The organism is Plantibacter sp. ME-Dv--P-095 (assembly GCF_030209365.1).
Classification (GTDB): domain Bacteria; phylum Actinomycetota; class Actinomycetes; order Actinomycetales; family Microbacteriaceae; genus Plantibacter.
On record NZ_JARVSB010000005.1, the window covers coordinates 115,344 to 164,757 of the forward strand.

The 49,414-nt window shown below is 69.2% G+C and carries 46 protein-coding genes (1 of these 46 running past the window's edge); 19 read left to right on the forward strand and 27 right to left on the reverse strand.

Annotated elements, in window-relative coordinates; all coding sequences use genetic code 11:
• The 8 genes from mraY to QRN26_RS08025 all read right to left on the reverse strand — a co-directional run.
• A protein-coding gene (gene mraY / locus QRN26_RS07990) for a phospho-N-acetylmuramoyl-pentapeptide-transferase (protein WP_056777316.1) crosses the window boundary here: on the reverse strand, positions 1 to 719 show its 5' portion. Its footprint begins 379 nt before the window's first position; the window shows 719 of its 1,098 coding nt (coding positions 1-719); its start codon is at positions 717 to 719; its stop codon lies beyond the left edge, outside the window.
• Positions 716 to 2,122, reverse strand: a complete 1,407-nt coding sequence (locus tag QRN26_RS07995; protein ID WP_285036132.1) for a UDP-N-acetylmuramoyl-tripeptide--D-alanyl-D-alanine ligase — start codon at positions 2,120 to 2,122, stop codon at positions 716 to 718. Before QRN26_RS07995 ends, mraY begins: the two co-directional genes overlap by 4 nt.
• On the reverse strand, positions 2,122 to 3,684 hold the full coding sequence (locus QRN26_RS08000; RefSeq protein ID WP_285036135.1) for a Mur ligase family protein: 1,563 nt from the start codon (positions 3,682 to 3,684) through the stop codon (positions 2,122 to 2,124). The genes QRN26_RS07995 and QRN26_RS08000 overlap by 1 nt, the downstream gene beginning before the upstream one ends.
• An 8-nt stretch (positions 3,685 to 3,692) precedes the next feature.
• A complete protein-coding gene (locus tag QRN26_RS08005) occupies positions 3,693 to 5,462 on the reverse strand; it encodes a peptidoglycan D,D-transpeptidase FtsI family protein (RefSeq protein WP_235526729.1) in 1,770 nt (589 codons plus the stop codon).
• 76 nt (positions 5,463 to 5,538) lie between these two features.
• On the reverse strand, positions 5,539 to 6,132 hold the full coding sequence (ftsL, locus tag QRN26_RS08010) for a cell division protein FtsL (RefSeq protein ID WP_056005419.1): 594 nt from the start codon (positions 6,130 to 6,132) through the stop codon (positions 5,539 to 5,541).
• Positions 6,129 to 7,082 carry a 16S rRNA (cytosine(1402)-N(4))-methyltransferase RsmH gene (gene rsmH, locus QRN26_RS08015; protein WP_285036138.1) on the reverse strand — a complete coding sequence of 318 codons (954 nt, stop codon included), beginning with the start codon at positions 7,080 to 7,082 and terminating at the stop codon, positions 6,129 to 6,131. The genes ftsL and rsmH overlap by 4 nt, the downstream gene beginning before the upstream one ends.
• Positions 7,083 to 7,221: 139 nt before the next feature.
• Entirely contained in the window at positions 7,222 to 7,653 is a 432-nt protein-coding gene (gene mraZ, locus QRN26_RS08020; protein WP_056005413.1) for a division/cell wall cluster transcriptional repressor MraZ, read from the reverse strand.
• Between the two features lie 324 nt (positions 7,654 to 7,977).
• Complete coding sequence (locus QRN26_RS08025) at positions 7,978 to 8,355, reverse strand: SCO2097 family morphological protein (protein WP_056005410.1); 378 nt, start codon at positions 8,353 to 8,355, stop codon at positions 7,978 to 7,980.
• A 75-nt stretch (positions 8,356 to 8,430) separates the two neighbouring features.
• Between QRN26_RS08025 and QRN26_RS08030 the strand changes: the two genes are divergently transcribed.
• Positions 8,431 to 9,531 carry a polyprenyl synthetase family protein gene (locus QRN26_RS08030; protein ID WP_056005408.1) on the forward strand — a complete coding sequence of 367 codons (1,101 nt, stop codon included), beginning with the start codon at positions 8,431 to 8,433 and terminating at the stop codon, positions 9,529 to 9,531.
• Between the two features lie 47 nt (positions 9,532 to 9,578).
• Here QRN26_RS08030 and QRN26_RS08035 read toward each other — a convergent pair whose 3' ends face one another.
• On the reverse strand, positions 9,579 to 9,920 hold the full coding sequence (locus QRN26_RS08035) for an Rv2175c family DNA-binding protein (RefSeq protein WP_285036141.1): 342 nt from the start codon (positions 9,918 to 9,920) through the stop codon (positions 9,579 to 9,581).
• 167 nt (positions 9,921 to 10,087) lie between these two features.
• Here QRN26_RS08035 and pknB point away from each other — a divergent pair, with 167 nt between their 5' ends.
• On the forward strand, positions 10,088 to 12,034 hold the full coding sequence (pknB, locus tag QRN26_RS08040; protein WP_285036143.1) for a Stk1 family PASTA domain-containing Ser/Thr kinase: 1,947 nt from the start codon (positions 10,088 to 10,090) through the stop codon (positions 12,032 to 12,034).
• A gap of 98 nt (positions 12,035 to 12,132) precedes the next feature.
• Here the strand turns inward: pknB and QRN26_RS08045 are convergent, their stop codons facing one another.
• From QRN26_RS08045 to QRN26_RS08055, 3 genes are all read right to left on the reverse strand, one after another.
• On the reverse strand, positions 12,133 to 13,479 hold the full coding sequence (locus QRN26_RS08045) for a class II 3-deoxy-7-phosphoheptulonate synthase (RefSeq protein WP_056005400.1): 1,347 nt from the start codon (positions 13,477 to 13,479) through the stop codon (positions 12,133 to 12,135).
• Positions 13,480 to 13,598: 119 nt separating this feature from the next.
• Positions 13,599 to 14,282: a lysophospholipid acyltransferase family protein gene (locus QRN26_RS08050; RefSeq protein ID WP_056005397.1), complete on the reverse strand. Its 684-nt coding sequence runs from the start codon at positions 14,280 to 14,282 to the stop codon at positions 13,599 to 13,601.
• A 26-nt stretch (positions 14,283 to 14,308) separates the two neighbouring features.
• Positions 14,309 to 15,262, reverse strand: coding sequence for an ROK family protein (locus QRN26_RS08055; protein WP_056777304.1), 954 nt, complete (start codon positions 15,260 to 15,262; stop codon positions 14,309 to 14,311).
• A gap of 185 nt (positions 15,263 to 15,447) precedes the next feature.
• On the opposite strand from QRN26_RS08055, the gene QRN26_RS08060 reads away from it, so the two are divergent.
• Entirely contained in the window at positions 15,448 to 17,277 is a 1,830-nt protein-coding gene (locus tag QRN26_RS08060; RefSeq protein ID WP_285036147.1) for an AMP-dependent synthetase/ligase, read from the forward strand.
• A gap of 76 nt (positions 17,278 to 17,353) precedes the next feature.
• On the opposite strand, the gene QRN26_RS08065 is transcribed toward QRN26_RS08060, so the two are convergent.
• Positions 17,354 to 17,845 (reverse strand): peptide deformylase, encoded by a 492-nt coding sequence (locus QRN26_RS08065; RefSeq protein ID WP_056005388.1) that lies wholly within the window; start codon positions 17,843 to 17,845, stop codon positions 17,354 to 17,356.
• A gap of 93 nt (positions 17,846 to 17,938) precedes the next feature.
• Positions 17,939 to 21,346: a pyruvate carboxylase gene (locus tag QRN26_RS08070; protein WP_285036150.1), complete on the reverse strand. Its 3,408-nt coding sequence runs from the start codon at positions 21,344 to 21,346 to the stop codon at positions 17,939 to 17,941.
• Between the two features lie 73 nt (positions 21,347 to 21,419).
• Here QRN26_RS08070 and QRN26_RS08075 point away from each other — a divergent pair, with 73 nt between their 5' ends.
• Positions 21,420 to 22,286, forward strand: a complete 867-nt coding sequence (locus tag QRN26_RS08075) for a ParA family protein (RefSeq protein WP_082455728.1) — start codon at positions 21,420 to 21,422, stop codon at positions 22,284 to 22,286.
• Positions 22,287 to 22,468: 182 nt separating this feature from the next.
• On the opposite strand, the gene QRN26_RS08080 is transcribed toward QRN26_RS08075, so the two are convergent.
• The 4 genes from QRN26_RS08080 to QRN26_RS08095 all read right to left on the reverse strand — a co-directional run bounded on the left by QRN26_RS08080 (position 22,469) and on the right by QRN26_RS08095 (position 25,136).
• Positions 22,469 to 23,017: a MerR family transcriptional regulator gene (locus QRN26_RS08080; RefSeq protein WP_056005382.1), complete on the reverse strand. Its 549-nt coding sequence runs from the start codon at positions 23,015 to 23,017 to the stop codon at positions 22,469 to 22,471.
• A 202-nt stretch (positions 23,018 to 23,219) separates the two neighbouring features.
• Positions 23,220 to 23,924: a transcriptional regulator FtsR gene (gene ftsR / locus QRN26_RS08085; protein ID WP_056005379.1), complete on the reverse strand. Its 705-nt coding sequence runs from the start codon at positions 23,922 to 23,924 to the stop codon at positions 23,220 to 23,222.
• Complete coding sequence (locus QRN26_RS08090) at positions 23,924 to 24,445, reverse strand: FHA domain-containing protein (protein WP_082455726.1); 522 nt, start codon at positions 24,443 to 24,445, stop codon at positions 23,924 to 23,926. The genes ftsR and QRN26_RS08090 overlap by 1 nt, the downstream gene beginning before the upstream one ends.
• Positions 24,438 to 25,136 carry a CDP-alcohol phosphatidyltransferase family protein gene (locus QRN26_RS08095; RefSeq protein WP_285036154.1) on the reverse strand — a complete coding sequence of 233 codons (699 nt, stop codon included), beginning with the start codon at positions 25,134 to 25,136 and terminating at the stop codon, positions 24,438 to 24,440. The genes QRN26_RS08090 and QRN26_RS08095 overlap by 8 nt, the downstream gene beginning before the upstream one ends.
• 38 nt (positions 25,137 to 25,174) lie before the next feature.
• Here QRN26_RS08095 and QRN26_RS08100 point away from each other — a divergent pair, with 38 nt between their 5' ends.
• The 3 genes from QRN26_RS08100 to QRN26_RS08110 all read left to right on the forward strand — a co-directional run bounded on the left by QRN26_RS08100 (position 25,175) and on the right by QRN26_RS08110 (position 26,956).
• Entirely contained in the window at positions 25,175 to 25,546 is a 372-nt protein-coding gene (locus QRN26_RS08100) for an RNA-binding S4 domain-containing protein (protein WP_056005376.1), read from the forward strand.
• A gap of 97 nt (positions 25,547 to 25,643) precedes the next feature.
• Positions 25,644 to 26,099 carry a VanZ family protein gene (locus QRN26_RS08105; RefSeq protein WP_285036156.1) on the forward strand — a complete coding sequence of 152 codons (456 nt, stop codon included), beginning with the start codon at positions 25,644 to 25,646 and terminating at the stop codon, positions 26,097 to 26,099.
• A gap of 110 nt (positions 26,100 to 26,209) precedes the next feature.
• A complete protein-coding gene (locus tag QRN26_RS08110; RefSeq protein WP_082455724.1) occupies positions 26,210 to 26,956 on the forward strand; it encodes a GTP pyrophosphokinase in 747 nt (248 codons plus the stop codon).
• On the opposite strand, the gene QRN26_RS08115 is transcribed toward QRN26_RS08110, so the two are convergent.
• A complete protein-coding gene (locus tag QRN26_RS08115; protein ID WP_056777291.1) occupies positions 26,953 to 27,417 on the reverse strand; it encodes a GNAT family N-acetyltransferase in 465 nt (154 codons plus the stop codon). The two genes, QRN26_RS08110 and QRN26_RS08115, sit on opposite strands and share 4 nt — an antisense overlap.
• A 126-nt stretch (positions 27,418 to 27,543) precedes the next feature.
• Between QRN26_RS08115 and QRN26_RS08120 the strand changes: the two genes are divergently transcribed.
• The 7 genes from QRN26_RS08120 (at position 27,544) to QRN26_RS08150 (ending at position 34,989) form a co-directional block, all read left to right on the forward strand.
• A complete protein-coding gene (locus QRN26_RS08120) occupies positions 27,544 to 28,308 on the forward strand; it encodes a DUF1684 domain-containing protein (RefSeq protein ID WP_285036159.1) in 765 nt (254 codons plus the stop codon).
• A 70-nt stretch (positions 28,309 to 28,378) separates the two neighbouring features.
• Positions 28,379 to 29,872 carry an ABC transporter substrate-binding protein gene (locus QRN26_RS08125; protein ID WP_285036161.1) on the forward strand — a complete coding sequence of 498 codons (1,494 nt, stop codon included), beginning with the start codon at positions 28,379 to 28,381 and terminating at the stop codon, positions 29,870 to 29,872.
• 61 nt (positions 29,873 to 29,933) lie between these two features.
• Positions 29,934 to 30,902 (forward strand): ABC transporter permease, encoded by a 969-nt coding sequence (locus QRN26_RS08130; protein ID WP_285036163.1) that lies wholly within the window; start codon positions 29,934 to 29,936, stop codon positions 30,900 to 30,902.
• On the forward strand, positions 30,899 to 31,768 hold the full coding sequence (locus QRN26_RS08135; RefSeq protein WP_285036165.1) for an ABC transporter permease: 870 nt from the start codon (positions 30,899 to 30,901) through the stop codon (positions 31,766 to 31,768). The genes QRN26_RS08130 and QRN26_RS08135 overlap by 4 nt, the downstream gene beginning before the upstream one ends.
• Positions 31,765 to 32,586 carry an ATP-binding cassette domain-containing protein gene (locus QRN26_RS08140; RefSeq protein WP_056005355.1) on the forward strand — a complete coding sequence of 274 codons (822 nt, stop codon included), beginning with the start codon at positions 31,765 to 31,767 and terminating at the stop codon, positions 32,584 to 32,586. The genes QRN26_RS08135 and QRN26_RS08140 overlap by 4 nt, the downstream gene beginning before the upstream one ends.
• On the forward strand, positions 32,583 to 33,371 hold the full coding sequence (locus QRN26_RS08145; RefSeq protein WP_285036166.1) for an ABC transporter ATP-binding protein: 789 nt from the start codon (positions 32,583 to 32,585) through the stop codon (positions 33,369 to 33,371). The genes QRN26_RS08140 and QRN26_RS08145 overlap by 4 nt, the downstream gene beginning before the upstream one ends.
• A 115-nt stretch (positions 33,372 to 33,486) precedes the next feature.
• Positions 33,487 to 34,989: an MFS transporter gene (locus QRN26_RS08150; RefSeq protein WP_285036168.1), complete on the forward strand. Its 1,503-nt coding sequence runs from the start codon at positions 33,487 to 33,489 to the stop codon at positions 34,987 to 34,989.
• Between the two features lie 6 nt (positions 34,990 to 34,995).
• Here QRN26_RS08150 and QRN26_RS08155 read toward each other — a convergent pair whose 3' ends face one another.
• Together QRN26_RS08155 and ku are read right to left on the reverse strand one after the other, a co-directional pair.
• Positions 34,996 to 37,179, reverse strand: coding sequence for a RecQ family ATP-dependent DNA helicase (locus QRN26_RS08155; RefSeq protein ID WP_285036170.1), 2,184 nt, complete (start codon positions 37,177 to 37,179; stop codon positions 34,996 to 34,998).
• Positions 37,180 to 37,310: 131 nt separating this feature from the next.
• Complete coding sequence (gene ku / locus QRN26_RS08160) at positions 37,311 to 38,282, reverse strand: non-homologous end joining protein Ku (protein WP_285036172.1); 972 nt, start codon at positions 38,280 to 38,282, stop codon at positions 37,311 to 37,313.
• A gap of 111 nt (positions 38,283 to 38,393) precedes the next feature.
• Between ku and QRN26_RS08165 the strand changes: the two genes are divergently transcribed.
• Entirely contained in the window at positions 38,394 to 40,838 is a 2,445-nt protein-coding gene (locus QRN26_RS08165) for an ATP-dependent DNA ligase (RefSeq protein ID WP_285036174.1), read from the forward strand.
• An 18-nt stretch (positions 40,839 to 40,856) separates the two neighbouring features.
• Here QRN26_RS08165 and QRN26_RS08170 read toward each other — a convergent pair whose 3' ends face one another.
• Positions 40,857 to 41,588 carry a response regulator transcription factor gene (locus QRN26_RS08170; RefSeq protein ID WP_285036176.1) on the reverse strand — a complete coding sequence of 244 codons (732 nt, stop codon included), beginning with the start codon at positions 41,586 to 41,588 and terminating at the stop codon, positions 40,857 to 40,859.
• Between the two features lie 103 nt (positions 41,589 to 41,691).
• Between QRN26_RS08170 and QRN26_RS08175 the strand changes: the two genes are divergently transcribed.
• Positions 41,692 to 42,915 (forward strand): sensor histidine kinase, encoded by a 1,224-nt coding sequence (locus QRN26_RS08175; protein ID WP_285036178.1) that lies wholly within the window; start codon positions 41,692 to 41,694, stop codon positions 42,913 to 42,915.
• 33 nt (positions 42,916 to 42,948) lie between these two features.
• Here QRN26_RS08175 and QRN26_RS08180 read toward each other — a convergent pair whose 3' ends face one another.
• Positions 42,949 to 43,998, reverse strand: coding sequence for an LLM class flavin-dependent oxidoreductase (locus QRN26_RS08180; RefSeq protein ID WP_285036180.1), 1,050 nt, complete (start codon positions 43,996 to 43,998; stop codon positions 42,949 to 42,951).
• A 197-nt stretch (positions 43,999 to 44,195) separates the two neighbouring features.
• On the opposite strand from QRN26_RS08180, the gene QRN26_RS08185 reads away from it, so the two are divergent.
• Complete coding sequence (locus QRN26_RS08185) at positions 44,196 to 44,657, forward strand: DUF3817 domain-containing protein (protein WP_285036182.1); 462 nt, start codon at positions 44,196 to 44,198, stop codon at positions 44,655 to 44,657.
• Between the two features lie 45 nt (positions 44,658 to 44,702).
• Here the strand turns inward: QRN26_RS08185 and QRN26_RS08190 are convergent, their stop codons facing one another.
• A complete protein-coding gene (locus QRN26_RS08190) occupies positions 44,703 to 45,476 on the reverse strand; it encodes an alpha/beta hydrolase (RefSeq protein ID WP_502927373.1) in 774 nt (257 codons plus the stop codon).
• 159 nt (positions 45,477 to 45,635) lie between these two features.
• On the opposite strand from QRN26_RS08190, the gene QRN26_RS08195 reads away from it, so the two are divergent.
• Positions 45,636 to 46,634: an NAD(+)/NADH kinase gene (locus QRN26_RS08195; RefSeq protein WP_285036184.1), complete on the forward strand. Its 999-nt coding sequence runs from the start codon at positions 45,636 to 45,638 to the stop codon at positions 46,632 to 46,634.
• 19 nt (positions 46,635 to 46,653) lie between these two features.
• On the opposite strand, the gene QRN26_RS08200 is transcribed toward QRN26_RS08195, so the two are convergent.
• Positions 46,654 to 47,493 (reverse strand): siderophore-interacting protein, encoded by an 840-nt coding sequence (locus QRN26_RS08200; RefSeq protein ID WP_285036187.1) that lies wholly within the window; start codon positions 47,491 to 47,493, stop codon positions 46,654 to 46,656.
• A gap of 67 nt (positions 47,494 to 47,560) precedes the next feature.
• On the opposite strand from QRN26_RS08200, the gene QRN26_RS08205 reads away from it, so the two are divergent.
• Positions 47,561 to 47,956 carry a hypothetical protein gene (locus QRN26_RS08205; RefSeq protein ID WP_056777259.1) on the forward strand — a complete coding sequence of 132 codons (396 nt, stop codon included), beginning with the start codon at positions 47,561 to 47,563 and terminating at the stop codon, positions 47,954 to 47,956.
• 115 nt (positions 47,957 to 48,071) lie between these two features.
• On the opposite strand, the gene QRN26_RS08210 is transcribed toward QRN26_RS08205, so the two are convergent.
• Both QRN26_RS08210 and QRN26_RS08215 read right to left on the reverse strand, forming a co-directional pair.
• Positions 48,072 to 48,587 carry a CarD family transcriptional regulator gene (locus QRN26_RS08210; protein ID WP_056005325.1) on the reverse strand — a complete coding sequence of 172 codons (516 nt, stop codon included), beginning with the start codon at positions 48,585 to 48,587 and terminating at the stop codon, positions 48,072 to 48,074.
• Positions 48,588 to 48,653: 66 nt separating this feature from the next.
• The gene (locus QRN26_RS08215) at positions 48,654 to 49,373 is read right to left on the reverse strand and encodes a TetR/AcrR family transcriptional regulator (protein WP_082455718.1); all 720 of its coding nucleotides are present in this window, start codon (positions 49,371 to 49,373) and stop codon (positions 48,654 to 48,656) included.
• Between the last annotated feature and the right edge of the window lie 41 nt (positions 49,374 to 49,414).

Here is a 49,414-nt window from a genome sequence, read left to right on the forward strand (position 1 = left end):
GCCAGGTCCAGGGGGTCCCGCACGTCGTAGCACTTGTAGGCCACGTCCGATGCGAGCGAGGAGCTGAAGCAGGACTGGTTGAACTGCCAGAACCCGATGATGATGTACGAGCCGATCGCGAGGATGGAGGCGCCGGTCGCGAGGCCGTCGAGGCCGTCGGTGACGTTCACGCCGTTCGAGGTGGCCGCCACGATCACCGAGGTCCAGAGGATGTACAGCAGGACACCGATGACCGGGATGCCGATCGCCATGAAGTTGATCGGGATGTCGCGGATCACCGAGATGTTCGTCGAGGCCGGGGTGAACCCCTCGGTGTTCGGGAAGTTGATGGCGAGCACGGCGAAGACCGTGGCCACGATCAGCTGTCCGGCGACCTTCGCCCACCCGCCGAGACCGAGGCTCTGCTTCTTGCGGACCTTGAGGAAGTCGTCGATGAAGCCGACGATGCCGAGGCCCACCATCATCAACAGCACGAGCAGCGCGGAGACACCGACCTGCTCCTGGAAGATCAGGTAGCTCGCGAAGAACCCGACCAGGGTGCCCACGATGATGATGACCCCACCCATGGTGGCGGTACCGCGCTTGGTGTGATGGCTCTGCGGCCCGTCGTCGCGGATGAACTGACCCCAGGCGAGCTTGCGGAACGCCTTGATGAAGAGCGGTGTCAGGAAGAGGGAGAACGCGAGCGAGATCGCTCCAGCGGCCAAGAGGACTCTCATGTGTACAGCTCCCCCAGTCGATCCCCCAGGAACCGGAGACCGGCCGCATTGGAGGATTTCACGAGCACGGTGTCGCCGGCGGCGATCTCGGTGCTCAGATAGTCGAACGCCTCGTCCGCGGTCGGGAAGTACACCGACTCCCCGTCCCAGGAACCCTCGTTGATGGCGGTGATGTGCATCCGCCGGGCTTCCGGTCCGACGACGACGAGGCGACCGATGCCGAGACGCACGACCTGCAGGCCGATGCGATCGTGCTCCTCCCCTGCCCAGTCGCCCAGTTCACTCATGGCGCCGAGGACGGCGATCGTCCGACCGCGCTCCGCCCCGATCTGTGCGAGGGTCCTGATGGCGGCCGACATCGAGTCGGGGCTCGCGTTGTACGCGTCGTTGATGACGGAGACGCCGTCGCGTCCGCCGAGGGGTTCCATACGCCAGCGCTCCGCCCGGCTCACGCTCTCGAGCGCGTCGACGACGACGTCGATCGGGACACCGAGTTCGTATGCCGCCGCCGCCGCGGCGAGGGCGTTCATGACGTGGTGTTCGCCGAGCACCTTGAAGCTGACCGGTGCCGACGATCCGTCGGGGAGGTGCAGGGTGAAGGCGGTCCCCGAAGCCGTCGCGACGACATCGGTCGCCCGCACCGCAGCCCGGTCGTCGAGACCGAACCAGAGCACACGCGCCGGGGTCGCGTCGGCCATACCGGCGACGCGGGCGTCGTCGAGGTTGAGGATGGCGACGTCCTCCGGGAGCAGATCGGAGACCATCTCGGTCTTGGCCGTGACGGTCGCCTCGATCCCGCCGAACTCGCCGGCGTGGGCGAGGCCGACCTTCAGGACGACACCGATGTCGGGCTTCGCCATGCGGATGAGTCTGGCGATCTCGCCGATGCCGCTGGCACCCATCTCGGCGACGAGGAACCTCGTCGAGTCCGTGACCCGGAGCATGGTGATCGGCGCGCCGACCTCGTTGTTGAACGAGGCCTTCGGGCTGACGGTCTCGCCGACCCGCTCCAGGACGGCGGCGAGCAGGTTCTTGGTGGTGGTCTTGCCGTTGGACCCGGTGATGCCCACGATCCGGAGCCCGCCCCGCGAGCGGACCCGACGGATGACCTCGGTGGCGAGGGCACCGAGTGCGGTGACGGAGTCCTCGACGAGGATCTGCGGAGCGGCCACCGGCAGTTCCCGCTCGACGATCAGCAGCGCGGCGCCGTTCGCGACGGCGGCATCGGCGAACAGGTGTCCGTCGGTCTCCTCGCCCGGCTTCGCGACGAAGATGTCGCCGGGCGTGATGAGCCGGGAGTCGGTGTCGGCGACGCCGGAGACGACCAGGTCGCCGTGGGCGGCACCGGCGAGCAGCCGACCGTTCGTGGCCGCCGCGATCTCGGTGAGCGTCAGGTCGATCATCAGAGCCACCCGGCCTCACGCAGTGCCTCGCGCGAATCGTCGCGGGCGGAGTACGGGATCTTCACACCGGCGACCTCGTGATAGTCCTCGTGCCCTGGGCCGGCGTAGAGGATCGTGTCGCCCGACCCGGCCAGTGCGAGCGCGGCGCGGAACGCGGTCGCCGGGTCGGGTACCTCGAGCAGCTCGCCATCGGGGGAAGCCTCCCGGGCTGCCTCCAGGAGCACCCGCCGGATGGCCGCCGGGTCCTCGCTCCGCGGATGGAAGTCGGTGATGACCACGACATCGGCCCCGCGGGCTGCGATGGCACCCATGTCGCGACGCTTGGTGGTGTCGCGGTCGCCATCGGCGCCGAACACCATGATCACGCGTCCTGGCGTGACCGCTCGGATCGCCGCGAGCGTGTTGAGGAAGGCGTCGGGGCTGTGCCCGTAGTCGATGTAGACGACCGGCCCACGATCGCCGCTGATGCGCTCGGCCCGGCCGGGGATGTAGGCGTCGATGCCGCCGTCGCGCTCGAGCGCTCCCGCGATCATGTCGAACTCCACACCGGACTCCACGAGCATGACGATCGCGAGGGCCGCGTTCGCGGCCATGAACCATCCGAGGAGCGGCACGCTCGTCACGAGGGTGCGGTCCTCCGGGCCGTCCAGTCGGAACGTGGTCGAACCGGCGGCCTCCTCGAGGATCGTCATCCGCCAGTCGGCGTCGACCTCGGGACGTGCCGTCAACGTGGTCACGGGGATGCGACTCTGTTCGACGAGCCGTCCTCCCCACTCCGAGTCGATGGTGACGACGCCACGGCGCGCGCGGTCGGGTTCGAAGAGTTCGCGCTTGGCGGCGAAGTACTCGTCGAAGTCCCCGTAATCGTCGAAGTGATCGTGACTGAGGTTGGTGAAGCCGACGACGTCGAAGACGATCCCGTCGACACGGTGCCTCGTCAACGCCTGGGCCGAGACCTCGATGGCGACGGCGCGCACCTCGGACTCACGCATCCGCGCGAGCAGGGCGTGCAGTTCGCTGGCCTCCGGCGTGGTCAAGGAGCTGGTGACCGCGAGGTCGCCGATGCGCCGTTCCGCCGTGGAGCTCAGCCCCGAGACGATCCCGAGCTGCGCGAGCATGCCGCTCAGGAGATACACCACGCTCGTCTTGCCGTTGGTGCCCGTGACGCCGAACAGCGTCGGCGGTTCCTCCGCCGTGCGGTACACCCAGGCGGCGAGGTGCCCGAGCGCTGCACGAGGCTCCGGCACGACGATGATCGGCAGCCCTGCCGCCGTGGCCAGGTCGAGGCCGTCGGCATCGGTGAGGACGGCGACCGCCCCGCGTTCCGCAGCCTGTGTGGCGTACGCGGCTCCGTGGGTGCGGACACCCGGCATGCCGATGTAGAGGTCACCCGGTTCCACCGAGCCGGAGCTGAGGCTGACGCCGCTGATCTCCACGCCGTCGGAGGAACCGTGGAGGTCGAGGTCGAATTCGGTCACCAGCTGCGAGAGTGCCCGTCGCTGGGGATGCTCCGGTCTGAGACTGATCGGGCCCTGATTGTTCACGCTGAGCCCATCCTTCATGAGGTCGTTCAAAAGTCGAGCGGCAGATTCGGTGCCGGCTCCGTTGAGGGCTGCACTCCCCTGCTCTTCAGCACTTGGGTGGTCACGTCCCGGAAGATGGGAGCGACCGCAGCCGATGAATTCATCTTAACCGGGTCCGCCAGGTTCACCGAAACGACGAACTGCGGCGCCTCGGCGGGCGCGAATCCGGCCATCGACACGAGGTAGCTCGAGCTGTACCCGCCGTCTCCGTCGGGCTGCTGCGCCGTTCCGGTCTTCATCGCGACCCGGTACCCGGGCACGTCGACGTTCTCCGCGACCCAGCTCTGCTGGTCGACCATCTCGAGCATCTCACTGACCTGCTTGGCCGCATCCGGGGAGACCACCTGCGTCCCCTTGGCATCCGGGACGTCCGTCATGGTGCCGTCGGCGTTCCGGCAGCCCTCGACGAGCTGCACGGGCATGCGCACGCCGCCGTTGGCGATCGTCTGGTAGAGGCTGGCGCCTTGGACGGCGGTCGTCGAGAACCCCTGTCCGAACATGGTCGCGTAGTCCGTCTGGTTGTCCCAGTCAGCGGGGTCGGCCATGAGGCCGCCGGACTCGCTGGGGAATCCGACCTCGGTCTTCTGCAGCTGACCGAACTTCTGGAAGTAGGCGTACCGGGTGTCGGCGCTCATCTTCTCGCCGAACTGCGAGATACCCGTGTTGGACGACTGCACCATGACTCCGGAGAGGGTCAACCGCATGTCCTGGTGGAACTCGCTGTCGTTGATGTCCGCGCCGTTCGAGGGCTTGTAGCGGAAGGGCGCGATGACCTGCGAGTTGGGACTCGCGACGCCCTGGTCGATCAGGGCTGCGGCCGTCAGCGACTTGTACGTCGATCCGGGCTCGAAGGGCGCGGCGAACGCGCGTGATCCGCGGTCCTCGGCGGGCGTCGCACTCACGTTGCCGGGATCGACGGACGGGTACTCGGCGACGGCGAGCAGCTTGCCCGTCTTCACCTCCATGACAGTGACGATGCCCCAGCTCGCGCCGACGGCCTCAGCCTGCGCCGCCAACGACTGCTGCGAGAACCACTGGATGTCCTTATCGATCGTCAGGACGACGTCGCCGCCGTCCTTCGCGGGCTTCGTCACCGTGGTGCCGGGCAACGGCAGGCCACCACTGCCCTTCTCGTAGGTCGTGCGACCGTTCGCACCGGCGAGGCAGGAGTCCTCCATGAGTTCGACGCCCGCCTGCGGCTCCCCCTCTTCTCCGACGAACCCGACGACGTTGCCGGCGACGGCACCGTTGGGGTAGACGCGATAGGGGTCCTCGGTGAACGTGGTCCACGGGATCTCCAGCGCCTTGAGCGCACGGAGCTGGTCGAGGTCGAGCTTCTTGGCGATGAGCGCGTAGAGCGAGTCCTTGTCGGCCGCGAGGGCGTCGGTGATGAGCGCCAGGACCTCCGGGCCGGGCTTGCCGATGATGGCGCCGATCTCGTTCGTGGCCTGCTCGAGCGTGATCGTCTGCTCGGCACCGTCGACCTCGCGCTCGAACGGGCCGGCGTCCTTCGGCGACGCCGCCATGCTGTACCGCATGACCGCCTCGGCGAGGACGGAACCGTCGGAGGCGAGGATGCTGCCGCGCGTGGCGAGGATCGTGTCGCCGGTCTCGGTCTTCTCGAGGGACTCGGCACTCAGAGCACTCGCCCGGACGACCTGGATGTCGACCAGCCGGAGCACGAAGAGGGTCATCACGATGGACACCGCGACGATGGTGAACGCCAGACGGCGCCGTGTGGTCTTCGTGTGCCTCACCATGATGTCGTCGCCGCGTCCTCTCCTGGCATCGCCCCGCATACGGGCGAGCCGTCCCGCACCGTGAACAGTCCGGTCATCGCGTGGTGGGCGACGGCAACCCGTCCTGCAACGGTACGGGCGGGGTGGTCGCTTCCTGGCCCGACGCGCCGTCGGCTGCGGGCACGTTCTGGCCACTCACGGGCGGGATCGTCGCCGTCTGCGCGTTCGGCACGAGGGCGGCGTTGAAGATCGGGCTCTTGGCGGCCGACGCGGGCGTCGGGGTGCCGAGCACGGCTCCGTCCGAGAGTCGGAGGTAGGTCGGGAGGGAGTTGCCGACCATGCCGAGCGCCTGCGCGTTGACCGCGAGGTACTGGGGCGACGCGAGGCGGTCGAGGTCTTCGGCCAGTGCGGCCGAGGTACGGCCGAGTTCGACCTGCTGCCCCTCGAGCTGCTGGATCTGGTAGGCACCCTGGCTCAGTCCGACACTCAGGAGGAGCTGACCGGCGACGATCGCCACGACGGCGCCGACGACGACGACCGCGTACATCGGCCGAGGGCGCAACGTCGGGCGCGCGCTCGGTACGACGGCACGGAGAGGCCGACGTTCCGGCGCGACGCGGGTCGGCTGCGGCCGGGCTCGTCCGAGCCGTTCCGGTGCGAGATCGAGTGCTGCGGTCGCTCCGCTCATGCTGGCCTCCTCAGCCGTTCGGCCGCGCGGAGTCGCACGGGTTTCGCTCTGGGGTTCTCGTCGATCTCGGCGTCGGTGGCGAGTTCCGCGCCCTTGACGAGGAGCTTCAGCTCAGCGCTGTGTTCGGGGAGTTCGACCGGCAGTCCGGCCGGCGTGGTCGACTTCGCCCGCGCCTGGAGCTCGCGTTTGACGATCCGGTCCTCCAACGACTGGTAGGACAGGAAGACGATCCGACCGCCGACCCGCAACAGATCGAGCGCCCGCGGCACCGCGGACTCGAGGACTGACAGCTCCGCGTTGACCTCGATCCGCAGTGCCTGGAAGACACGCTTGGCCGGGTGTCCGGTGCGGCGCGCGGCGGCAGGCGTGGCTCGGTCGATGAGCTCGACGAGTTGGCCGGAGCTCGTGAGCGGACTGCGCTGACGTTCCTCGACGATGCGTCGTGCATACCGCTGAGCGAGCTTCTCGTCGCCGTACTCCCAGAAGATCTTCCGGAGCGCGACCTCGTCGTACGTCGCGAGGATCGTTTCGGCGGTCAACTCGCTCGACGCGTCCATCCGCATGTCGAGTGGAGCGTCCTGCGAATACGAGAACCCGCGTTCGGTCCGGTCGAGCTGCAGGGAGGAGACGCCGAGGTCGAAGAGGATGCCGTCGACCTCGGGGAAGCCGAGCTCCTCGCTCGCCTCGTCGATGTCGTCGTAGACGGCCTTGACGAACCTGGCGCGGGTGCCGAACCTGGCGAGCCGCTCCTGGGCGATGTCGAGTGCGTCAAGGTCGCGGTCGAGGCCGATGAGTGTCAGCTGCGGGAACCGCTCGAGCATGGCCTCGGCGTGACCGGCCATGCCGAGCGTGGCGTCGATGAGGACCGCGCCATCATGGGACACGGCGGGAGCGAGCAGCTCGATGCAGCGCTCGAGGAGGACTGGGGTGTGGATGTCGTTGATGGCCATATGCGTCGTCCGGACGGTCCCTGTCCCCTGATCCCCATCCGTTCCGACCTGGCACCGGGGAAGAGTGTCAGGGCGGGATCCGACCTGGCACCGGGGAAGTGTGTCAGGGCGTGACGGCTGGGAGTCAGGGGGCAGGGCACTAGAAGAGTCCGGGGATCACCTCCTCGGCGGTCTCGGAGAAGACGCTCTCCTGTTCGGCGAGGTAGGACTCCCATGCCTCGGCATCCCAGATCTCCGCGCGGCTTCCGGCTCCGATGACGACGAGGTCGCGACTGAGCCCGGCGTACTGACGGAGGTTCGAGGGGATGGTCACGCGGTGCTGCTTGTCGGGCGTCTCGGCGCTGGCTCCGGAGAGGAACACGCGGAGGTAGTCACGCGCCTGCTTGCTGGTGACAGGAGCCTGCCGGATCTTCTCGTGGAGGGCTTCGAACTCCCGAGTGCTGAAGACGTAGATGCAGTGCTCCTGGCCCCTGGTCATGACGACCCCGCCGGAGAGTTCCTCGCGGAACTTCGCCGGCAGGATGATGCGGCCTTTTTCGTCGAGTTTGGGGGCGTGACTACCGAGGAACATACGCCCCCGCCCCCAATCGTTTCGGCCAACATCTTGGTTGGGCTCCACTTTACTCCACTTTGCACCACCACCGCAGCATATCGGGGTGTTTTGCCTCGCTGGGCACGCAAAAAACCCCGTGAAGACTGGGCTTCACGGGGTGGAGGGAAATGGAGGGTTCAGGGTGAGTCGGGAGCACTGCTGCGCCGCGTTAACGACGAAACGGGGCCGATCCGAAGATCGACCCCGTTCTGGGTCGTGGTGCGGCGGAGCCGCGAGGGAGGGAAGTGGAGTCGCGTGGACGCGAGCGGAGGACCGCCGTCCGGCGGGACCGCCGGGGTCTTCCTACCGCTCGTCGCCGGACTGCCGCTTGTCCCAGCGGTCGTTGAAGCGGTCCATGAGCCGTGACGACTTCTGGCCGCCGGCGGGCGCGGTCTGGCGAGGGCTCGGCTGTTCGAGCGGTGCGCGGGTCGGCTTCGTCGCCACCAGCACGCCGGTCAGCATGATCGCGAATCCGAGCAGGCCGACGAGAGGCTGCTGGATCACGACTCCGAGCACGAGGCCGATCGCCCCGACCACCGCGATGAGGGAGCCGAGCGCGATTCCGCGGTAACTCGGCTTGCCTGCGCCAGCGCTGACCTTGGAGACGAATTCGGCATCGCTGCGGTAGAGGTGGCGTTCCATCTCATCGAGGAGCCGTTGCTCCTGCTCAGAAAGTGGCATCTGATTCCCCTCAAGGTCACACGACGCGACGTTGTTGATCGAGTCTAGTCACCGAAGCATGACTAGGCTAGGTGCGTGATCGAAAGCAATGAACTCGCCACCCTGGTGGGCCGCGGGCTCTCCGACTTTCTCTCCTCGCGAAGCTCCATTGTCGCGCAGATCGGCCCGGAGCTCTCCCCGTTCCTCGACTTCTCCCGGGAATTTCTCAGCGGTGGGAAGCGGTTCCGAGCGCAGTTCTGCTTCCGCGGCTGGCAGGCCGTCTCGACCGGCCGGCACGCAGGCGGTCAGGGCGGTATCGACACCGTCGTCGCGGCCTGCGGAGCCCTCGAACTCTTCCATGCGGCGGCGCTCGTCCACGACGACATCATCGACAACTCCGACACCCGCCGCGGCGGCCCGTCCGCGCACGTCTCCTTCGCCGAACTGCACCGTCGCAGCCGGTGGGACGGCGACCCCGCCACCTTCGGCACCGGTGCGGCCACGCTGCTCGGCGATCTGCTGCTGGGGTGGAGCGACGAACTGCTCGACGACGGCCTCGACCTCCTCGACGACCGACGCGCCGCGCGCTCCGCGCGTGCCGAGTTCAACCGCATGCGGACCGAGGTCACGGCGGGGCAGTACCTCGACATCCTCGAGGAGCGCGCGTGGCGCGACGCCGCGGACGACGAGCAGCGCCGTCGGGCCGAGCGGGTCCTGATCTACAAGTCCGCCAAGTACAGCATCGAGTCGCCGCTCGCCCTCGGCGCCCTCCTCGGCGGCGGGAGCGAACAGCAACTCGCGTCCTTGCGCGCCTACGGCCTCCCGCTCGGCATCGCCTTCCAGCTCCGCGACGACCTGCTCGGCGTCTACGGCGACCCGGCCGTGACCGGTAAACCGAGCGGCGACGATCTCCGCGAGGGGAAGCGGACCATCCTCATCGCCCTCACGCGGGAGGCGCTGCAGCCGGGAGCCCGGACCATCCTCGACGAGATGCTCGGCGACCCGGAGCTGGACGACGACCAGATCGGTCTGCTCCAGGCGACGATCCGCGACAGCGGCGCCGTCGATCAGGTGGAGAAGCTCATCCAGGACCACGTCGCGCGTGCACTCTCAGCGCTGGGCGAGGCCCCCATCAACGACGACGCTCGAGCCCACCTGCGCGGCCTCGCCGTCTCGGTCGCCCGCCGCGAGACCTGAGCCGCGCCGGACCGTCGACGGTCATGCCGGCGATCCTCAGAGGGGCGTCAGGCGAGCGCCTGGGCGACGCGACGGACCTCGGAACGGCGGCCAGCGCGCAGTGCCTCGATCGGCGACGTCCCGATGGCGTCGTCCTCCTCGAGCATCCAGACCATCGCATCCTCGTCGTCGAACCCGTTGTCGGACAACAGGGTCAGGGTGCCACGGAGGTTGTGGACCGGTCCGCCGTCCGAGATGAACGACGACGGCACCTGCAGGACGCCGTCGCGACGCACGGCCAGGAGGTCGCGTTCCTCGAGGTACTGACGGATGCGTCGGATCGGCAACCCGAGTTCGGTCGCCAGGTCGGGAAGGGTGAACCACACGAGTTCGGTATTCTGCTCAGTCACGCAGAGCAGTCTGCCACGAGCACGGCCCGCTCGGCACCGTTCACATCGACGTCCGGCCGGGTGCTCCGGCCGCGCCGTGGATCGCGTTCGGGTAACGATCACCCCGCCTCCGCTCCATCCCGGGGTGTTGACAGCTCTTCGCGGTCGTCGTTCCATACACTCGACTGGTGAGTAGCAATCAGCAGACCGATCCGATGATCGGGCGTCTCCTCGACGGGAGATATCAGGTGCGCTCACGAATCGCCCGGGGCGGCATGGCCACGGTCTATCTGGCCACCGACCTGCGTCTGGAACGACGTGTCGCGATCAAGGTCATGCACGGCCACCTGTCCGACGACACGACGTTCAAGAACCGCTTCATCCAGGAGGCCCGATCGGCGGCCCGCCTGGCGAACCCCCACGTCGTGAGCGTGTTCGACCAGGGCCAGGACTCCGACATGGCCTATCTCGTCATGGAGCACCTGCCGGGCATCACCCTCCGCGACCTCATCCGCGACAACGGCACCCTCACCCCGCGTCAGGCGGCCGACATCCTCGACGCCGTGCTGTCGGGTCTCGCGGCAGCGCACCGCGCCGGCATCGTGCACCGTGACGTCAAGCCGGAGAACGTCCTCCTGGCCGACGACGGACGCATCAAGATCGGCGACTTCGGGCTCGCGAGGGCTGCGAGTGCGAACACGGCGACCGGCCAGGCGCTCCTCGGGACGATCGCCTACCTCTCCCCCGAACTCGTCACCCGCGGACAGGCCGACGCCCGGAGCGACATCTACGCCCTCGGCATCATGCTCTACGAGATGCTCACCGGTGAGCAGCCGTACAAGGGCGAGCAGCCGATGCAGATCGCGTACCAGCACGCGAACGAGTCGGTGCCGGCTCCGAGCGCGAAGAACCCGGCGGTCCCGAAGGAGCTCGACGACCTCGTCTTCTGGGCGACCGAACGCGAACCGGACGATCGCCCGTCGAACGCCGGCGAGATGCTCGAGCGGCTGCGGTCCATCGAGTCGAACCTCGGGTTCACCTCCGTCGCCACGGGCGCACAGCCGACCATCGTCATGCCCGCGTCGTACTCGAGCGAGCACGCCGACGACGTCACCCAGGTGATCGGGCGCGGGACGAAGCCACAGCAGGTCCCCGTGCGTGCGGACGCGACGGACGGACCCGGCAAGCTCGCCGTGAAGGCTCGCAAGCGTAGCCGGGTGGGTGTCGCCCTGTTCACGATCGTGCTCATGCTCGCGGCACTCGCGGGCGGCACCGGTTGGTACTTCGGGCAGGGCCCCGGCTCGCTCGTGGAAGTCCCCGGGATCACGAAGCAAAGCTACGACCAGGCTGCAGCCGTGCTCAGCGAGCTCGGGTTCGTTCCGGCCCAGGGCGCGACCTACAGTCTCACCGTCCCCGCCGGAACCGTCGCCGGCAGCGACCCGCCGGCCGGTTCGAAGATCGACAAGGGTGCGACCGTGACCGTGCTGGTCTCGCAGGGCCCGCAGCCCGTCGACATCCCGGTGCTCGCCGGCTTGACCCAGTCCGACGCCGAGCAACAGCTTCAAGCGCTGGGCGTCTCGGTCTCAGGTGTCAACCAGCAGTTCGACCCGAGTATCGCGAAGGACATCGTCCTGGCCGCGTCCGACACGACCTCAGGGGCCGACTACGGCCAGGGTGGGCCGTCGTTCCAGGGGTCCTCGGTCACGCTGCTCGTCTCCGCCGGCCAGGTGCCGTCGGTCTCCGGCATGACGCCCGACCAGGCGCGCGACGCCCTCGAGGCGGTCGGGCTCGGGGTCGGCACCTCCGAGGAGGCGTTCGACGACACCATCCCGTCCGGACAGGTCATCGGCATCCAGGCGAAGACGAACGAGAACGGTGACGAGACAGCGTTCCTCCCCGGCGACAATGTCACCCTCATCGTCTCGAAGGGCGTCGAGCTCGTCGCCATCCCGGACACCACCGGTCAGACGATCAACCAGGCTATCAAGACCCTGCAGGACGCGGGGTTCGCCGTCGGCGACATCGCGGTGAACGAGTCGTTCAGGGACCTCTTCAAGGTGAAGAAGACGGACCCGCCCGCAGGCAAGTCGGTGAAAAAGGGCTCGACCGTGAACATCACGGACTTCGGTCTCTAGTCGTCACCATGAGCTGTGCTGCGACGGCCCCAACGGCGCGTCACACGACGAAGCGCCCATGCCCGGTCTCCCCGGCATGGGCGCTTCGTCGATCGTGACTACTTCGCGGCGGCGAGCTCCTCGGCCACGAGGAAGGCGAGCTCGAGCGACTGCATGTGGTTCAGGCGTGGGTCGCAGAGGGACTCGTAGCGGGTCGCGAGGGTCGCCTCGTCGATCTGCTCCGAGCCACCCAGGCACTCCGTCACGTCATCGCCGGTGAGCTCGACGTGGATGCCACCGGGGTGGGTCCCCGCGGCGCGGTGTGCCTCGAAGAAGCCCTTGACCTCGTCGACCACGTCGTCGAAACGACGGGTCTTGTAGCCGGTCGGCGTCGTGAGTCCGTTGCCGTGCATCGGGTCGGTCACCCACAACGGCGTCGCGTCGGCACCCTTGATCGCCTCGAGCAACGGCGGGAGGGCGTCGCGGATCTTGCCCGCGCCCATGCGCGTGATGAACGTGAGGCGTCCCGGCTCGCGCTCGGGGTCGAGCTTGTCGATGAGTCGGAGCATGTCGTCGGCCGAGGTGGTCGGGCCGAGCTTCACGCCGATCGGGTTGCGGACGCGGGAGAGGAAGTCGACGTGCGCCCCGTCGAGCTCGCGCGTGCGCTCGCCGATCCACACGAAGTGCGCCGAGGTGTTGTACGGCGTCCCCGTCCGGGAGTCGATGCGCGTCATCGGACGCTCGTAGTCCATGAGCAGCGCCTCGTGGCTGGAGTAGAACTCGACGCCGCGCAGCTGATCGAAGTCGGCACCCGCCGCCTCCATGAACTTGATCGCGCGATCGATGTCGCGGGCGAGTCCCTCGTAGCGGTGGTTCACCGGGTTGGCTGCGAAGCCCTTGTTCCAGCTGTGCACCTCGCGGAGATCGGCGAACCCGCCCTGCGTGAACGCACGGATGAGGTTCAGCGTGGAGGCCGAGGTGTGGTACCCCTTCACGAGGCGTGCAGGGTCTGCGGTCCGCGACTCCGGCGTGAAGTCGTAGCCGTTGACGATGTCGCCGCGGTAGGCGGGCAGGGTGACGTCGCCCCGCGTCTCGGAGTCGTTCGAACGCGGCTTGGCGAACTGACCGGCCATCCGGCCCATCTTGACGACGGGCATGGACGCACCGTACGTCAGGACGACGGCCATCTGGAGGACCGTCTTCACCCGGTTGCGGATCTGCTCGGCCGTTGCGCCCGCGAAGGTCTCGGCGCAGTCGCCGCCCTGCAGCAGGAACGCGTTCCCACTCGCCGCGCGGGCCAGCCGGTCGCGCAGGATGTCGACCTCGCCGGCGAAGACGAGCGGCGGGAGCGTGGCGAGTTCGGCCGATGCACGGGCCACTGCCGCCTGGTCCGGCCACGACGGCTGCTGCTTGATCGGCAGCTCACGCCAATAGTCCAGTCCGGCGATCACCGAGGGTTCGGCCATGACGACTGGTTCTGTAGCGTGGGACACGGATTTCCTGTCTCTCTTCGACCGGACGCGCTCCGGAGCTCGCCCGGACGGGGGAACGGGCCGCGATCGCGGCCCGGTTTTTCAGCTTAGCGTCACGCCGACGCGGCGCGCTCCTTGACGCTCGTCGCGTAGACGTCGCGATAGTCCTGACCGGAGAGCTTGCGGAGCTCGACCATCAGTTCGTCCGTCACGCTCCGGAGGATGAAGCGGTCACCCTCCATCCCCGCGAACCGCGAGAAGTCGAGCGGTTTCCCGATGACGATGCCGATCCGGCGGATGCGCGGCAGCTTCGTCCCGATCGGCATGACCTTCTCCGTGTCGATCATCGCGATGGGGACGATCGGCACGCCGGCCTCGAGCACCATGCGGGCGACCCCGGTGCGTCCGCGGTACATGGTGCCGTCGGGGCTGCGGGTGCCCTCCGGATAGATCCCGAGGAGGTTGCCGCCACCGAGGACGGCCAAGCCGGTGTTGAGCGACGCCTCGGAGGCCTTGCCGCCCGAGCGGTCGATCGGAAGCTGCCCGGTACCCAGCATGAAGGTCTTCGTCGCCCAGCCACCGAACCCCTTCCCGCGGAAGTACTCGCTCTTGGCCAGGAAGGAGATGCGTCGGTCGACGCACAGCGGCAGGATGACCGAGTCGATGAAGGACAGGTGGTTGCTGGCGATGATCGCGCCACCATGCTCCGGGATGTTCTCGGCACCGATCACCCAGGGACGGAAGATCGTCTTCAGGATCGGGCCGGCGACCAGGTACTTCATGAACCAGTAGAACATCGTGCTCCTCTGTCTCCCCGCAGCCGTCAGCCGACGACGAGGGCGCTCCTGGCGAGATCCCCGGCGCCGATGACACCGGCGTCGTTCACGAGCTCGGCGATGCTGAAGCTCGGCTCCGGGTGGAATCCGCGCGCCGGCAGGTGGGCCAGGAACGCTTCACGCACGGGATCGAGCAGGAGGTCTCCGGCCTGAGCGACGCCGCCACCGATGACGAACACGTTCGGGTCGAGGATGGCAGACATGCTCGCGAGGGCCTGGCCCAGCAGGCCGGCGAGTTCGCGGAGGCACCGGAGGGCCCCGGGGTCGCCGGCCTCCAGCAGCGCGGAGACGTGGTGGCCGTTCAAGATGCCTCCTGCGGCGGCGCGTGCTCGCGCGAGGGCGGCCCCGTCGCCGCCCGCGTCCGCGGCCCCGTTGGCGAGCCGCAACAGCGCGTTCCCCGAGCAGTACTGCTCGACGCAGCCGCGAGCACCGCAGCCGCAGGGCAGCCCGTCGGGGATGAGCCGCATGTGACCGAGTTCAGCGCCGCTGCCGAAGCCGCCCGTGAGCAACCGGTCGTCGAGGACGATCGCCCCACCGACGCCCGTGCCGATCGTGACCATGACCATGCTGCGCTCGTCGCGACCGGCGCCGAAGCGGAACTCGGCCCAGCCCGCGGCGTTCGCGTCGTTCTCGATCGTGACGATCTTGTCCGGCAGGCGGGCCGCGAGTCGCGCCTGCAGCGGCTCGTTCCGCCAGGCGATGTTCGGTGAGTAGTAGACGGTCGAGCGGGTGGCGTCGAAGAAGCCGGGGGCTGCGACGCCCACGCTCCTGATGCTGCCGTCGTCCAGCGAACGGACCATGGCGACGACGTCCTCGATGATGGCGTCGGGATCGGCGGCCTGCGTCGGCGTGCGCCCGGCCGCGAGGATCCGGCCCTCGTCGTCGACGACACCGCCCGCGATCTTCGTCCCGCCGATGTCGATGCCGATCGCGTTGGCCATAACGATGCCGTCTCCCTGTCCTGTGTCGCCGACGTCGCTGCCATACGCAGCCCGTCGGCTCGAGCGTCGGTCCTCCGCACGCCGCAGTCGAGTCTACTGAGCCGCTGCGCGCCACAGAAACCGCGTGAATACCGGTGCCCTAGGATGGAGCCACATCTTGCCGACCTGGTACCGAAGGAGTTGCCGTGGAACAGTTCGACGTCCCTGCAGTCGTCGCAGCAGACCCATCCGCCAATGCGACCGATCTGCTCGTGAAGCGGTTGGCTGCTGCACCGAACGCCGCACTGTTCGCCGTGCCTCGTGGTTCGGAGTGGGTGGATGTGACCACCGCCGAGTTCCACGCACAGGTCGTCGCGCTCGCGAAGGGCTTCGTCGCTGCCGGCATCGAGCCCGGGAGCAAGATCGGGCTCATGTGCAAGACCCGGTACGAGTGGACGCTCATCGACTTCGCCGCCTGGTTCGCCGGCGCACTCCTCGTCCCCATCTATGAGACGAGTTCGCCGAGCCAGGTGCAGTGGATCCTGAGCGACTCCGGTGCGACGAGTGTCCTGGTCGAGACCCCCGACCAGTTCGCGCGGTTCGACGAGGTCCACGGTGACCTCCCCGAGGTGACGCGCGTGTGGCAGATCGACCTCGGCGACCTCGACAAGCTCTCCGCCGCCGGTGTCGACGTCCCCGACGCCGAGATCGAACGCCGTCGCAACCTCGCGGTGGGCTCGGACATGGCGACACTCATCTACACCTCGGGGTCGACCGGTCGGCCGAAGGGGTGCGTGCTCACCCACTCGAACTTCGTCGAACTGTCGCGGAACTCCGCGGTCGCGCTCAAGGACGTGGTGTCCGCTCCCGGCGCCTCGACCCTCCTGTTCATCACCACCGCCCACATCTTCGCGCGGTTCATCGCCGTGCTGTGCGTGCACTCCGGGGTGAAGACGGGGCACCAGCCCGACACCAAGCAGCTCCTCCCCTCCCTCGGCACCTTCAAGCCCACGTTCCTGCTCGCCGTACCCCGCGTGTTCGAGAAGGTCTACAACTCCTCGGAGCAGAAGGCCGAAGCCGGCGGGAAGGGCAAGATCTTCCGCGCGGCCGCCGAGACGGGCATCGCCTACTCGAAGGCGCTCGAGTCAGGGACGGTCCCGCTCGGGTTGAAACTCAAGTTCCGCGTCCTCGACCGGCTGGTGCTGTCGAAGATCCGCACGGCGATGGGTGGCCGCGTCCGCTACGCGGTCTCCGGGAGCGCTCCCCTCGGCCCACGACTCGGTCACTTCTTCCACGCGCTCGGCATCGTGATCCTCGAGGGCTACGGGCTGACCGAGACCACGGCACCGGCCACCGTCAACCTCGCGCAGAAGTCGAAGATCGGCACCGTCGGCCCCGCACTGCCCGGAGTCTCCCTGCGCATCGCCGACGACGGCGAGGTCGAGGTCCGCGGCATCAACGTCTTCAAGGAGTACTGGAAGAACCCCGCGGCGACGGCCGAGGCCTTCGACGACGGTTGGTTCCGCACCGGCGACATCGGATCGTTCGACACCGACGGCTTCCTCACCATCACGGGCCGCAAGAAGGAGATCATCGTCACCGCGGGCGGGAAGAACGTGGCCCCGGCCGCGCTCGAGGACCCGATCCGCGCGACGCCGGTCGTCGGCCAGGTGGTGGTCGTCGGCGACCAGAAGCCGTTCATCAGCGCGCTCATCACCCTCGACACCGAGATGCTGCCCTCTTGGCTCGCCAACAACGGGCAGGACGCGTCGATGAGCGCTCAGGACGCGGCACGGAACCCCGCCGTCCTCGCCGCCGTCCAGCGCGCCATCGACGAGGCGAACACGAAGGTGTCCCGCGCGGAGTCGATCCGCAAGTTCGTCATCCTCGACGACGAGCTCACGGAGGCGAGCGGTCACCTCACGCCGAAGCTCAGCATCAAGCGCAACGTGATCCTCAAGGACTTCGCGGAGACGATCGAGGGCATGTACCTCGGAGCGGGCTCCCCCGAGACCCAGGGGATGTCCTTGAAGTGACCCGTCTGCGGGCTCGGCGACCGGACCTCCGTTCGCCGGGCCCGCAGTACTGCGCGTCGTGCGTCTCGCAGGGCGCCTAGAACCAGTCGCTCTCGCGGACCTGCCGCATCGCCTCGCGCCGGTGTTCCTTCGACAGGCGGTCGAGGTAGAGCATCCCGTCGAGGTGATCGGTCTCGTGCTGCAACGCCTGAGCGAGCAAGCCCTCGCCCTCCACGACCAGCTCCTCACCGTCCAGGTCCACACCGACCGCACGCGCGTACGGATGGCGCGGTGTCGGGAACCAGAGTCCTGGAACCGAGAGGCATCCCTCGCCGATCTCCTCGGGTTCACCGCGGACCTCGACGAGCCTCGGGTTGATGAGATATCCGATCACGCCGTCGACGTTGTAGCTGAACACCCGCAGACCGACGCCGATCTGGGTCGCGGCGACGCCGGCCCGACCCGGGAGCTCGACGCTGTCGACGAGGTCGCGCACCAGACTCCGGATGTCGTCGTCGATCGCGCCGACCTCGGTCGTCTGGGCCTTCAGGACCGGGTCACCGAAGAGTCTGATGGGGCGTGTCGTCACGGGTGGGGTCCTTCCGGGCCGATGGCGGTGGTGGTGGCAGCGGAGACCGGCCGCATCGCCTCCGGAGAGGGACACGACCGGTCTCGGAGGTGATCAGGCGTTCGGCTTCACGACGACGAGCAGATCGCCCGCCTCCACCTGCTGGGTGGCCGGGATCGCGAGCCGCTCGACGACACCCGCGACGGCGGTCGTGATGGCCGCCTCCATCTTCATGGCCTCGATCGAGGCGACCGGCTGGCCCGCCTCGACGCGGTCGCCGATGGCGACCTTCACCGTGACGACGCCGGAGAACGGCGCGGCGATCTGGCCCGACACGGAGGTGTCAGCCTTCTCGGCCGTCCGGACGTCGACCTCGACACTGCGGTCGCGGACGAACACCGGACGGAGCTGGCCGTTGAGCGTCGCCATGACCGTGCGCATGCCCTTCTCGTCCGCTGCACCGATCGCCTCGAGGCCGACGAACAGCCGGACGCCCTTGTCGATCTCGACGACGTGCTCCGTGCCCGGCTCGAGGCCGTAGAGGTAGTCGGCCGTGTCCACGACGGAGAGGTCGCCGTACAGGTCCCGCTGCTGCTCGAACTGCTTGGTCGGCGCGGGGAACAGCAAGCGGTTGAGGGTCGAGCGACGCTCGGCCGACGCTCCGTCGAGAGCGGCCTGGTCCTCCGCGGAGATCGGGGTGACCCCGATGTCGACCGAGCGGCCGGCCAGCACCTTCGACCGGAACGGCTCCGGCCACCCGCCGGGCAGTTCGCCGAGCTCGCCCGCCATGAAGCCGACGACCGAGTCCGGGACGTCGTACTTGTCGGGGTTGGCCTCGAAGTCGGCCGGATCCGCCTTGACGGCGGCGAGGTGGAGGGCGAGATCGCCGACGACCTTGCTGGAGGGCGTCACCTTCGGCACGCGGCCCAGGATCTTGTTGGACGCCGCGTACATGTCCTCGATGAGCTCGAAGTGGTCGGCGAGTCCGAGGGCGATCGCCTGCTGGCGGAGGTTCGACAGCTGGCCGCCGGGGATCTCGTGGGTGTACACGCGGCCGGTCGGGCCGGCGAGTCCGGACTCGAACGGACGGTACATCGCCCGGACGGCCTCCCAGTACGGCTCGAGATCGGCGATCGCCTGCAGTGAGATGCCGGTGTCGCGCTCCGTGTGCGCCAGCGCGGCGACGAGCGACGACGCCGAGGGCTGGCTGGTGGTGCCGGCCATCGGGGCGCTCGCGACGTCGACGGCGTCCGCACCGGCGTTGCTCGCGGCGAGGAGCGTCGCGAGCTGTCCGCCCGGCGTGTCATGCGTGTGCACGTGGACCGGCAGGTCGAACCGCTCGCGGAACGCCGCGACGAGCTTCGCCGCCGCAGACGGTCGGAGCAGGCCGGCCATGTCCTTGATGGCGAGCACGTGCGCGCCGGATTCGACGATCTTCTCGGCGAGCCGCAGGTAGTAGTCGAGGGTGTAGAGGTCCTCGGCGGGGTTCAGCAGGTCTCCGGTGTAGCAGACCGCGACCTCCGCGATCGTCGTCCCGGTCTCGAGGACGGCGTCGATGGCCGGCCGCATCTGCGACACGTCGTTCAGCGCGTCGAAGATCCGGAAGATGTCGATCCCGGTGTCGGCGGCCTCGCGCACGAAGGCGTTGGTCACCTCCGTGGGGTACGGCGTGTACCCGACGGTGTTCCGGCCGCGGAGCAGCATCTGGATCGCGATGTTCGGCATGGCCTGCCGCAGGGACGCCAGTCGTTCCCAGGGCTCCTCACCGAGGAAACGGAGGGCGACGTCGTAGGTGGCACCGCCCCAGGCCTCGACGGACAGCAGCTCAGGGGTGAGCCGGGAGACGAACGGTGCCACGGCGAGGAGGTCCTTCGTCCGAACCCGGGTGGCCAGGAGCGACTGGTGTGCGTCTCGGAACGTGGTCTCGGTGACCGCCAGCGCGGTCTGCGCACGGAGCGCCTCGGCGAAGCCCTTCGGGCCGAGCTCGAGCAGCCGCTGCCGCGAACCGGCCGGAGCGTCGGCGGTGATGTCGATGGACGGGAGCTTGTCGACCGGGTCCGGTCCGGGCGGGCGGGAGCCGTTCGGCTGGTTCACCGTGACGTCCGCGAGCCAGTTGACGACCTTCGTCCCGCGGTCCTTCGAGACGTGTCCGCGCAGCAGCTGCGGGCGCTCGTCGATGAAGGAGGTGCTGAGGTCTCCGGCGACGAAGGAGTCGTCCTCGAGCACCGCCTGGAGGAAGGGGATGTTCGTGGAGACGCCGCGGATGCGGAACTCCGCGAGGGCGCGCTTCGCCCGCGTGACCGCGGCTTCGAAGGTGCGGCCTCGGCAGGTGAGCTTCGCGAGCATCGAGTCGAAGTGCGGGCTGATCTGGGCGCCGGACGCGACCGTACCGCCGTCGAGGCGGATGCCACCGCCGCCCGGGGACCGGTACGTCGTGATCTTGCCCGTGTCGGGCCGGAAGCCCGCCGTGGGGTCCTCGGTCGTGATGCGGCACTGCAGCGCGAAGCCCCGCAGGTGAAGCGAATCCTGGGTGAGCCCGAGGTCCGTCAGCGACTCGCCCGCGGCGATCCGCATCTGCGACTGCACGAGGTCGACGTCGGTGACCTCCTCGGTGACCGTGTGCTCGACCTGGATGCGCGGGTTCATCTCGATGAAGACGTGCTGGCCCTTGCGCTCACCGGCGGTGTCGAGCAGGAACTCGACGGTTCCGGCGTTGACGTACCCGATCGACTTCGCGAACGCGATGGCGTCGCGGTACATCGCCTGGCGGGTGTCCTCGTCGAGGTTCGGGGCCGGAGCGATCTCGACGACCTTCTGGTGCCGTCGCTGCACCGAGCAGTCGCGCTCGAACAGGTGGATGGTCTCACCGTCGGCGCTGGCCAGGATCTGGACCTCGATGTGGCGGGGCCGGACGACGGCCTGCTCGAGGAACATCGTCGGGTCGCCGAAGGCGCTGTCCGCCTCACGCATGGCCGCCTCGAGCGCGCCGCGGAGGTCGGCCTCGCTATCGACACGGCGCATACCGCGCCCGCCGCCACCAGCGACGGCCTTCGCGAAGATCGGGAACCCGATCTCGGCGGCCCCCGCCAGCAGTTCCTCGATGTCGCGGCTCGCCGGGGTCGACTTCAGCACGGGGACGCCGGCGGCGATCGCGTGCTCCTTCGCGGTGACCTTATTCCCGGCCATCTCGAGCACCGACGACGGCGGGCCGATGAAGGTGATGCCGGCGGCACGGGCGGCCTCGGCGAGCTCGGGGTTCTCCGAGAGGAAGCCGTACCCGGGGTAGATCGCGTCGGCGCCCGACTCCTTCGCGACCCGGATGATCTCCGAGACGTCGAGGTAGGCCCGCACGGGATGACCCTCGGAACCGATCTGGTAGGCCTCATCGGCCTTCAGCCGATGCATCGAATTGCGGTCCTCGTATGGGAACACCGCAACCGTCTTCGCCCCCAGCTCATACGCGGCACGGAACGCCCGAATGGCGATCTCTCCGCGATTGGCGACAAGAATCTTCCTGAACATGGAACCCTTTCCACAACAGCCAACTCAGCAAACGTTGAGATTCCCTAGCCTAGTCACGGTAACGTTGAGCCTTGTGCATGTACTCAGCGTTAGCTCCCTGAAGGGGGGCGTCGGCAAGACCACCGTCACCCTTGGCCTGGCTTCCGCCGCGTTCTCGAAGGACATCCGCACGTTGGTCGTGGATCTCGACCCGCAATCCGACGTCTCGACCGGCATGGCCGTCGACGTCGCCGGTCACCTCACGGTGACGGATGTGCTGACCTCGCCGAAGAAGAAGATCGTCGAGCAGGCGATCGTGGCGAGCGGCTGGACGAAGATCCACCCGGGCAAGATGGACGTCATGATCGGCAGTCCGTCCGCGATCAACTTCGACGGCCCGCACCCGAGCATCCGCGACATCTGGCGACTCGAAGAGGCACTCGCACACGTCGAGGAGGAGTACGACCTCGTCCTCATCGACAGCGCCCCGTCGCTCAACGCCCTCACCCGCACGGCCTGGGCTGCCAGCGACCGCGTGGCCGTCGTCACCGAGCCCGGCCTCTTCTCCGTCTCCGCCGCCGACCGCGCGCTCCGCGCCGTCGAGGAGATCCGTCGCGGGCTGAGCCCCCGGCTCCAGCCGCTCGGCATCATCGTCAACCGGGTGCGTCCGCAGTCCATGGAGCACCAGTTCCGCATCAAGGAACTCCGCGACATGTTCGGCCCCCTCATCCTCAACCCGCAGCTCCTCGAGCGCACCTCGCTGCAGCAGGCACAGGGCGCGGCGAAGCCCGTCCACGTCTGGCCGGGCGACACCGCTCAGGAGATGGCGAAGAACTTCGACTCGCTCCTCGACCGAGTGCTGCGCACCGGCCGGGTCGGCGAGTACGCCGACGGCGCTCCCCCGGAGCCTGCGGCCGTCACCAGCACGTCCACCGTCGAGACGCCCGTCACCGAAGGCTGACACCGGCGTCGCCGTCGTCGCGCACGACGACTGGCACCAGTGGATGGTCGTTCGGCGGCTCGAGCGTCGAGCCCGTCGACAGACTCAGGGACCGATGGCAGGCCCTACGACGGGCCTAGAGACCGGTGTGCTGGGCACAGCGCCGCGACGGCGCCAGGGGCGGGACCGCGCGAGAGCGGTGGTTACGCGGTGCGGGCGGAACGACGTGCGGCGAGTTCATCCATTGGGTCGGCCGACTGCGCGTCGAACTCGATGAGGGTCGACTCCACCTCGCGGAGGACCTTGCCGACGGCGATGCCGAAGACGCCCTGACCGCGGCTGACGAGGTCGATGACCTCATCGTTGGACGTGCACAGGTAGACGCTGGCCCCGTCGCTCATGAGCGTGGTCTGGGCGAGATCGACGATGCCGGCCTCGCGGAGCTGGTCGACCGCGGTGCGGATCTGCTGCAGGGAGATCCCCGTGTCCAGAAGACGCTTGACGAGCTTCAAGACGAGGATGTCGCGGAACCCGTAGAGACGCTGCGTCCCGGACCCGGATGCTCCGCGCACCGTGGGCTCGACGAGACCGGTACGAGCCCAGTAGTCGAGCTGGCGGTAGCTGATGCCGGCGGCGCGGGCAGCGATGGCTCCGCGGTAGCCCTGGCCCTCTTCGAGTTCCGGGAGTCCATCGGTGAACAGCAGCCCGAGGTCACCGTATCGTGACGCACCGTCGCGACTGAGTTCACTCATGTCTGCTTCTCCTCGATGTTCGCTTCACGGTCTGCGTGGTCCTGACGGGGGCGTCGGAACGGCTCGGCCGCTTCCACCACGGTATCGATCAGCCACTGCCAACGTTGCGACATCCGTTCGAAACGGACGGCGTGTCGTGACGAGTGACCGAACTGTGACCTGGCCGTGATGGATGAGGGCAGTCTACGCCCTGGACGGCCCGTCAGGAGGATTGGTGTCGTTCGAGCGCGGTGCGGACGAGGTTCGACCGTACCCCCTCGAGCTGCGCCGCGATCTCCACGGCGCGGTCTGCGGTACGGGCGCGCCCGGCGGCGTCGTTCCGCTTGGACACGGCACTCAGCGCGCTCTCGATCAGTCCGACCTCGCGTTCGACCGAGGCGCGGAACCCGCGCAGATGGCGAGGTTCGATACCGGATCGCTGCAACTCGACCAGGATGCGCAGCAACGACGCCACGTCCTCGCCGTAGTTCTCCGCCGGAAGGATCAACGAGGCGCTCACCGCGTCGTTGAACAGCATCGGCGTGGCTCCGGCCTCACGGATGAGTTCGTTCCGGGAGAACCTGCGGGCGCTCGGGTGGATCGACGGTGCGCCGACCGACTGCCCCGAGCCCGGGAACATCGGAGACCGGCCGGCGTCGACCTCGACGAGATACGTGCGGATGACCTTCAACGGGAAGTAGTGGTCGCGTTGCATCGACAGGATGAGCCGGAGCCGGTCCAGATCATCGCTCGAGAACTTCCGGTAGCCGGACTTCGTCCGGGCCGGCGAGACGAGGCCCTGCTCCTCGAGGAAGCGGAGCTTCGAATTGCTCAACTCCGGGAACTCCGGAGTGAGCCGCGCGAGGACCTGCCCGATGCTGAGCAGCGGAGCAGCATCGCTTCGCGCGTTCGCGCTGGCTGCCGCCACTAGCTTCCCAGCTGGGAGGCGAGGTCGATCCGCGACGCGTAGAAGGTGAGGCGGAACTTGCCGATCTGGACCTCCGCGGCGTCGCGCAGGATGGCCTTGTCGATGCGCACACCGTCGAAGTAGGTGCCGTTCAGCGAGTTGAGGTCGCGGATCTCGAAGGCCGTGCCGTGACGGTGGAACTCCGTGTGGCGACGCGACACGGTGACGTCGTCGAGGAAGATGTCGGCTTCGGGGTGACGGCCGACCGTGGTGACGTCGTCGTCGAGGAGGAAGCGTGCTCCGGCGTTCGGCCCGCGACGGACGATCAGCAGCGCCGACCCCGAAGGGAGTGCCGCGATCGCCTCATGCTCCTCAGCGGTGACGTCGGAGTCGATGGCCGCGAGGGCAGCTCCGAGGTCTTCACCGAAGGTGAGTGTCGTGTCGACTTCCCGTTCGCCCGAGCCGCTCGTCGGTGCTCCGTCAGTGACGGATCCCGGCGTGTACGCCCCGGTCGCGGGATACTTCTCATCGTGCTCAGCCACCGTCGACCTCCTCTCCGTCAAGCGTATCCGATGTGGCGTGCCTGTCGAGCCGCCCGGACGAGGGTGACGCGACGGATCCGGAGCCGTGCGGACGCCCCGAACGGTCGGCACGCGCGATGCGGACGGTCTGCAACAGATACAGGATGCCCGCCCACCAGTAGAGCGCCGCTCCGGCGATCGAACACACCCAGCCGAGCGGCGTCGCGATCGTCGCCACGGCGGGGAACGCCGCGCCGAGCATGAGGACCGGGAGCCCGATGAAGAGGAGCGCCGTACCCCACTTGCCGACCCGGGTCACGGGCAGCACCCCCGTGCCGGTGCGGTGGAGGACGACCGCCAACCCGATGAGGAGGACGTCCCTCGCCACGACGACGATGAGGAGCCACCACGGGATGAGGTCACGCGCGGCGAGTCCGATGAGCGCCGCGATGATGTAGAGCCGGTCGGCCGCGGGATCGAGCTGACGTCCGAGTCGCGTCATCTGGTCGAACCGCCGAGCGATCCATCCGTCGAGGAGGTCGGTGACGCCCGAGAACGCGAGGGTCACGAGCGCCCAGAGGTCCTCCCCCTGCACGAGGAGGATCAGGAAGACCGGGACGAGCAGGATCCGGAGGACGCTGAGCGCGTTCGGGATCGTGACCAGGCGGTCTTCGCCGGTCCGTCGAACCCCTCGTCCCACCCCGTCCGTCACGGGTCGAGTCTACCGAGCGGCTGCTCTAGCATCAGAGGATGGAGAGCCCCTCGAGTGTGCGCGTCGATGCGTGGGTCTGGGCCGTCCGCTTGACGAAGACCCGCTCCGCAGGCGCCTCCGCCTGTCGCGCCGGCCATGTGCGGGTCAACGGCGACCGCGCGAAGCCCGCTCAGCCCGTCCGCATCGGCGACGAGGTGCGCCTCCGGGTGGCCGGGTTCGATCGTGTCGTCGAGGTGCGCCGCCTCATCGCGAAACGGGTCGGCGCCGAGGTGGCGGCCGAGTGCCTGATCGACCGCTCTCCCCCGCTTCCGACCCCCGCCGAGCGCCAGGTCGTCGCCGTCCGTGACCGCGGTGCCGGCCGCCCGACCAAGCGCGAACGTCGCGACATCGAACGACTGCGAGGCCGTTGAGGCACGGAGCGCGCCGTCGGGCAGCGCTCAGCCGCCGCGTCGGAACCGTCCAGACGGCACTCACGCACCGCCAAGGTGGTTCGTGCATGCTTGACGGATGTTCCGTCGCCATCCCGTCCTCAGCACCCTGACCGTGGTGTACCTGGGACTCGTCGCGATGATCACGCTCGGCCCCCGACCGTTCGACGGACGGACCGAGTCGCTCGTGTACCGGATCGTCGACGTCCTCGCCCGGTGGGAGACGACCGCCTGGATCACCTATGAGCGACTGGAGTTCGGAGCGAACGTCGCCATGTTCGTGCCGATCGGCGTCTTCTTCCTCCTCCTGCTCGGTCGACGCCGGTGGTGGCTCGCCGTCCTCATCGCCGCGACCCTCACCGTCGCCATCGAGACGGCGCAGCTCACCATCCCCGGACGGGTGAGCGATCCCCGCGACCTCCTGGCCAACGCCTCCGGTGCCGTCGCCGGGGTGGTGGTCGGTCTGGTCCTGACCACGGGGAGCGGACGCCGAGCGCGCGCCTCAGCTCGGCGGCGTCCAGCCCTGCAGCACTGAGGTGCGGACGTGCCCGTCGACGCACTCCAGGCTGAGAGTGGTTCCAAGGCCGTTTCAGTAGAGTGCGAGCGGGCCGTCGGCCCGTCGGATACAGAGCTGGAGTACAAGCCATGAGTGGACCATCGTCGTCGGAGAACCTCGAAGAGCTGAAGCGGCTCAAGGACGAGTTCACGCGGTTCATGATGCTGTACAAGTTCGGCATCGACGAGATCACGACGAAGCTGAACATCCTCAAGGAGGAGTTCACGCAGATCCACGACTACAACCCGATCGAGCACATCAGCTCGCGACTGAAGTCGCCCGAGAGCATCATCGGCAAGATCGAGCGGAAGCAGTACGGCCAGGACATCGACGACATCCGCGAGCACATCACGGACATCGCCGGCATCCGGGTGACCTGCAGCTTCATCTCCGACACCTACAAGGTGTTCGAGCTGCTCACCAGTCAGCAGGACATCACCGTCGTGAAGGTCAAGGACTACATCGCGAACCCGAAGCCGAACGGGTACCAGAGCCTCCACGTCATCGTCGAGGTGCCCGTGTTCATGTCGGACGGCGTCGTCCAGGTCCCGGTCGAGATCCAGTTCCGGACGATCGCGATGGACTTCTGGGCCAGTCTCGAACACAAGATCTACTACAAGTACGACAAGGCCGTCCCCGACACCCTGCTCGCCGAGCTCAAGCACGCCGCGGAGGCCGCCTCACGGCTGGACGCGAAGATGGAGCACCTCCACGGCGAGGTCCTCGCCCTCGACCGCGCGACCACGCCGCAGACCACCCGCGACGGGCACCCGAGGCCGCCGTCACTCGCCGACCGCGTCATGACCGAACTCATCGACGGGCTGGAGACCCGCTAGAGCGCCTTCCGCATCTGGACGGCCATCGTCTCGTACCCGAGGGACTCGTAGAGCCCCCGCGCGACGCGGTTGAACCCGAACACGTTCAGCCCGAGCGTCTTCGCCCCCTGCTCCTTGGCAGCCGTCTCGGCGAGCTGCATGGCCTCACGACCGAGCCCCCGTCCGCGGAAGGGCTCGTCGATCTCCACGTCCCACACCCACCACTCGTCCGGATGGCTCGTGCTGCGGGGTCCGATCCAGAGGACACCGACCGCCGTCTCGTCGAGGACGACCTCGAAGACGAGATGGCCGACCTGGAGGCGACCGGCGGGGAACGTCTCCGCGAGCGACTGGGCGGCCTTCGCCGTGGCCTCAGCCTCCGTCTCCCCCGCCTCGATGCGCTCGAGGCGGTACTGCGCGTTCGCCGCGAGCATCCACCCCCGCAGTCGATCGGCTGGCATGCGGACGAGCGTGGCGTTCATGAGGACATCCTCCCAGACCGCCGCGACCTCCTCGGTCCGTGACGGGAATACTTCACACCCGAACCGTGCTGGACTCCGAAGGACACACGATTGGGACCCGCCCGTCGTCATCCGGAGAATCGAGACATGCCGATCGACACCGCACCGCACCACGACGCGACCGCAGAGCACGACGCCTGGCGGCACGACCGTCTCGCAGCTGTGACGGCGCCGCTCGGCAACCTCGCCCTCGTGGAGACCCGCTGGCTCCCCGACGAGACACCGGCCACCCTCGACGAGGCTGCGGCGGCCATCGCGGCCGAACAGGCGGACGGGGTCACCGTGACGACCCTCCGCCGCACCCACCTCGAAACGGGCGCGGACGAGGTCGGCATCCGCCGGTGGGACGCCGCAGCCCCGGCCGTCGAGGCCTTCATCGACGTCCCGGTCTTCCCGTACGACCCCTCCTGGGTGCAGACGGCCCACTTCACGCCGGTCGACGGTTCACGGACCGTGCCCTTCGAGCACATCCGCGACAACGGCGGCTCGCGCGAGCTCGTCGTCCCGGGCGACATCACGTTCACGAGAGACGGGACGACGTACACGATGAGCGCCTTCGACGACGGCGGCACCCTCCTCCTCGTGTTCGGCGATGCGACGAACGGCGTCGACGGCGAGACCGGCACCTACGGTGCAGGCCGGTTCCTGTTCGTCGAGCGGACGGACGACGGCGGGTTCGGCACCGAGGGCAAGGTCGTCCTCGACTTCAACCGAGCCTTCGTGCCGCCGTGCGGCTTCTCGGTGCAGTACAACTGTCCGATGCCACCCGCGCAGAACCGGTTCGCCATTGAGGTCCGCGCCGGAGAACGACTCGTGCGGTTCCGCGACGGCTTCGACCTCTACGCCGTCTGACCGACGGCACGACGCCCCACCCCATCAGCTGCACCTCCCGCATCACCACCCCCACACCACAGGAGTATCCGTGAAGAGAACCATCGGGCTCGTCGCCCTGTCCGTCGCCACCGCCGTCGCGCTCGCGGGCTGCGCCGGCGGGAGCAGCAGTTCCGCGACGGGTGACGACGCGACCATCGCCGTCGGCTCCCTCTACGAGCCGCAGAACCTCAGCAACACCGGCGGCGGCGGTCAGGGCGTCACCGAAGCGCTCACCGGCAACGTGTACGAGGGGCTCTACCGCCTGACCGACGACGGCGACGTCGAACCCGTGCTCGCCGCCGACAGCACCGTGAGCGACGACGGCCTCACCTACACCTTCACGCTCCAGGACGGCGTCACCTTCCACTCCGGTGACCCGCTCACCTCGGCCGACGTGAAGTCGAGCATCGAAGCCGTGACGGCCGAGGACTCGCAGTCGGCACGGAAGAGCAGCTTCGCCGTGGTCTCCGACATCGCGACCCCCGACGACCGCACCGTCGTCGTCACGCTCTCCGAGCGCTCGATCTCCTTCCTGTACAACCTGAGCTACGTCTGGATCGTGAACGACACCGCGAAGGACCTGAAGACCTCCGAGGACGGCACCGGCCCGTACACCCTCGGCGAGTGGAAGCGCGGCAGCACCCTGAGCCTCGAGCGCTGGGACGACTACTGGGGGGACCCCGCCAAGAACGCTGAAGTGGTCTTCACCTACTTCACCGACGCGACCGCGCTGAGCAACGCCCTCGTCACGAAGCAGATCGACATCATCACGAGCGTGCAGAGCCCCGACCAGCTGACGCAGTTCACCGACAACGCGGACTACACGGTCTCCGACGGCGACTCCACCACCAAGGAGCTCCTGGCCTTCAACGACCGCGTCGCCCCGTTCGACCAGGCCCTCGTCCGGAAGGCCGTCTACTCCGCGATCGACACGAAGAAGCTCCTGTCGTCGATCTGGGGTGACTACGGCACGCTCATCGGGTCCATGGTCCCGCCGACGGACCCGTGGTACGAGGACCTCACCCAGGTGAACCCCTACGACCCCGAGCTGGCCAAGCAGCAGCTCGCCGAGGCCGGCCTGGCCGACGGCTTCACGTTCACGCTCGACACGCCGAGCTACGACCCGCACCCGGCCGTCGCCGAGTTCCTGCAGAGCGAGCTCGCCAAGGTGGGCATCACCGTGAAGATCAACACGATCAGCGCGGACGAGTGGTACTCGAAGGTGTTCAAGGAGCGCGACTTCCAGGCCACGCTGCAGGAGCACGTCAACGACCGCGACGTGGTCTGGTACGGCAACCCCGACTTCTACTGGGGCTACGACAACCCCCAGGTGACGCAGTGGGTCTCCGAGGCGGAGCAGGCGACCACGACGGACGAGCAGACGGCGAAGCTGAAGCTCGTCAACGAGCAGATCGCCGAGGACGCCGCGAGCGTCTGGCTGTACCTCTACCCCCAGATCGTCGTCGCCGCGAGTGACGTGTCGGGATACGGCGTGAACGGCCTGAACTCGCAGTTCTTCGTCGCGGACATCGTCCGGAAGTAGTCGTCGCCGAGGCCGACCGGAGCCGCCCGGTCGGCCCGGCCTCGCTACGCTGAGGTCCACCATGCTCCCCTACCTGTTGCGTCGATCCGCGTTCCTGGTGGTGTCGTTCCTCGTCGCCATGACCGTGTTGTTCGTCCTGCTCCGGCTGCTGCCGGGAGACCCCTCGAACGCCCTGCTCTCGGTGAACGCCACGCAGGAGCAGATCGAGGCGGCGCGTGCGCAGGTGGGGGCGGATCGGCCGGTCGGCGAGCAGTTCCTGGCCTGGTTCGGTGGCGTCCTCACCTTCGACCTCGGTTCGTCCTTCGTGAGCAGTCTCCCCGTCGGCCCTGAGATCGCCTCGCGCCTGCAGGTCACCGTCCCGCTGACGCTCCTCGCCTTCCTCCTCGCCGTGGTGCTCGCCAGCCTGGCCGGCGTCATCGCCGCACTCCGAGCCGACCAGTGGTACGGCATCGCCCTGTCGGGGTTGTCGCAGTTCGGCATCGCGGTGCCGGTGTTCTGGGTCGGCATCCTCCTCGTGAGCGTGTTCGCGGTCACGCTCCGCCTGTTCCCGTCCGGCGGGTTCCCGCGCGACGACTGGGCAGACCCGGCGGCGGCACTCACGAGTCTGGCGCTCCCGGTCATCACCATCGCCATCGTCATGAGCGCGTCCATCACCAGGTACGTCCGCTCCGCCACGCTCGACGTGCTCGGGAGCGACTTCCTCCGTTCCGCCAGGGCGCAGGGTGCCGGACTCGGCGAGGCGCTCCTCCGGCACGGCGTCCGCAACGCGGCCGTCCCCGTCGTCGCGATCCTCGGGATCGAACTCGCGACCACGTTCCTCGGGGCCGTCGTGGTCGAGAGCGTCTTCAGCCTGCCGGGACTCGGGTCGATGCTCCTCACGGCGATCCAGCAGCACGACTACCCGAACATCCAGGGCATCCTCCTCGTGTCCACCCTCGTCGTCCTCGTGACCGGGTTCCTGGCCGACATCGCCCAGCGCCTCATCGACCCGCGCCTGCGCACCTCCATCGCCGGGAGCGGGCTCCGATGAGCGACCTCGACGCCCGGACGGCCGCCACAGCCCCCGAGCGGGGCGGGAGACGCCGCGGACGCTCCGTGACCCTCACGGTCGGGCTGGTCCTCGTCGGTGTCATCGCCGCGCTGGCGCTCGTCTCCCTGTTCTGGACGCCCTTCGCGCCGACGGACACGGCAGGCGGCCGTCTCGAAGGACCGAGCGGCACGCACTGGCTCGGCACGGACAAGCTGGGTCGAGACCTCTTCACCCAACTCATGATCGGTGCCCGCATCGCGCTCGTGACGGGGGCGGGTGCCGTCGCGGTCGGGGCGGTCATCGGGATCGCCGTCGGTCTCGCCGCGGCGTTCGCGGCCGCCTGGCTGGACGACACGATCTCCGCCGCCCTCGACGTCGTGATCGCCTTCCCCGTCCTGCTGTTGGCCATGCTGATCGTCGCCGCCCAAGGCGCTTCGCTCGGCACCGCCATCGTCGCGATCGGGCTCGCCATGTCCGCCATCGTCGCCCGGCTCACGAGGATCCTCACGAAGCGCGTCCTCGGCGAACAGTACGTCGTCGCCGCGCGCACGGCCGGGACGAGCTGGCCCGGCATCATCGGCCAGCACGTGCTGCCGAACATCTGGCCGACGCTGAGCGTCAACCTCGCCCTGCAGTTCGGCATCGCCGTCCTCGCGGAGGCGAGCCTGTCCTACCTCGGCCTCGGGGCTCCGCCGCCGAACGCCTCCTGGGGACGGCTCCTCCAGGAGGCACAGGCCACGGTCACGACGGCACCGATCGGAGCGATCGCACCCGGTGTCGCGGTGGTCATGCTCGTCGTCGGCGTGAACTTCATCGCGGACGGCCTGCGCGATCTCGGCGATCCGACGAGGAGGCGCAGCGCATGACGGCCCTGCTCGACATCACCGGCCTGACCATCACCCGTGGTACGCGGCGCGGAGCATCGGACGCCACCGAGCGGCCACTCGTCGACGACCTCGACCTCATGATCGCCGCCGGCGACCGACTCGGTCTCATCGGCGGCTCCGGGTCCGGCAAGTCGCTGACCTCCCTCGCCGCGATCGGGTTGCTCGACGACCAGCTCACCGCGAGCGGCAGCATCGAGCTGGCCGGCACGCAGGTCATCGGCGCCACGGACCGCTCCCTGCGTCCCCTCCGCGGCCGGGTCGCTGGACTCGTCTTCCAAGAGCCGCTGACCGCCCTGGACCCGCTCATGCGCGTCGGCGCTCAGCTCGCTGAACCGCTCCGACGACACCTCGGGCTCCGTCGGGACCGACTGCGGGATGCCGTGGATGCGGCGCTCACCGAGGTCTCGCTCACCGACACGGCCCGCATCGCCGCGTCGTTTCCGCACGAGTTGTCCGGCGGCCAGCGACAGCGCGTCGCCATCGCCATCGCCCTCGCCGGACGACCGCAGCTCCTGATCGCCGACGAGCCGACCACCGCACTCGACGTCACCGTGCAGGCGGAGGTGCTGTCGCTCCTCGACCGGCTCGTGCGCGAACGGGGCATGGCGCTGTTGTTCATCAGTCACGATCTCGCCGTGGTGTCGACCATGGTCGACGAGGTGATCGTGCTCAGCTCGGGTCGAGCGGTCGAGCGCGGCCCCGTCGCGCAGGTGCTGACGGCCCCACAGCACGAGGACACGCGGCGTCTCGTCGCCAGCGCCCGCGCGATCGACGACGCACTGGAGGACCCGCGATGATCGACGGATCGAGCCCTGACGCCGCTGCGCCCATCCTAAAGCTCGACGCGGCCGGCTTCCGGTACCGCGGTGGCCAGGTCGCGCTCGACGACGTCTCCCTGTCCGTCGGCGCCGGTGAGGCGGTCGGCGTCGTCGGCCAGTCCGGCGCCGGGAAGAGCACCCTCCTCCGACTGCTGCTCGGCCTCGACCGTCCGACCACGGGGTCCGTCCGATTCGACGGCAGCGAGCTCGATCCGCGGGACAAGGCCCGCGTCCGAGGCTTCCGCGCATCCGTGCAGGCGGTCTTCCAGGATCCGTACTCCTCGCTCGACCCACGGCAGCGCGTCGGCCGCATCGTCGCAGAGCCACTCCGCTCCTTGCGGCTGGCTTCGGCGGAGCAGGCCGTGAGCCGAGCCGCGGACGCGCTCGAAGCGGTCGGTCTTCCTCCCGAGGCCGCGTCCCGCTACCCGCACGAGTTCTCCGGCGGCCAACGCCAACGGATCGCCATCGCTCGTGCGATCGTCCCGAACCCCAGACTCCTCCTGGCCGACGAGCCGGTGAGTGCCCTGGACATGAGCACCCGGATCCAGATCATCGAGCTCCTCGCCGAGTTGCGGGCCTCGAACGGTCTGGCTCTCGTCATGGTGTCGCACGACCTCGGCACGGTCGCGGCCCTGTGCGAGCGCACGGTCGTCCTTCGGGACGGGCGGGTCGTCGAGGCGGGGTCGACCGCTCAGGTCCTCCACCGGCCGGCCGAGGCGTACACGCGGCAGCTCGTCGCGGCGATCCCCCGGCTGCCCCGCTGAGTCGCGCACGGCCCCCGCGGACGATCGGTTCCGGGAGACGGGAATGCCAGGCCGCGCGCGGGCGTTCGACTCCGAGTGGCTCCGGCCGCATCCACTCTCCACAGGAACAGGACCCGTGACGCAGGATTCAGCGCAGCCCGACGACCATGACGACGGACCGGAGACGCAGGAGCGACCGTGGCTCAGCGACGAGGAGCGCGCTGCGCTCAGCAAGCCGCTCCCTGAGCGGGCGGTCGTGGCGAGCCTGGCGTTCACCGGCCTCGTCGCGGCGTTCATGATGACGCTCGTCACCCCGCTCGTGCCGTCCCTCCCGACGATCCTCGGGGTGCACGCCTCGGACAGCATGTGGGTGGTGACCGCCACCCTGCTCTCCGCTGCGGTGGCGACGCCGATCTCCGGTCGTCTCGGTGACCTGTACGGGAAGCGCCGGATGGTCCTGATCCTGCTCGGGATCATGATGGCCGGCTCGGTGCTCGCTGCGTTCTCGTCAACGATCGTGCCGCTGATCATCGCTCGCGCCCTGCAGGGTATGGCGATGGGCGTGATCCCGCTCGGCATCAGCATCCTGCGCGACGTGCTCCATGCGAAGCGGCTCGGTCCGGCGGTCGCCCTCGTGAGCGCCACGCTCGGCATCGGTGGAGCCGTCGGCCTGCCGATCTCAGCCGTCATCTCACAGTTCCTGGATTGGCATGTGCTCTTCTGGGTGGCCGGTGCGCTCGGACTGGTCGGATTCCTGCTCGTGGCCCGCTTCGTCCCCGTGAGCACGCTGCGGAGTGAGGGCGGTTTCGACTGGATCGGGGCGATCGGACTCGCCGCCGGACTCGTGCCGATCCTCCTCGCCGTCTCGAAGGGCAACGAGTGGGGCTGGACGAGCGTGGGGACGCTCGCGTGCCTGATCGGCGGGGTCGTCGTCCTGCTCCTCTGGGGTTGCTTCGAGGTGCGTTCCTCGAGCCCGCTCGTGGATCTGCGGATCGCCGCACGCCGGACGGTGCTCTTCACGAACCTCGCGTCGATCACCGTCGGATTCGCCTTCTTCGGCAGCACCGTGGTCCTCCCCGGCATCCTCGAAGCGCCGGTGGGCACGGGGGTCGGGCTCGGGCAGGACATGCTCATCGCGAGTCTCTGCCTCATGCCCAGCGGTCTGATCATGTGGGCGATGTCGCCCGTCGCCGCTCGGCTGACGGCCGCGAAGGGTGCGCGGCTGAGCCTGCTCATCGGTATCGCGATCATCGCGATCGGCTACGCGGTCGCGATCGGCCTCATGACGGAGGTCTGGCACACGGTCCTGACGGCGACCGCCGTCGGTTTCGGCGTGGGCTTCGCGTACGCGGCGATGCCGACGCTGATCATGGGCGCCGTCCCGCCGAGCGAGACCGCGGCGTCCAACGGGCTCAACTCGGTCATGCGGACGCTCGGTTCCACGATCGCGAGTGCGGTGATCGGCGCCATCCTGGCCTCCCAGGTCGTCACGGACGGGGCCGTCACGACGCCGAGCGCCGACGCGTTCCGGCTGAGCTTCGCGATCTGCGCGGCGGCCGCCGTGGTCGGTCTCGTCTGCACGCTCCTGCTGCCGAAGCACCTCGCGAAGGACACGCGGTCGAGCCTCCACGAGGGGTGACGGGGCTCAGCCCACGATGCCGAGGGCGAACGGGAGGACCGGGCCGGAGCCCGCGAGCCGGAGCGCCCGTCCGGCGACGGTGAGCGTCCATCGGCTGTCCGCCCGGTCGTCGACGAGCAGCACCGGCGCGCCCTCGAGCGTCGCCAGCTGTGTGCGGAGTTCGGCACCGACGCTGAACGCGTCCCAGACGCCGGCGAGCCGATAGGCGCTGTTCCCGCCGGGCCCTCCGCGAGGGCCGTCGCCGACGACGTCCAGTTCACCGAGGTAGGGCAGTCGTCCGAGCGAGGCGATACCCCGGGCGACCGAGTCGACGAGTTGCGGACGTGATCGTGACGGGACGCTCACGACCGCGGCCGGTCGCCTCGCCCACGGCCAGTCGGCGAGCACCCGGACGCTCGCGTCGATCACCGCGCGGGACGCCGGGGCGTCCGCCGCGCCGGCGGCGAAGAGTTCACGGAGGACGCCGCCCCAGCCGAGATCGGTCAAGCGCGCGAGCGCCCGGCCCGGTTCCAGACGATCCTCGAGCGAGATGCGGCCGCTGACCGGTGCTCCGTCGGTGGTGACGCCGAGTTTGCCGGCACCCGTCGGCCACTGCGCTCGAGGTTCGAGCTCGACACCGACCCGCCCGAGCGCCTCGGAAGCCGAGGCGGCCGCTGCGCTGTCGAGTTCGGTGGGGAACCAGGCACCTGCGCACCGATCGCAGCGTCCACAGGGTTCGGCGGTCGCGTCGTCGAGTTCGCGCTGGAGCACGAGCATCCGGCACTCCTCGCCGCGCTCGTAGGCGAGCATCGCCTGCTGTTCCGCGACCCTCGCCTCGGCGATCCGGCGGTACCGTTCGCGGTCGTACACCCACGGCTCACCGGTGGAGACCCATCCCCCGGCGACCCGCTGCACGGCGCCGTCGACGTCGAGCACCTTAAGCAGCAGTTCCAGCGGGGTCCGGCGCAGGTTGACGAGTGCTTCGAGTGCCGGGGTCGACCGTGGCCGATCGTCGAGCGCGTCGAGGACGGCCGTGGCCCGAGCTTCGTCAGGCATCGACGCGGTCGCGAAGTACTGCCAGATCTCCTCGTCCTCCGCTCCGGGCAGGAGCAGGACGTCGGCGTGTTCCGTCGCGCGCCCGGCTCGCCCGACCTGCTGGTAGTACGCGACCGGCGATGACGGCGCGCCGAGATGCACGACGAACCCGAGATCGGGTTTGTCGAAGCCCATCCCGAGCGCACTCGTCGCCACGAGGGCCTTCAGCCGGTTCTCCTTGAGGAGCCGCTCGGACTCCTCGCGTTCGTCGGGATCGGTCCGGCCGGTGTAGGCCCGGACCTCGTGACCGGCCTCGCGCAGCAGCCGCGCGGTGTCCTCCGCGGCGGAGACGGTGAGGGTGTAGATGATGCCGGACCCCGTGAGTCCGTCCAAGTGGCTGAGCAACCAGGTGAGGCGGTCCCTGGACTCCGGGAGCCGGAGCACGCCGAGCCGGAGGGACGCCCGCGCGAGGGAACCGCGGATGGTGAGGACCTCTGCCGCCGTGGAGCCGGAAGCGGCTGGTGCGGTGAGCTGCTCGGCGATGTCGCGGACGACGCGGGCGTTGGCCGTCGCGGTCGTCGCCAGGACCGGGACCTCCACCGGCAGACGACCGATCAGCTCGGCCAGCCGCCGGTAGTCGGGGCGGAAGTCGTGACCCCAGTCGGAGATGCAGTGGGCCTCGTCGACCACCAGCATGCCGGTTCGAGCCACCAGGGTCGGGAGCTGCTCATCGCGGAAGCGCGGATTGTTGAGCCGCTCGGGCGACACGAGCAGCACATCGACCTCGTCGGCGTCCAGCTGCGCGCGGACGTCGTCCCACTCATGAGCGTTCGCCGAGTTGATGGCGACCGCCCGAACACCGGCACGCGCCGCCGCGGCCACCTGGTCGCGCATGAGGGCGAGGAGCGGTGAGACGAGCAGCGTCGGACCGGCACCCCGCCGACGGAGCAGCGCCGTCGCGATGAAGTACACGGCCGACTTGCCCCAACCGGTGCGCTGCACCACGAGGGTGCGACGGTGCTCGTCGACGAGGGCGAGGATCGCCTCGAGCTGGCCATCGTGGAACCGGGCTCCCGGAACGCCCGTCAGAGCGGCGAGCGCCGCCGTCGCTTCAGCGACCGACCCGGTGGTGGTGGCTTCGTGGTGGGTGGGGGCTGGCGCGCTGACGTCGGACATGTGGCAAGTCTGTCAGGAGCCGCCGACGGCTGGTCGCTGCGGTGGCGATGGTGGGTGGGCCGGCCGGTGCGTGGTCGCTGTGGAGGAGGGCTTCCCCGGAGGTCGCGCTCCTCCGACCGGTGGGAGGTGGATCAGGCGCTCTTCTTGCGTTTGGCCGGGGTCGACGACGGTTCGTCCTTCGACGATCCGGCCTTGGTCGTGCTGCGCTTCGACGTGCTGCGCTTCGAGGTCGTGCTCTTCGACGTCGTGGTCTTCGACGAGGGGGCTTTCGAGGAACCACTCGACCCGGTGTCGGCCTTCGGGTCCTTCCCACCTCGCTGCCGGTCGATGCTGCGCTGCAGCACCTCCATGAGGTCGATCGGCTCGGCACCCGTGTCGTCGTCGGGCTCGGGCTGCTCGCCGAAGGTGGCGGCGGTGTCGAGGGCGTCGCCCTGCTCGAGTTTCGCATCGATGAGTTTCCGGAGTTGTGCCTGGTATTCGTCGACGAACGCGTCGGGACGGAAGCGGGACGAGAAGGACTCGACGAGCGCCTCCGACATCTCGAGTTCCTTGGCGGAGATGCGGACTCGTTCCTCGAGGGCCGGGAACCGCACCTCGCGGACCTCGTCCTCCCACAGCAGTGTCTGCAGGAGGATGACGTCCTCGCGCACCCTGAGGGCGCCGAGTCGCGTCTTCTGGCGGAGGGCGAACCGCACGATGGCCGTGCGGTCGGTCTCCTCGAGCGTCCGCCGGAGCAGGACGTAGGCCTTCGAGGAGGAGGAGTCCGGTTCCAGGAAGTAACTCCGGTCGAACATGATCGGGTCGAGGTCGTCGCTCGGCACGAACTCGACCACCTCGATCTCGCGACTGCGTTCCTCGGGGAGCGACGCGAGGTCGTCGGCGGTGAGGACCACCGTCTGCTCGCCGTCCTGGTAGGCCTTGTCGATGTGGTCGTAGCTGACGACCTTGCCGCAGACCTCGCACTTGCGCTGGTACCGGATACGCCCGCCGTCGGCGTCGTGCACCTGGTGCAGCGAGAGGTCGTGGTCCTCCGTCGCGCTGTACACCTTCACCGGGACGTTGACGAGACCGAACGTGACGGCGCCCTTCCAGATCGCGCGCATGACCTCTCCTGTCCGTCGGCGGGTCGGCCCACGCCGTCAATCGCACCAGTAGACACCCGGACCGGCGTCAAGGGCTAGCCCTTGACGGGCTCGGACGGCAGGCTGGGCGCCATGGCGAGGACGAGCTCCGGCGGCGCGCGGGCGCAGTGGGTGACCGTCGACGGTCGGCGCATCCAGCTCACCCATCTCGACAAGGTCCTCTATCCTGCGACGGGCACGACCAAGGCGGAGGTCCTCGCCTATTACGCGGCCGTCGCACCGCATCTGTTGCCGCACGTGGCGGACCGACCGGTGACCCGGAAACGCTGGGTGCACGGTGTCGGGACGGCCGAAGCGCCGGAGTCCGGCTTCTTCCAGAAGGACCTGGGCGCGTCGGCGCCGGACTGGGTGCAGCGTCTCCCCATCGAGCACAGCGATCACACGAACGAGTACCCGGTCGTCGACGACCTCGCGACGCTCACCTGGCTGGCACAGCTCGGCGCGCTCGAACTGCACGTGCCGCAGTGGCGGTTCGACCGGTCCGGCGAGCGCCGTCCTCCCGACCGGCTCGTGCTCGACCTCGACCCTGGTGAGGGGGTGTCGCTCGCCGAGTGCGCCGGGGTCGCTCGGATGGCACGCGCGGTGTTGGTCGACATGGGGCTTGAACCGGTCCCGGTGACGAGTGGCAGCAAGGGGATCCACCTCTATGCGGCGTTGGACGGTCGGCAGCGTTCGGACGAGGTGTCGCTCGTGGCGCATGAACTCGCTCGGGCGCTCGCGGCGGATGCGCCGACGCTCGTGGTGAGCGAGATGGCGAAGGATCGACGCAGGGGCAAGGTGTTCGTCGACTGGAGCCAGAACAACGGGTCGAAGACGACGATCGCCCCGTTCTCCCTGCGGGGTCGGTTGCGTCCCACGGTCGCGGCGCCGCGGTCGTGGGACGAGCTCGACGATCCCGAGCTCTCCCAGTTGGAGTTCCCGGAGGTGCTCGAACGGCTGGCCGACGGTGTCGATCCGCTGTCGGTGCTCGGCGATCCCCGTCCGTCGATCACGATCAGGCCGTCGGAGCACGAGGATCGACTCTCGGAGTACCGGCGGAAACGCGATGCTTCGCGGACGCCTGAGCCGGTTCCGGAGGCGTCCCCGCCACCGTCGGCTGCGGGGACGGCACCGTCGTTCGTCATCCAGCGGCATGAAGCACGGAAGCTGCATCATGACTTCCGACTCGAGCACGACGGGGTGCTCGTGTCCTGGGCGTTGCCGAAGGGTGTCCCGACGGATCCGATCAGCAACCGTCTGGCCGTCCGCACCGAGGACCATCCCCTGGAGTACGGCAGCTTCGAGGGCACCATCCCGGCCGGCGAGTACGGGGCGGGCGAGGTGACCATCTGGGATGCGGGCACCTACGAGCTGGAGAAGTGGCGGGACGACGAGGTCATCGCGACCCTGCACGGGCGGCCGGGTGGTCCGTTGGAGCGCCCGGCACGGTTCGCGCTCATCCGGACCGCCGGCGACTCCGGGCGGGACGCGCCCTCCTGGCTCATCCACCGGATGCGCGCTCCAGGCGATCCGCCGGCTCCGCCGGTGGCGCGTTCGCGCGAGGTCCCCGCTCCGATGCTCGCGAGCCCGGCCGCTCTCGGAGAGGTCGTCGACGACGGGTCGTGGGCGTTCGAGATGAAGTGGGACGGGATCCGTGCGATCGCGAGCATCGACGGTGCGACGGGGCGGGTGCGGTTGTCGAGCCGCAACGGCAAGGACCTGACCGCGGCCTACCCGGAGGTGGTGGAGGAGCTCGGGGCGTCATTCGGGGATCGCGACGTCGTCCTCGACGGCGAGATCGTCGCGTCCGGGGCCGACGGCCGTCCCGACTTCTCGCTGCTGCAGCGACGCATGCAGTTGACCTCGGACCGCGACGTCGATCGGGAGCGCCGGCTGACGCCGGTCCGCCTGTTGGTGTTCGACCTCCTCGCCCTCGACGACGAGGACCGGACGGGACTGCCCTACCGTGAGCGCCGCGAACTCCTCGAGGAGACGGTCGGATCCGGTGCGGTCGTGCAGGTTCCGCCGCGGATCGACGGTTCCCTGGACGATGCACTCGAGGTCAGCCGGGCGCTCCGGCTCGAGGGGGTGGTCGCGAAGGAACTCGACGGTCGTTACCGGCCGGGTCGACGGAGCAGCACGTGGATGAAGTTCAAGCATGAGCGGGCGGAGGAGGTCGTCGTCGCGGGCTGGCGACCGGGACGTGGTGGGCGCACGAGTGGGATCGGATCGCTCCTCCTCGGCGTGCCGGGGCCCGACGGTCTCCTGCACTACGCCGGGCGGGTCGGCAGCGGGTTCACCGACCGGGAGCTCGCCGCGACCGCCGTGCGGTTCGAACGGTTGGCGCGCTCGTCGACGTCACTGCTGGGCGTGCCACCGGCCGATGCCGCCGACGCGAACTGGTTGGATCCCGTCCTCATCGGTGAGGTGCGGTTCAGCGAATGGACCCCCGACGGCCGGTTCAGGCATCCGGTCTGGCGCGGCTGGCGTCCGGACCGCGCCGTCGACGACCTCGAGGTGCCGGATCGGGGCCGGTGAGCGGTCGACCGCCCCGGCTCAGGCGAGTCGTCCTGACTCGGCGAGGAGCGCGAGCACGGCGGACACCCGCGGGTTGCTCGCGGCGTCGTGTTCGATCCCGAGCGCGGCGTAGATCGCCGTGAGATGGTTCTGCACCGACTTCTCGGCGATCCCGAGCCGGGTAGCGATCCCCGTGTTCGAGCGACCGGTCGCCAGCAGTTGGAGGACGGCGTACTGGCGATCGGTGAGCGACTCGAGGCTCGAACCCGCACGGGGCCGCGCGCGGTCGACGAGCTCCGGGTCCAACATCGTCTCGCCGCGCGCCGAGACGCGGATGGCCTCGAGGAGGACGTCGCGGGTGAGGGACGAGGTCTTCGAGAGGTAGCTCCAGCCGTCTCTGACGTCTGCCGGCATCTCGAGGAGCATGTCCATCAGGTCGTAGGCCGACAGCAGGACGATCCCGAGACCCGGCTGGGCGCGACGCAGCGAGACGCCGAGACTCACCCCGTTGCCGTCCGGCAGCTCGATGTCCATCGTCAGGACGTCGACCGTCCCGGGGAGGAACGTCCCCCGCGCCTCGGCGACGGTGGCGGCATGACCGACGAACGTCACCCCCGGCGTCCCCCGGAGCAGATCGGCGAGCATCCCGCCGAGCAGCGGTTGGTCCTCGACGACTCCGACCCGGAGCGGGACGGCCGGCGCGACGTCGAGCGTCGCCGCGCCCACCACGGGGACGGCGGACGAGCGGTCGGGCTGCGGCTGGTGGTGCATGGTCCGAGTATCCCGGATGAACGGCTCGTCGTCCGAGGGGGAAGCTCCCGACTTCCGCCCGGAGATGCCGCCGTCGCACCACGCGGCAGGTCAGAATGGAGCCATGACCCAGGAGGCCCTCACCGCTCGCGCCGAGCGCTGGCGCGACAGTCGGGCCTTCATCACCGCAAGCGGCGCCATGGCCGCGGTCTTCGGACTCGCCGTCTCCTTCCAGAGCGTCTACATCTACACGTGGGTCGCGCCCGGCGGCACCCGCGGCATGCTCGTGGAGCGCGTCACCGCGAACCTCGTCTCCCTGAGCGCTGCGATCATCGTGCTCGCGTTGCTGCTCTGGTCGAGATGGGGTCCCTCCCTCCACGAGTGGTGGCGCCCGAAGGTGCTCGCCGGTGTCCTCCTCGTCGCGCTGGCGACCGGCCTGCTGCGCAGCGGCCTGCAGCTCCTCCTCGGCGTCTACCGCGATCCGAGCCTGCAGACCGTCCTCGTCGAGACCGGGACCACGGCGATCGCCCTCGCCGTGTGCGCCACCTTCGGGTTCAGTCTGAGCGCGGCACGACGGCGCGCACGCGAAGAGGAACGTGCCCACGCCGACCAACGCCATCGCGCCGACGTCGCCCTCCAATCGCTGCAGAGCGAGGAGCTGCGCGTGAAGCGCGAGGTCGCCGAAGGCCTCCACGGCACCCTCCAGCAGCACCTCGTGCTGATCAGCGCGCAGCTCGCCGCCGTCACGGCCGCGCTCGAACGCGACGGCGCTGCAGCCGTCTCCGACGCGACCCGGCGGCTGCGGTCACTCGGCGAGGACCTCCACACCGTGCGCGAACGGGACGTCCGAGAGCTCAGCCGCTTGCTGTCCCCACCACTGCTCGAGGTCGGCATCGCACCGAGCATCCGCGCGATCCTGCAGCGCCTGCCGCCGTCGATCACCACCACCCTCGACGTCTCGCCGGAGTTCCGCCTCCTCGACGACCCGATCGACAACGTGTTCACGACGGCGGAACGCGCCGTGGTCGTGCGGACCCTGGAAGAGGGGGTGACGAACGCGCTGACCCACGGTGCGGCGGACCGGCTCGTCGTCGAGCTGCGGATCGCGACGCCGGCGTCGCAGGACGACGGTGCTCCGGCGGCGAGTGGGACCGTCGAGCTGCGGGTGCTCGACAACGGCACCGGGCTCCTCGACGGTGCGGAACCGGCCGGCGGTCTGCTCCAGCTCGACCGCCGCGCAGCCGCCTTCGGCGGAGCCCTCCGGGTCAGCTCGGCAGCGAGCGACGCGCCCGAGGGCGGCGCCGTCCTCCGGCTGAGCATGCCCTATCGCGTCCCGGCCGCCCGCTGAGGCGGTCGGGACGCGGGTTCCGAACGGACCGGATCAGGCGGCCGAGCTGTCCGCCAGGAGCTCACGCACGCGCGGGACGACCTCGGAGCCGTACAGCCCGATGCTGTCCATGAGGTGCTCGTGGGACAGGGAACCGTTGCTGATCTTCAGGTCCACCCGCGACAGACCGAGGCCGTCGACCGCGGTCGCCACCTTGCGCGCGACGGTCTCCGGCGATCCGACGAACAGCGCACCCTCCGGACCGGCCTCCTGCTCGAAGTGGCCACGCGTCATCGGGCTCCACCCTCGCTCACGACCGATCCGGTCCATCATCGCCCGGTAGTGGGGCCACAACTGCTCCTGCGCAAGCTCGTCCGTCTCGGCGATGTGAGCCGGCGAATGCATCCCCACCGGCTGCGTCGGCAGCTGGAACTGGGCGAGCGCGCGGTGGTACAGGTCGACGAACGGCGCGAACCGGAGCGGCCCGCCGCCGATGACCGCGAGCATCATCGGCAGTCCGTACCGAGCCGTCCTGACGACCGACTCCGGGCTCCCGCCGACACCGACCCAGGTCTTCAGCTTGCCGTGCTCCACCCGGGGGTAGACCGACTGTTCGCGCAACGGCGCACGCGTCTTCCCCGACCACGTGACCGGCTCCTGCTCGCGGATCGCGACGAAGAGTTCCAGCTTCTCCTCGAAGAGCTCCTCGTACTGGGAGAGCTCGTACCCGAAGAGCGGGAAGGACTCGGTGAAGGAACCCCGCCCGAGGATGGCCTCCGCGCGTCCGCCGGAGATGCCGTCGAGCGTGGCGAACCGCTGGTAGACGCGGACCGGGTCGTCGGAGCTCAGCACCGTGACGGCCGATCCGAGGCGGATGCGCTCGGTCCTCGCGGCGATCGCCGCCAGCACGATCTCGGGTGAGGAGACGGCGAAGTCCTCCCGGTGGTGCTCCCCCACGCCGATGAAGTCGAGGCCGACCGCCTCCGCGTGCACCCCCTGCTCGACGACGTTCCGGAGGACTTGGGCCTGTGACAACGGCGTGCCGTCGGCGTCGACCGTGACGTCACCGAAGGTGTCGATGCCGAACTCGAGGGATGTGGTCATGGGGCTCTCCAACGTCGTATGGCTCGCCGCGGGCGATCGCGACGGTTGTATACGTTTGCATACACATCGGAGAACCTCGTCCGTGTGGCGACTATTCCCGACGACTCCAGGGTGCCAGAACGCGACGTTCCCTGGGAGGCCCCTCCCAGCCGTCCCTGACAAGCTGGAAGACCTGCACCCCGAGCCTTGGAGCCCCTGTGTCGCCGCGCCGCCTCTTCCGCCTGATCGCGATCGCCGAGGCGATCACCTGGACCCTCCTCATCGTCGGGATGATCCTCAAGTACGGCACCAAGACGACCGAGCTCGGCGTCAGCATCGGCGGGTCACTCCACGGCTTCGTGTTCCTCGTCTACGGCGCGACCGTGCTCCTCATCGGGATCAACCAACGCTGGAGCGTCGGAACGATCCTCACCGGTCTCGTGAGCGCTGTCGTGCCCTACGCCACCATCCCCTTCGACATCTGGGCGGATCGCACGGGTCGACTCGACGGCGCCTGGCGACGTGAGGCCAGCTCGGACCCGCGGGACCAGCGGGTCCTCGACCGCGCGACCCGCTGGCTCGTCCGCCACCCCGTCCTGCTCCTGGTCGTCGGCGGCCTCGCGGTCGTCGCCGTGTTCACCGCGCTCCTCGTCGTCGGGCCTCCGGTCCCGAAGGCCTGACCACCGACGGACCGGTACCGCACGACCTGAACCCCGACGACGGGGTCAGCCGAGCAACCGGACCAACTCGCGGGTTATCGCCGCGCGCGCCGAATCGCTCGAGATGGCCGCCTCGCCGTCGCCGGGCTGCACACCGTAGTCGCCGAAGCTGGCGTGGTTCGCACCGTCGATCTCGACCATCGTCGCGTCGGCCGGAAGGCGGACGCGTGCGTCGGCGACCTTCTCAGGCGTACTCAGACCGTCGTCGCTGCCCGAGAGACTCAGCACCGCGAGCGAAGCCTCCGAGAGGTCGTTCGCGCAGTAGCTGCCGAACAGCACCAGGCCGGCCACCGCCGGGTCCTCGGCGAGCTGGCAGGCCCGCACGCCACCGAGGGAATGGCCGCCGACGAACCAGGTGTCGACGTCGGGAGCCGCCGCGGTGAACGTCTCGAGGGAGCGCTGATCGAAGAAGGCCAGGTTCAGCGTCGGCTTCGTGATCACGACCGTCGCCCCCGCCTCCTCGACCACACCGGACAGCTTGCGGAGGTAGGCGTACGGGTCGACCTTCGCTCCGGGGATGAAGACGAGCCCCGTCCCCGAGGCCTCAACCTCGGCATCGCCCGTCGGTGCGAGCACGATGGCGTCACCCACGTCGGTGACGGAGACGGCCGGGTCCTCCCACACCTCGAGCGCGGCGGACCGGGTCCCCGGCATCACGATCTGCGTCCACACCACGAATCCGAGCACCAGGACGACGAGCGCAGCCAGCACGCCGAGCAGCGTGGTCTTCAGTCGCCCGGTCCGCAGTGGTCGCCCGATCTGGCCGCTGGTGTCGCTCATGTGGTTCCTCCGCGCACCTCGTCCCGCGAGGGTCACGGTGGACGGTGCCCTCCAGTATCCCAAACGTCGATCGAGCGACGCAGCCCGTCTCCACAGGGCCGTTCCACAACCGCCGCACCTCCCGATCCGGCTGTCAGGCGGTCGGCCTATGCTCGTCGGGTGACCACCACTCGCACGAAGCATCCGGCCGGGCCGTCGATGACGATCGGCCTCATCACCCACCCCACGAAGAACATCGACGACTCCGTCCGCATCCTCCGCGCCTGGCAACTCGAGCACGGCGCGCGCCTCGTCGGCCTCCGCTCGGAGGCGAACCGCCTCGGCGACGACGTCGAGCTGCTCGACGAGGACGCCTTCGCCTCGTCGGTGGACGTCGCCGTGGCGATGGGTGGCGATGGCACGATGCTCGGAGCGATGCGCCTGCTGGCCGGCAGGTCGGCACCGGTGCTCGGCGTCAACTACGGCAACGTCGGTTTCCTCGTGGAGGTCGAGCCGACCGCGCTGGCGGCGGCGTTGCAGCGGGTCAGCGACCACGAGTTCTCGCTCGAGCCCCACCACGGTCTCGAGGTCACGATCACCACCGGCGACGACGTCACCCACCTCCTGGCGTTCAACGACATCTCCATCGCGCGCCGGCCCGGGACCGGGGTCGTCATGGCCGACCTCGCGGTGGACGGGACCGCGTACGGGTACTTCAAGGCCGACGCGATCGTCGTCGCCACCCCGACCGGTTCGACCGCCTACAACTACGCCGCGGGCGGTCCGGTCCTCTCCCCCGCCGTGGCGGCCACCGTCGTCACGCCGGTGGCACCGATGTCCGGCATCGACCGCTCGTTCATCCTCGGCCCGGCCGAGCGCCTGCAGTTCTCGATCGGCGCGGCGACGAAGCAGGCCGCGGTGGAGATCGACGGCCAGGTGCTGGCGGACGTCGCCGGCGGTGCGGTCGTCTCCGTCCGGCTGGTCCGCGATGCGGCGAACGTCGTCCGACTCGATCCGAGCCGGCATTCCCGCAAGGGCAGGATGAAGCTCAGCCTGCTTGATCTGCCCCTCAGACGCGATCAACTGCTCGACCTCGTCCCGCCCGACATCCGAGCGAGGGTCGAACGACCGTCCCGGGTCCGGAGGTCGAGGAACAAGCCGGCCGATCCGTCGCACTGACGATTCGTCGGCGCCAGCGTCACGAGGCCGGAAGGACGACCCCGATCGGTTCGCGCTTCTCCGCCTGGAAGCGGTCCTCGGTCCGGCCGTAGGCCCAGTACCCGGAGAGCGAGAGCTGCGATCGGTCGAGCCCGCGCTGGGCGAGGAACAACTCGCGGAGGGCCTTCATCGACTCGCGCTCTCCGTGCGCGAACACCTGGACGCGGCCGGCGGGCCAGGGGTGACCGGCGATGGCGGTGGCCAAGAGGGCCGCCGCAGACTCGTCGCGAGCGGCACGCCCGACCCAGATGAGCTGCACACCCGCCGGGCGGTCGAGCTCGATGAGGTCGTCGCGGCCACCGATCTCGATGAACGCGAGCCCCGTCGCTTCAGGCGGCAGGACCTCGAGTGCTGCGGCGATCGCCGGGACCGCGGACTCGTCTCCGGCGAACAGGTGCCAGTCGGCGGTCGGATCGGGGCGATAGGCACCGCCCGGGCCGGCGAGGACGACGCGGTCCCCCGGTCGGGCGGCCGCCGCCCACGGTCCGGCCAGCCCCTCGTCGCCGTGCACGACGAAGTCGATGTCGATGGTGCGCTCTCCGGTGTCCACACGCCGCACGGTGTAGGTGCGGGTGACGGGGAGGTCGTCCGGCGCGAGGGTCGCTCGCAACGCGGTGAGGTCGTACGGCGGCTCCAGGCCGAGCTCGGGCTTCGCGAAGTACAGCTTGACGTAGCTGTCGGTGGCGTCCTTGGGCTGGAAATCGGCGAATCCGGGTCCGCCGAGAGTGAGGCGCACCAGGTGCGGTGTGATCCAGGCCGTGCGGACCACCTCGAGGATCGTCTGCGGGCGGGGGGCTCGAGGTCGCGGTGTCGTCGTCATGATTGTCTCCATTCTGCCGTCGATCGCTGGGTCTCGGCAGGGCGGATCCCGCTGTCATACTGGATCAATGGCTACGACCGCAGGCTGGTACCCGAACCCCGACGACCCGACGAAGGAACTCCGTTTCGACGGTGAGGCCTGGGGCGAGTCACGGGTGTTGCGGTTCCAGCGGGACAAGCCGGCGCAGACGGAAGCCGCCGGCTGGTACCCCCACCCGACGGACGACGAACGCCAGGTCCACTTCGACGGCCGCGCCTGGGACGACTCGCGGGTCCTCCAGCTGACCGGCGCCGCCTCCGGTGACGGCGAGCAGGCTCCGGTGTACGTCTCGGCGGCTGAACTACCGGCTCCCGAGCGCGAGAACCGCGCCTGGACGATCGCGAAGACGGTGTTGTCGTTCGGTCCGATCATCGCCATCGCTATCGTCGGTGTCCTGGCGATCGTCTCAGGCGGCGGCAACTGACCCGAGGCCATCGACTGCGACGTTCTCCGCGCCGACGGAGCACCCGCGCCGTCGTCCGACCCGTGATGCAGCAGAGCGCCCCTCCGGTCCGGAGGGGCGCTCTGCTGGAACCGAACTACTTGGCTGCGACGGCCTCTGGCGTCGCGATCGAGGAGGCGAGCACCTCGTCGAGGCCGGCGGAGGCTTCCTCGTCGGTCATCGCCTGTGCGAGGGCCAGCTCGGAGACGAGCACCTGGCGGGCCTTCTGCAGCATGCGCTTCTCACCGGCAGACACACCGCTGTCCTGGTCGCGGCGCCACAGGTCGCGGACGACCTCGCCGACGCGGTGGACGTTGCCGCTCGCCATCTTCTCCTGGTTGGCCTTGTAGCGGCGCGACCAGTTGCCGGGCTCCTCGACGAACGGCTCGCGCAGGACGCCGTAGACGGCCTGGACGCCGTCGTGGTCGATGACGTCACGGACACCGACGAGGTCGGCGTTCGCGATCGGCAGCTTGATGGTGAGCTCGGACGTGTGCACGCGGAGCGTCATGACGTCCTGCTCGACACCCTTGATCGTCACCTTCGACAACTCGGTGATGGTGACCGCTCCGTGGTGCGGGTAGACCAGGGTCTCTCCAACGATGAACTGCATGGTTCCTCTTCTCTTCTCAGGTCGTCACCGGCGCTCTCGCACCGGCGTCGTCGTGCTCCGGCGCGTTCAGCTGCCGGATGATTCGGGGGTCTGCGTCGGCGGCGATGCACCGGTGGGTCGTTCCTCGAGCAGCCACGCGGGCAGGAGGGCGACCAGGGAGTCGACGAGTTCGTCGTCGGAGACGTCGATGCGGCCGTGTCGCCAACCGTCGACGAGCGACAGCGTGCCGCCGGCGACGTACGCTGAGACCAGTTCGACCGGGATGCCGGCGGGGACCCGGGTGCGCTGCAGCAAGGCGGCGACCAGGTGGTCGGCGTGTTCACCGACGAGCGCGTCGAAGACCGCACGGGCGACGGGGAGCTCGAGCACGCTCGAGTAGAGCGGTGCGTCCTCGAGGAGCTGGCCGACCAGCCGACGGTAGGCGTCCTCGGCGCGCTCGCGGCTGCTCGCCCGCTCGCCGACCGGTCGCGTGGTGGCGGGAGCGGTGAGCCCCGCGAACTGCAGGCGAAGGTAGGCCGCGGTGAGGTCGTCGAGGCTCGAGAAGTGCGCGTAGAACGAGCTGCGACTGATGCCGGCGACGCGGACGATGTCGCCGACGGACACGCGTTCCGGACGACCGGCGAGGATGGTCGCAACGGCGTCGAAGATCGTCTGGCGCGTCCGCTCGGCGCGAGGATCGCCCGTCACCCTGAGGACCGGAGCGAGACGCTCGACGGACAGGCTCGTGGGACGGCCGGAGGTGGACTGCTCGACACCGAGGGCGGATACTCCTGATGTGCGAGGCATTCAGGCCAGTGTACCACGACTTCTCGGACAGCTGTCCGAGA

Coding starts and splice junctions, on each gene's coding strand:
- ku (WP_285036172.1), bottom strand. CDS start 38,282: ATGCGCGCGATCTGGAAGGGCGCCGTCACGTTCGGTCTCGTCAACGTC.
- QRN26_RS08080 (WP_056005382.1), bottom strand. CDS start 23,017: ATGAGTGAACTCAGTCGCGACGGTGCGTCACGATACGGTGACCTCGGG.
- QRN26_RS08215 (WP_082455718.1), bottom strand. CDS start 49,373: ATGCCTCGCACATCAGGAGTATCCGCCCTCGGTGTCGAGCAGTCCACC.
- QRN26_RS08135 (WP_285036165.1), top strand. CDS start 30,899: ATGAGCGACCTCGACGCCCGGACGGCCGCCACAGCCCCCGAGCGGGGC.
- QRN26_RS08050 (WP_056005397.1), bottom strand. CDS start 14,282: ATGTTCTACTGGTTCATGAAGTACCTGGTCGCCGGCCCGATCCTGAAG.
- ftsL (WP_056005419.1), bottom strand. CDS start 6,132: ATGAGCGGAGCGACCGCAGCACTCGATCTCGCACCGGAACGGCTCGGA.
- QRN26_RS08155 (WP_285036170.1), bottom strand. CDS start 37,179: ATGTCCGACGTCAGCGCGCCAGCCCCCACCCACCACGAAGCCACCACC.
- QRN26_RS08145 (WP_285036166.1), top strand. CDS start 32,583: ATGATCGACGGATCGAGCCCTGACGCCGCTGCGCCCATCCTAAAGCTC.
- QRN26_RS08110 (WP_082455724.1), top strand. CDS start 26,210: ATGAGTGGACCATCGTCGTCGGAGAACCTCGAAGAGCTGAAGCGGCTC.
- QRN26_RS08055 (WP_056777304.1), bottom strand. CDS start 15,262: ATGGCCAACGCGATCGGCATCGACATCGGCGGGACGAAGATCGCGGGC.
- rsmH (WP_285036138.1), bottom strand. CDS start 7,082: ATGGCCATCAACGACATCCACACCCCAGTCCTCCTCGAGCGCTGCATC.
- QRN26_RS08115 (WP_056777291.1), bottom strand. CDS start 27,417: ATGAACGCCACGCTCGTCCGCATGCCAGCCGATCGACTGCGGGGGTGG.
- QRN26_RS08165 (WP_285036174.1), top strand. CDS start 38,394: ATGGCGAGGACGAGCTCCGGCGGCGCGCGGGCGCAGTGGGTGACCGTC.
- QRN26_RS08000 (WP_285036135.1), bottom strand. CDS start 3,684: ATGAAGGATGGGCTCAGCGTGAACAATCAGGGCCCGATCAGTCTCAGA.
- QRN26_RS08070 (WP_285036150.1), bottom strand. CDS start 21,346: ATGTTCAGGAAGATTCTTGTCGCCAATCGCGGAGAGATCGCCATTCGG.
- QRN26_RS08045 (WP_056005400.1), bottom strand. CDS start 13,479: ATGGCCGAACCCTCGGTGATCGCCGGACTGGACTATTGGCGTGAGCTG.
- QRN26_RS08180 (WP_285036180.1), bottom strand. CDS start 43,998: ATGACCACATCCCTCGAGTTCGGCATCGACACCTTCGGTGACGTCACG.
- QRN26_RS08190 (WP_502927373.1), bottom strand. CDS start 45,476: ATGAGCGACACCAGCGGCCAGATCGGGCGACCACTGCGGACCGGGCGA.
- QRN26_RS08205 (WP_056777259.1), top strand. CDS start 47,561: ATGGCTACGACCGCAGGCTGGTACCCGAACCCCGACGACCCGACGAAG.
- QRN26_RS08130 (WP_285036163.1), top strand. CDS start 29,934: ATGCTCCCCTACCTGTTGCGTCGATCCGCGTTCCTGGTGGTGTCGTTC.
- QRN26_RS08120 (WP_285036159.1), top strand. CDS start 27,544: ATGCCGATCGACACCGCACCGCACCACGACGCGACCGCAGAGCACGAC.
- QRN26_RS08100 (WP_056005376.1), top strand. CDS start 25,175: ATGGAGAGCCCCTCGAGTGTGCGCGTCGATGCGTGGGTCTGGGCCGTC.
- QRN26_RS08025 (WP_056005410.1), bottom strand. CDS start 8,355: ATGCCACTTTCTGAGCAGGAGCAACGGCTCCTCGATGAGATGGAACGC.
- mraZ (WP_056005413.1), bottom strand. CDS start 7,653: ATGTTCCTCGGTAGTCACGCCCCCAAACTCGACGAAAAAGGCCGCATC.
- QRN26_RS08140 (WP_056005355.1), top strand. CDS start 31,765: ATGACGGCCCTGCTCGACATCACCGGCCTGACCATCACCCGTGGTACG.
- QRN26_RS08170 (WP_285036176.1), bottom strand. CDS start 41,588: ATGCACCACCAGCCGCAGCCCGACCGCTCGTCCGCCGTCCCCGTGGTG.
- QRN26_RS07995 (WP_285036132.1), bottom strand. CDS start 2,122: ATGATCGACCTGACGCTCACCGAGATCGCGGCGGCCACGAACGGTCGG.
- QRN26_RS08105 (WP_285036156.1), top strand. CDS start 25,644: ATGTTCCGTCGCCATCCCGTCCTCAGCACCCTGACCGTGGTGTACCTG.
- QRN26_RS08200 (WP_285036187.1), bottom strand. CDS start 47,493: ATGACGACGACACCGCGACCTCGAGCCCCCCGCCCGCAGACGATCCTC.
- QRN26_RS08210 (WP_056005325.1), bottom strand. CDS start 48,587: ATGCAGTTCATCGTTGGAGAGACCCTGGTCTACCCGCACCACGGAGCG.
- QRN26_RS08175 (WP_285036178.1), top strand. CDS start 41,692: ATGACCCAGGAGGCCCTCACCGCTCGCGCCGAGCGCTGGCGCGACAGT.